Source organism: Flavobacterium plurextorum (assembly GCF_002217395.1).
GTDB classification, from domain to species: Bacteria; Bacteroidota; Bacteroidia; order Flavobacteriales; family Flavobacteriaceae; genus Flavobacterium; species Flavobacterium plurextorum.
The window spans coordinates 1-54429 of sequence record NZ_MUHD01000044.1 but is presented as its reverse complement, the minus strand read 5'-3'; the positions used below and the strand labels follow the sequence as shown (position 1 = coordinate 54429).

The following is a 54429-nucleotide window of genomic DNA, read 5'->3' as shown; positions in this document are numbered from 1 at the left end:
TATAAGAAAAAAATAAAAAGGTCGCTTGATTTCATTATATCTTTAGTGAGTATATGCATTTTGATGCCAATTTTTATAATTGTTTTTATTGGGTTGTATTTAGCTAATGATGGAAAACCTTTTTTCTTTCAGTTACGCCCAGGACTAAATGAAAAGGTTTTTAAAATAATTAAGTTTAAAACAATGAACGATAAAAAAGATGAAGCGGGAAATTTATTGTCTGATGAAGAAAGATTGACTATAATTGGAAGATTTGTACGTAAGACTTCTTTAGATGAGATGCCACAATTAATTAATGTACTAAAAGGCGATATGAGCATTATAGGTCCTCGTCCTTTGCTAATTCAATATTTGTCATTATATAATGAAAATCAAAAAACGAGACATGATATCCGTCCAGGTATAACGGGTTGGGCTCAAGTAAATGGACGAAATGCAATTAGCTGGGAGAAAAAATTTGAATATGATGTTTGGTATGTAGATAATCTGAGTTTTATTTTAGATTTGAAAATTTTGTGGAAGACAGTAGTTAAGGTGTTTAGGAAAGAAGGAATTAATCAAGAAGGACAAGCTACAGTTGAAGCATTTAACGGAGGAAATTAAAATGAAAAATATTGCAATAGTAGGTGCTGGCGGTTTTGGACAAGAAGTTTTTTGTCTATGGAGAGATATGTTAGATCAAAAAAATGAGAAATACAATTTTTTAGGTTTTTTTGACGATAATGAAGAATTAGAGCAAAATTCTTTCGGTTCTGTCATTGGAAGGGTTGATGATTTAAATGAAATTTGTGAAAATATAGAAGTTGTTTTAGCAATTGGAAACTCTAAAGTGTTGAAAGCTATAAAAAACAGAATTACTAATCCTAAAATTACCTTTCCAAATGTTATACATCCCACAGTACAATTTTTAGATGAACATACTAGCAGCATTGGTGAAGGAAATATTTTATCTTTGAATGTTATTGTTAGTTGTAACTGTAGAATCGGAAATTTTAATGTATTTAATACGCGTTCAACTTTAGGGCATGATGATTTAGTAGGTGATTATAATGTTTTTAGTCCAAATACACAAATCTCTGGAAATGTAACAATAGAGAATGAAAATTTTTTCGGATTTAATTGTGGTATTATACAAGGAAGAAAAGTTGGGAACTTTAATGTGGTTGGTGCTGGTGCTGTTTTATTGAGATCTATAAAGGATGGTGGAACGTACATAGGAGTTCCTGCTGTTAAGATAAAATTATAAATAATAAAAATAAGTAAAAATGGACGAAAGTAAGTTTATAGAAAATTTTGCAGAAATTTTTGATGATACAGATATATCTGATTTGAATATGGATACTGAATTTAAAAATTTAGACGAATGGAGTTCTCTTACAGCTCTAGGATTATTGGCGGTTATGGAAGAGGAGTATGAAGCAGATTTATCAAGTAAGGATATTGAAAAGGCTACTACCATTAGAGATATTTATAATATTGTAAAAGGATAGTTATGGCATTTATTCAAATTCCAAATGTTGCAATTAAAGGTGTTTCAGCATGTGTGCCAAAAACAATTATTAGAAATGATACTTTAATAGATATTTTTACTGAAGAGGAGCTAAAAAAAACAATTAATTCAGTAGGGATTGTTGAACGTCGAATTGTGGATAAAGATGTTTGCGCATCAGATTTGTGTTTTAAAGCTGCAGAAAAGTTATTTGATGATATGGACATAGATAGAAGTACAATTGATGTATTGATTTTTATGTCACAAACGTCAGATTTTAAAATACCAGCAACAGCACCTATCCTACAGCATAGATTAGGGTTAAGTAAAGAAAGTATTTGTTTTGATGTATCTTTAGCTTGTAGTGGTTATGTCTATGCATTAACAACTGCAATGTCTTATTTGAATTTACCAAATGTAAATAGGGTTTTATTGTTAGATGGTGAAACATTTTCAAAAATTGTAAATCCAAAAGACAAAACGAATGCATTACTGTATGGAGATGCAGGAACAGCTACATTGCTAGAAAAATCTCAAGGAGATATGTTTAATGCAGTATTGCATACAGATGGAGAAGGATGGGATGCAGTTTGTGTAAAAGGTGGAGGAAGTAGATATCCATTTACAGAATATAGTTTACAGGAAAAAGAACGTCAAGATGGAAGTATTGGAAATGAGCTGGAAGTTTATATGAACGGAATAGATGTATTTAATTTTACTTTAAAAGTTGTTCCAAAAAGTATCAAAGAACTTTTAGAGAAGACAAATACAACTATTTCAGATTATGGTTCGATCGTTTTTCATCAGGCAAATAAATTTATGATTGAATTTTTTGCAAAAAAACTGAAATACGATATGTCGAATGTACCAATTAGCTTAGATAAATTTGGAAATACAAGTTCGGCAACTATTCCTTTAACGATTGTCAGCGAATTAAAGAATTGGAAAGCAGATAATAAAAAAGTTGTTATTAGTGGCTTTGGCGCTGGTTTATCTTGGGCAGCAGCAACTTTAGATTTATCAGAGACACATATTTGTGAATTAATAGAATATTAATGAAAGTACATCATTACGGAATAGCTACCAAGTCTATAGAAAAAAGTATTAAATCGTTTTTAAGTTTAGGCTACAGCCCAAGTTCAGAAATTATTTTTGATCCGCTTCAAGGAGTTAATTTACTTTTTTTAAAAAATGAAAATGATCATTTAATAGAACTTGTAGAACCAGGCCAAGAAGATAATCCTGTTTCAAAAATTTTGTCTAAGTCTGGAACTTCGATATATCATATTTGTTATGAAATTGACGATATTAATTCAAAAATAGAGGAATTGAAGAAAAAGCGTTTTATTTCGATTATTCCACCAACCCCAGCGATAGCATTTAATGGACGAAAAATTTGTTTTTTATATAATCCAACTTTAGGGCTAATAGAACTTTTAGAAAAATAATGAATAATTTTGTATATAGAAATTACACAGTAGAATACTTGTTTGAAAATTCTACAGAATTTAGTGGTTATGGAGATGTTTCTTTGCCTCCCATTGATTACGACACTATTGTCATATTTTATCAAATAGATTTTAGTAAAACACCTGAAAATCAAATTGAAGAAATTGAAGGAATAAGATCAAAAATTTCATTAATTACGTCTTTAATTACTGATAAGCGTATTGTAATATTAACTCTTTTACAAAACTATCAAAATAATTGGCAGATTAAATATGCAGAATTATCTGGAGCAATAAATCAGTTTAATTCAGAATATTTAAAAGAGATTTCCGATTATAAAAATAACGTTAAAATAATTGAGATTAATCAGTTTTTTCAACAACAGAGTTTAGAAAAAATTGATTGGAGATTCTTTTTTACTTCTCAAATGATTATAAATCCTAAGTTAGGAAAGCCATTCAAAAAGTGGTTTGTAAAACAATTAGATTTCATTAGTTTAAAGAGAAAAAAATGTATAATACTAGATTGTGATAATACACTTTGGGGTGGAGTTGTTGGAGAAGATGGCGTTCACGGTATCAAGCTAGGACAGGATTATCCGGGCAATACTTTTAAAGCTTTTCAGGAATTGTTATTTGCGTTGTCACAAAAAGGAATTTTATTAGCCGTGTGCAGTAAAAATAATTTAGATGATGTTAGAGAGCTCTGGGAGAACAATCCCAACAATATAATAAACGACAAAGTATTGTCTGCTTATAGAATCAACTGGCAAAATAAAGCTGAAAACATAAAATCAATTGCTGAAGAATTAAATATTGGTACAGATAGCTTCGTTTTTATTGATGATAACCCGGTTGAAAGGGGATTGGTCAAAGAATTTTTACCAGAAGTTGAAGTGCCAGATTTTCCTGAAAAACCGTATGAGCTTGTAGACTTCTTTTGGAAAGTTTACAATGAACATTTTTCTACTTTTCAGCTTTCAAATGAAGATCTTAAGAAAACAGAACAATATAAGGAAAATTTTTTTCGAAATGAAAGTAAAAGAGTTTTCGAAAATATGGATGACTATTTGGCAAGCTTGGATATAGTAGTAGATATTCTTCCTTTAAACGATAGTAATATTTCTAGGTTAGCTCAAATGACACAGAAAACAAATCAGTTTAATCTCCGTTCTCAACGTTATACAGAGGAAGATCTAAAAGCTAAAATAAATACAGGAAGTCATATTTTTTGTGCTAATGTTAAAGATAAATTTGGAGATAACGGGATTACAATTGAATGTATTATCGATGAGAAAGATGATGAATTATTTTTAGATTCTTATCTGTTGAGTTGTAGAATTTTAGGAAGAGAAATTGAAAAAATCACTTTATTGAGTATAATAAAAAAAATAAATTTATACACAGATAAAACATTAAAAGCAGAATATATTCCGACCAAAAAAAATGCAATGTCTAAAGAATTTTTAGATAAGATAGGTTTTATTTTAGAAAGTGAAACAGAAGAAGGAGTAAAGAAATATTATTTTAATCCTAATCAAAATATAGAAATAAAAGAATACTATACTATAAATATTTAAATAGTTATGAAAGAAAAAATAATTGAAATAATGTCAGAAGTTTTTGAACTGCCAATAAATGATTTTCCTGTTGATATAAAACAAGAGAATGTTGATAATTGGGATTCTCTAAGGCATTTAAATCTTATCGTTGAATTAGAAGATGCTTTTGATAAATCATTTGAACCAGAAGATATTGGAGAAATGGTATCACTAGATAAAATTATTGAATTTATTGAAAAATAAAAACCATGGAATTATTAAATCAGAAGGTTTTAATTGTTGGAGCTTCTTCAGGAATAGGTAGATCAACAGCAATAAGTTTATCAAAGAAAGGAGCTAAGCTTGTTTTGATATCTCGTACAGAAGAGAAACTTAAGGAAGTAATTGCTTCTTGTGAAGGTCATGGGCATACTTGTTTTGCAATAGATGTAAAGGACGAAAAAGCGTTAGATGAGGCCATTTCAACCTCTGTTAAGGTGTCTGGAGAACCTTTTACCAGTTTTATATATTCGGCAGGACAAGAGGGAACAGTTCCATTAAAATTTACTAAATCTGAATTCTTAATAGATATTTTACAGGTAAATACAATTCCAGCTCTATTGATTACTAAAATACTTCAAAAAAAAGATAATTTTTCAAAAGATGGTGGATCAATCGTTTTTATTAGTTCAATTATGGGAAGTTTAGGACAGCCTGCTAAAGCAGCTTATTGTATGTCTAAAGGAGGATTGATTTCTTTATCTAAAGCTTTAGCTTTAGAACTTGCGCCAAAAAAAATAAGAGTTAATTGTGTCTCTCCAGGAATGGTAATTACGGATATGTCAATGAAAATTTTAGACTCAGTTAGTGAAGATAATGTTAACGAAATAAAAAAAATGCATCCTCTTGGAATAGGAAATGTTGAAGATGTAGCAAATGCTATAGAGTTTTTGATTGCAGATAAATCAAAATGGATAACTGGTATTGATTTATTAGTAGATGGAGGTTATAGTGCTAAATAATAAAAAAATGAATCAGAACAAAATATGGCTTTCTTCTCCACATATGGGAGGTACAGAACAAAAATATATTCAAGAAGCATTTGACGCAAACTGGATTGCACCCTTGGGGCCAAATGTGAATGGTTTTGAAAAAGATTTGGAGGGGTATTTAAATGAAAATGTGTGTGTGGGAGCTTTAAGTTCTGGTACTGCGGCAATACATTTAGGCTTGATTCTATTAGGAGTTAAATCTGGAGATGAAGTTATTTGTCAAAGTATGACTTTTTCAGCTTCTGCGAATCCTATATTATATTTAGGCGCAACTCCTATATTTGTTGATAGCGAAGAAGATACTTGGAATATTTGTCCTGTTGCACTAGAAGAAGCGATAAAAGATAGAATTTTAAAAGGAAAAAAGCCCAAGGCGATTATAGCAGTACATTTATATGGAATGCCATATAAAGTTGATGATATTACTGCCATTTCAAAAAAATATGACATTCCTGTTCTAGAGGATAGCGCTGAAGCATTAGGAAGTTCTTATAAAAATCAGAAATGCGGAACTTTTGGAGAAATCGGAGTTCTTTCGTTTAATGGAAATAAAATTATTACAACTTCTGGTGGTGGCGCTATAGTAGCAAAGAGTGAAGAAATTAAAAATAAAGCTGTTTTTCTTTCCACTCAAGCTAGAGATAATGCACCACATTATCAGCATAGCGAAATTGGCTATAACTATAGAATGAGTAATATATGTGCGGGAATTGGCCGTGGACAAATGGAAGTTTTAGATTCTCATATTCATCTACGAAGAGAAATGCATAGTTTTTATGTAGATTTTTTTAGTGAAATTGATGGTGTAACTGTTCTAAAAGAGATCAATGATAATTATTTTTCAAATCATTGGCTTTCAGTAATTACTATTGATAGAATAAAGATCGGGAAAACATTGGAGGATCTAAGAATAGTATTTGAACAAAAGAATATTGAAAGTCGTCCACTATGGAAACCAATGCATCTGCAACCAATTTTTCAGAGTTATCCTTATTATGGTAACAACATAGCTGAAAGTTTGTTCGATAGTGGTTTATGCTTGCCATCAGGTTCGAATTTAACAATGGACGATAAGAAAAGAATAAAGGAAGTGATTGCAACTTTTTTTAAATCATAAAATACGATTATGCTTATAATATGAAAATTGAAGAAACATTTATAAAAGATTTACTTATTGTAGAACCAGCTGTTTTTGGAGATGAAAGAGGTTATTTTTTTGAATCATATAGTAAAACTAAATTTGAAGATTTAGGAATTAATATTGATTTTGTTCAGGATAATCAATCATTTTCAAAAAAAGATACTTTAAGAGGATTGCATTATCAAAACCCCCCATTTGCACAAACAAAACTAGTTCGTGTTTTAGATGGCGAAATTATTGATGTTGCAGTAGATTTAAGAAAAGATTCACCTACTTATGGAAAAGCATTTAGTGTTTTATTATCAGCCGAGAATAAAAAACAATTATTAGTACCTCAAGGATTTGCTCATGGTTTTTCTGTTATCAGCGAAACGGCATCAGTAATGTATAAATGCGATCAGTTTTATAATAAAGCTTCAGAAGGCGGAATTAAATTTGATGATCCCTCTTTAAACATTGATTGGGGAATGAATTTAGATGAAGCAATAGTTTCAGAAAAAGATCAAATTTTGCCTTTTATAGAAAATTGTAATAGTTTGTTTTAATGAAAAAAATTCTTGTAACTGGAGCAACAGGGCAATTAGGATCTGAACTTTCAGTTTTAGCTCCTTCTTATCCACTGTATGAATGGATATTTGCCGATCGAACTCAAATTACTTTAGATAGCTTAGAATTACTTCAATCACAACTAAATAGAGTTAAACCAGATATTATTTTTAATTGCGGAGCTTTTACAGCTGTTGACAAAGCGGAATCAGAAAAAGATTTGGCTTTTATAATTAATCACCAGGCAGTAGAAGTAATAGCGAGATATGCATTCGAAAATAATGTCAAGTTAATTCATGTTTCGACTGATTATGTATTTGATGGAACTTCATCTATTGCGTTAGATGAAAAGGCAGAAACAAATCCGATAAATGTTTATGGAGAAAGCAAGTTAGCTGGTGAAATTACTTGTTTAAAGGAAAATCCCGAATCGATTATTATTAGAACTTCTTGGGTTTATAGTAAATTTGGAAACAATTTTGTAAAAACGATGCAACGATTGATGCAGGAAAGAGATGAAATTAATGTTGTAAATGACCAGATTGGTTCACCAACCTATGCAGCTGATTTAGCACGAGCAATGATTAATATTTTTGAATCTTCAAAATGGATTCCAGGAATTTATAATTATTCGAACGAAGGTGAGATTAGCTGGTACGAATTTGCACTAAGTATTAAAGAATTTGGTGGCTATAACTGTAAAGTAGGTGGAATTCCATCATCATCTTATCCTACTCCAGCAAAACGCCCTGAGTTTTCATTACTAGATAAGAAAAAAATTAAAGAAACTTATCATGTTGAAGTACCTGAATACAAAGAAAGTTTAAAAAAGATGTTTATGTAAAAAAAAAGATTTTGAGATTAGTACTGTAGAATTTCAAGTAGATAAGAAGAAATCTAAGATCTAAGATCTAAAATCTAAAATCACAAAAGATGAAAGGAATTATATTAGCTGGAGGTTCTGGCACAAGATTGCACCCATTAACATTAGCAGTAAGCAAACAGTTAATGCCGGTTTACGATAAACCAATGATTTATTATCCGTTATCTACTTTAATGATGGCTGGAATAAATGAAATTTTAATTATTTCGACTCCGCATGATTTGCCTGATTTTAAAAAACTTCTAGGTGATGGAAGTACAATTGGTTGTAAATTTAGTTATGCTGAACAACCAAATCCAAATGGATTAGCTCAAGCTTTTGTAATTGGCGAAGAGTTTATAGGTAATGATAAAGTAGCTTTGGTACTTGGAGACAATATTTTCTTTGGAACAAATATGCAACAATTATTAAAAGACAATGCTGATCCAGAAGGAGGTGTTGTTTTTGCATATCATGTTTCTGATCCTGAAAGATACGGTGTAGTAGAATTTGATGAAAATAAAAAAGCGATTTCTATTGAAGAAAAACCTGTAGAACCTAAGTCAAATTATGCCGTTCCAGGATTATACTTTTATGACAATTCAGTTGTAGAAATAGCTAAAAATATTAAGCCAAGTGCACGTGGTGAATATGAAATTACCGATGTTAATAAAGTTTATCTTGAAAAAGGAAAATTAAAAGTTGGAATTTTAAGCAGAGGTACGGCTTGGCTAGATACAGGGACTTTTAATAGTTTGATGCAAGCAGGACAATTTGTTCAAGTAATTGAGGAAAGACAAGGATTAAAAGTGGGGTGTATTGAGGAAATTGCTTGGCGACAAGGATTTATTGATGATGATCAACTTGAAAAATTAGCATTGCCTTTAGTAAAATCGGGATATGGATCTTATTTAATAGAATTTTTAAAACAAAAGAAAAAAGGAGTTAAGGTTTAATTTATTGGAGAAATAAATTTTTAAACCCTTTAATTTGTATTTTTGTAAGACATACAAAGTTTACGGAATTAAACAAAACCAAATTGGAGACAGATCAACCAACCAAAATAGCCTCTATATTATACAATTCTTTTTCACCAAGGAATCTAAGAGCAAATATTAATAACCTAAGTTATTTGCCTCGTTGGATTATTATTGCCATTGATATAATGGTACTGATTTTCTCCTTCACTTTTACCTATATGCTATTTGAGGGAACAGGATTAGGGTATATCATTACATCACATCAATCTTATTTTGTTGCTAGTTTACTGCTAGTTAATATATTTTTCTTTTGGTTGTTTCGAACGTATTCTGGTATTATTAGACATTCCTCTTTTATTGATGCGATAAAACTGTTGTTTTCTCAAATGTCAGTTTTAGTATTCTTTTTGTTTTTCAATTTAGTTTTTGAATTGTATACAGGGCATAAGGCCTTTTTGAATACGGCACTCTTTATAAATTTGGTTTTATCATTTTGCAGTTTGTTTTTGTACCGAGTAGTAGTAAAACAGACTTTTGAAATGTACTTCTCTGAAAAGACAAATTCAAAATTGATTCGAACTGTAATTTATGGAACAGATGCAAATGCAATCTCTGTAGCCAATGCATTGAAGTTTGAAACTCCTTCTAGATTTAAAATTGTTGGGTTCGTTGACAAGAATAATCAGAATGCATCTAAGCGAATGTTAGATCTTCCGATTTTAATTTTACGTAAAAAATTGCCTGCTTTAATGCGTTCTGTAGCTGCAGAAGGTGTAATTATAGCCGATAAAAGTTTATCTAAAGAAGAACAATTAATTATTGTTGATCAGTGCTTGGAGTTTAATTACCGAGTATATACTGTTCCATTGATTTCAGATTGGGAAAATCAAAAAGAGATTTCGCAAAAAGTAAAAAATATTCAGATTGAAGATCTATTAGAACGAAAACCAATTGTTTTAGATAGTAAATCAATTTCTAAGCAATTAAAAGACAAAACAATTCTTATTACAGGAGCAGCTGGTTCGATAGGGAGTGAAATTGTGAGACAAGTTCTTGGTTTTAATCCAAAGGCTGTGATTATTTTGGATCATGCTGAAACACCGCTTCATAATTTATGTTTGGAGACATTAGCAATGAATTCAGAAACCAGAATAATTGCTATAATTGCTGATGTAAAAAGTAAAAAAGCATTAGAGAAGGTGTTTAAAAGCCATAATCCGCATGTTGTTTTTCATGCAGCCGCTTACAAACATGTGCCATTAATGGAAGATAATCCTTCACAAGCTATTTTAACTAACATAAAAGGAACTAAGAATCTTGCTGATTTATCCTGTAAATATCATGTCAAAAAGTTTGTTATGGTATCAACAGATAAGGCAGTTAATCCTAGTAATGTTATGGGGGCGAGTAAACGTATTGCAGAGAAATACGTACAGTCTTTATTCTTGAAAAATCAAAGTGAAAATATTCCTGGAGTAACAAAATTTATAACTACTCGTTTTGGTAATGTTTTAGGATCTAACGGTTCTGTAGTGCCGTTATTTACGAAACAAATTGCTGAAGGCGGTCCGGTTACAATTACACATCAAGATATTATTAGATATTTCATGACTATTCCGGAAGCTTGCCAGTTAGTACTAGAAGCTGGAGCAATGGGGAATGGTGGTGAAATTTATATCTTTGATATGGGAAAACCAGTCAAAATAATTGATTTAGCTAGGAAAATGATAAAGCTGGCAGGTTTTATTCCTGATAAAGAAATAAAAATAAAAATAGTAGGCTTAAGACCTGGGGAAAAATTATACGAAGAATTATTAAATGATACTTCTAAAACATTGCCAACTTATCATAATAAGATTATGATTGCTCAAGAGATACAAGATGAATATGAAAATTTACATATTGATATTGATGAGTTAATTGGAATTGCTGATTTTTATGACAATGACGATATTGTGTCTAAGATGAAAAAGATTGTTCCTGAATTTAAGAGTATGAATTCAACTTTTGAAGTTTTGGATAAGTAGGTGTTTTCATCAAACGATTAAAAGAATTGTTCTAGTAAGAAAAAAGGTGTTTTTTTATAAAACGCCTTTTTTGCATTTTAAATAAATTTCAAAGAATAAAAATCCTGTTAATTTAAACGGTGTAAGACTTTTAATAATTTTTTCTTGAACCTTTTTTTAATAATAAAAAGTAATAATGAACAAGTCAAATTTGGCTGATGATTGGTTGTTCGAGATAAAACCAAAAAATAAATTTCTCTCTCTAAATCTTAAAGAGGTTTGGCAATATAAAGATCTATTGTTTCTTTTTGTAAAAAGAGACATAATAACAGTTTATAAGCAGACTATTTTAGGGCCGCTTTGGTATTTAATACAGCCTTTATTCACATCAGTTACTTTTACCATTATTTTTAATAATGTAGCGGGAATCAATACGGGTTCTGTACCTCCTTTTTTGTTTAATTTGGCAGGAATTACAATGTGGAATTATTTTACTGCCTGTTTGAATGGAACTTCAGACACTTTTAAAGCAAATGCAAGCATTTTTGGTAAAGTCTATTTTCCAAGAATAATTAGCCCATTATCAGTTGTCATTTCAAACTTGATTAAATTCGGGATCCAGTTTTTAATTTTTATCGCATTTTATATATTCTATTATTTTAAGGGGGCAAATTTAATTTTAAATAGCTTTGTATTGTTTTTCCCTTTGCTGGTTATCACTATGGGAATTTTGGGGTTAGGGTTAGGAATGCTGATTTCATCAATGGTCACTAAGTATCGAGACTTTAGTTATTTGGTAAGTTTCGGAATCCAATTATTAATGTATTTGTCGGCTGTAATGTATCCGATGGAATTAGTGAAAAATAAACTGCCAGATTACGGATGGATTGTTGAGTATAATCCACTTGCTTATATAATTGAAGCTTCAAGATGTATGCTTTTAAATGTTGGTGAAGTTTCAGTTTTAGGACTAGTTTATACAGTTTCGGTTACTATCGCTATTTTTTTCATAGGTCTTTTAACTTTTAATAAAACCGAGAAAAGTTTTATAGATACAGTTTAAAGAGAGTTTGATAATTTTTATATCTAGTTTATTCTAAAATTGAAAGACATTATTTTAAAGGTTGAAAATATTTCTAAACAGTATCGTTTAGGACAAGTTGGTACTGGAACCATAAGCCATGATCTAAATCGTTGGTGGTACAAGTTAAGAGGGAAGGAAGATCCTTATTTAAAAATAGGAGAAACTAATGATCGTTCTACTAAAGGAACTTCAGACTATGTTTGGGCTTTGCAGAATATAAACTTTGAAGTTAAACGCGGAGAAGTTTTAGCAATTATTGGTAAAAATGGAGCAGGGAAGTCTACACTTCTTAAAATCCTATCGAAAGTTACGGCGCCAACTACTGGCAGTATAAAATCTCGTGGACGTATTGCTTCATTGTTAGAAGTCGGTACTGGATTTAACGGAGAAATGACAGGAAGAGAAAACATTTTTTTAAATGGTGCTATTCTTGGAATGACTAAAAAAGAAATTACCTTAAAACTAAACGAAATTATCGAATTTTCAGGTTGCGAGCGCTATATAGACACTCCTGTAAAAAGATATAGTTCAGGGATGACTGTTCGTCTTGCCTTTGCTGTAGCAGCTTTTTTAGAGCCTGAAATTTTAGTTATTGATGAGGTTTTAGCAGTTGGAGATGCAGAGTTTCAGAAGAAAGCAATCGGTAAGATGCAGGACATTTCTAAAGGTGAAGGCAGAACGGTTTTATTTGTTAGCCACAATATGGCTGCTGTAAAGAGTTTGTGTACTAGAGGAATTGTTTTGGAACATGGCGAATTGGTATTTCAAGGAAAAATAGATGAAGCTATTGACAGATATTTATCTGTGAAAAGAAATAATTTAGACTTAATTGACAGGAAAGACAGGGTAGGATCAGGAAATGTAAAAATTGTTAAAGTAAAAATTATTGATGCTGACAAAATAATGACTGGCCTTAATATGAAAATTGAGATAGTTTATGAGACAATTGCAGATGAATTTCTTGTAAATGAGTTTGGAGTTAGTATATGGGATTTTAAAGAAAATAGAATCATTAGTTTATCATCTACATTTAAAAATCAATTAAATGATATTCCTAAGTCTGGAGTCGTTATATGTGAGATTCCAAATATACCCTTAGTTAAAGGAAGTTATATTTTAAATTGCTTTGTAAGCTCTATATTTGGATTGGAAGATTATATTGAAAGTGTAGATGAATTTAGTGTTGAAGAGAATGATGTATTTGGTACTGGTAAAACTATAAACCCAGAATGGGGAATGATAAGCGTAGAACATAACTGGATGAAAAAAGATGTTGCAAAAAATTAACGATCTGGATGAATGGAATGACACTGAGGATCCATGGGGATATAATAATAATTCTCAGGATCATTTAAGAAAGATAATCCTCTTAGATCAAATTCCTAAAAGAGAATATGAAAACGTCCTAGATATAGGATGTGGACAAGGATTTATCACAAATGATTTGCCAGGTAAAAATATCTATGGAGTTGATATTTCGGAAAAAGCGATAAAATACGCTAGAAAGAATAATAAAAAAGTTGATTATTCGACAGGGTCTATTTTTGAAATTGAAAAAATGTTCGAAATTAAATTTGATTTAGTAATTATAACAGGGGTTTTGTATCCTCAGTATATTGGAAAATCTTCTTCTTTAATTTATTTACTGATTGATAAAATTTTAAAGCAAGATGGAATTTTAATCTCGGTCCATATAAATGAATGGTATTCTTCACAGTTTCCATATTTTAAAATAAATCAACTCTATTATAATTATAGAGAATTTACCCATAATTTAGAAATATATTCGAAATGATTTTAATGTATCATAAAATTCATCCTGATACTCCTACAATGTGGTGGGTTTCCGTTAATGAATTTTATAGACAAATGGTTGAATTGTCAAGTAAAAAAATTGTTTATTTAAATGATTATGATTCAGAAAATAAGGATCATGTTGTAATAACATTTGATGGTATTTATAAAAATGTCTATGAATATGCATTACCAATTTTAAAACATTTTAATTATCCTTTTGAGCTTTTTTTGACATCTGATTATCTAGATAGTGATAATTCTTTTGATAAAGTTGAACCACTAGCAGACTTTACAAATTCGTTCGAACTTTTAAAACTCGTTGAAGGAGGAGGAAGATTACAATGGCATACAAGAAGTCATCCAAATTTAAAAGAAGTAGTTGATCTAGATTTCATAGTAAATGAATTAGAGATTCCAGATGAGATTAGAAAGTTAGATAAAGATGGATTTGATTGGTTTGCATATCCACATGGAGAGTTTAACGATTTAGTTTTAAAAGAAGTTAAATTAAGATTTAAAGGAGCTTTATCTTGTAATCAAGGTAATGGAGTGGATAAGTATCAATTAAACAGACTAACTGTTGAAGATGGTACTTCTTTAACAGATAATAAAATTACTTGTATTATTCCATGTTATAATTATGGAAGCTTTCTAATTGAGGCAGTAGAATCAGTATTAAAGCAGACAATTGTTCCAAATGAAATTTTAATTTCTGACGATTGTTCAACTGATGAAACACAAATTATTGCGGAAGAATATACTCGAAGATATCCCAAACTTATTAGATATAACAGGAATGAGATCAACCTAGGCATAGTTAACCACTTTAATAAAGCAATAAAAATGACTACAGGTGATTTTGTTTTTTTTCTTGGTGCTGATAACAAATTAATAAGTAATTATGTTGAAGAATTAATGAAAATTCTAGCACAAGACAAAAAAACTGGTATTGCTTATTCTGATTATGCATTTTTTGGCCCGCGAGCGAAGTTAACTTATGAAGGGCTATCAGAGACTAGTCAAGGAGGAATTGTCAGTAGCAGTCATTTTAAAGTTTTTTTCCCAGAAACAAAATCAAGAGATGAGTTGTTAGATGTTTTAAGAGAATCAAATATTATTCATGGTTCTTCAATGTTTAGACGTGAAGCATATGAGAGTGTACAGGGCTATATTCAAACAAAAATGCCTGAAGATTACAATCTTTTTAAAAGAATTGTAGAAAAAGGTTGGAATGCCAAAAAAGCTTCGAATACTAATTTTGAATATAGACAGCATAGTAACGCACAAGCAAATAACGTGCTTACATTGCAAAATAAAATGATATTTTATAGAAATTCATATTTGAATTTAAAAAAACAAAAACAGGATTATGAGAATAGTAGAGTATTTAAATTTTCGTTTATGTTTTATAAAGTAATAGTTTTTGTTAAGAAAAACTATAAGAAGCCAAGTTTGATTTTGGAAAAAGTTAAAACAAAAGTTTTGAAATGATTTTCGGCTTTTACTAAAAAGAGTGATTTTTAAAAGAAACTGTAGACAATTTTAGAGATAGAAAATACTAACTTAATTTGTATAGCGATAAAAAAAACAGATAATTTTTATTTTACATGCAACAGAACGACATTACTATTTTGTTTCTTTTAAGAGGTTTAGTTAATAAAATATCTCAAAATATAATTTTAAAATGGCAAAAGTAACTATTGTACTGCCAAGTTATAATCATCAGGATTTTATTAATGATAGATTAGAAAGTATTTCTAAGCAAACTTACACAGATTGGGAAGCAATAATTATTGATGACAAATCAACAGATAATAGTTGTGAAATTATTGTAGATTTTTTAAAAAAACACCCACATTTTAATGTAAAACATTTTATTACAAATAAAGAAAATTCGGGTAGTGGATATAAGTCTTGGCAAAAGGGAATTGAATTAGCAGAAACCGAATATGTTTGGATTGCAGAAACTGATGATTTTTGTGAACCGGAGTTTTTAGAGAATTTAGTTGCCATTTTAGAGCATAGTCAAGAAACTGTTTTGGCCTTTTGCGGAAGCAATTATATAGAAAATAGTAAGATCATATACAACTCGGAAAATAGAACTCAAGAATTAGCTGTAAAAAAAGACAAATATAGAATTATAGATAATAGTGTTTTTTTTAATAGAATGCCATTTAATACATTTATTACCAATGGAAGTTCTGTCGTTTTTAGAAAACCCAAGTGCATTATTCCGTCAGAAATTTTTAATAATAGATTGTGTTCAGATATTTTTCTTTGGTCATATTTGTTGCAAAACAATTCATTTGCATTTCTAAATAAAAACTTGAACTTTTTCCGAAGACATGAAGGTTCGACTTCATCATTTTTGCAGAAAAATAAATTGGAAACTGTTTATCATGAAAAAGCGAAATACTTGAATTATTTTAAACAAACAGGTAAGTATAAGTATTTTATAGATCATTATATCAGGTATTATATTTGGACTCATAAAAAAGATTTTTTAAATACTTCCAGTATCCAAAGCATTCAATCTGAGGAGAATCTAAGAAGATTATATTTTTATAAATTGATTCAGTATTTTATTTCGAAACTTTTGCATAAATGATTTTCCCTTTAGTAACAGTTATTATAACAACATATAACCGAAAGGAGTATCTGCAAACAGCTATTCAATCAGTGGTAAATCAATCTTACTCAAATATTGAAATATTAGTTATTGATGATGGTTCTGTGAACAATTATGCTCAAGATATTTGTGCAAAATTTTCTAATTGTAGTTATCATTTCAAATCAAATGGAGGATTATCATCAGCAAGAAATTATGGAATTAAGCTTGCAAAAGGAGAATATATTGCGTTTTTAGATGATGATGATTTTTGGGAGAATTTCAAAATTGAGAAACAGGTTAACATATTAAATAAAAATCGTTCTGTCGACTGTGTACATTCCGCTGTTGCAGTAGTAGATAAAAATGGAAAGTTAACGGGAGAATATTTAGGAGCTGCACAAAACAAAATAGATAAACGATCTGGATATGTTTTTTGGAATGCGTTATGTTTATGGGTTGTTAAATCTCCAACACCTTTAATTAGAAAAAAGGTTTTCCAGCCGGATCTATTATTTGATGAAAGTATTAAAGTGGGAGAAGATATTGATTTTTATCAACGTATGTTCTATAGACATAAAGTATATTATATAAATGAACCTTTGGCTTTTTATAGAGAATATAATGATCCGAATAGACTTTCGCTTCAATATCACAAATACCTTGGCATAGAAAAGAAAATGTATCATAATTTCAAACGAATGAAAATTAAGAATCCCTTTAAAATTCATTTGATAAAAGTGATATTGCTGAATAAGCATATAAGAAGATGGAATATGGTAAATGAAAATGAACAAATAAAGATCAGAAAAATTGAACTTTGGATCAGAGCAAATTATTTATTGAATAAATATTTTTAAGGCTTATAGTTAACAAGATGCGAAACAAATAGATAGTAACTTATTCTTATTTAGAAAGCGAAGCTTTAACTGTAGTATTAAACTATTTAAGAATACTAAAAAGTCATAAAAAATTAAATGCGAATAGGTTTTAACCCTGAAAAAGACAAAAAAATAGCTCAATCCAATTACTTTCATCAAGTGGTTTTACCAATTTATATTCCAAATGATGAAAAGTATTTTAAAGATAGTTTTGTGATCTTGAAATATTGTCTGGAATCGTTGCTGAAAACAATTCATTCAAAGACCTATATTACACTTGTAAATAATGGAAGTGAAAATAAGGTAACAGACTATTTGAATGAACTACATAAAACAGGGAAGATACATGAAGTAATTCATACTACAAATATCGGAAAGCTGAACGCAGTCTTAAAAGGATTTATTGGACAAGATTTTGAGTTTATTACCATTGCCGATTGTGATGTTCTTTTTTTAAAAGACTGGCAGGAAGAAACATACAAAGTCTTTGAAAAATTCCCAAAAACAGGAGCAGTTTGTCCTACACCTTCATCAAGATCTTTAAAAAATCACACGTTTAATATTTGGTTTGATTTGCTGTTTTCAAAATCATTATGTTTTACAAAAGTAAAAAATCCGAATGCTTTACGAGCATTTGCAAAAAGTGTTGGAAACCCTGATATGTACAAAAGTTGTCATCTAGAAAAATATCTTACTGTTGCTAATGGTAATTTTAGAGCTGTTGTTGGCGCGGGTCACTTTATTACAACTTATAGAAAAGAAGTTTTTGAAAAAGTTGATGTAAAATATTCCAATTTTATGCTTGGCGGCGACAGTGAAGAAAAACTATTAGATCTTCCAGTGGTGAAAAAAGGAATGTGGAGATTATCTACAGAAGATAATTTTGCTTATCACTTAGGAAACGTAGAAGAGCAATGGATGGCGGAAATTTTGGCTGCAATAAAACCAAATGATTTTTTTCCACAATCAGCCATTACAGCAAAAAAAAATAAATTTTCTAAAATAAAATTTTTGTTCCAATACACTTTGCTTGCGAAAGTTATTACTAGAAAAAAAATCTGGTTGTATTGTTTAAGATTGAAAGGTCTCTCTAAACAAGAAGCGATAGAATATACTGAGAGAACATGAGTAATCCTATAAAAGTTATTTTACTTTCGCAAGTGCCTCTTCCTTTTTCAAAAATTGGAAGTTGGACAACACTATATAAAAACTATTTAGAGAAAAATCATGAAATAGATTATATAGTTTGTCCCAAACCAGAAACCTTGTTTCAGAATGTAAAATATAGTTTCGTGAAGTCAACATTTTGGAATAGAATTCAAAATAAAATTTTTAAGAAAAAAAAGGTTGAATATTTACAAGCTTTAGATAAGATAATAGTTCCAAATGAAAATTATATAATTCAAATTATTGATAATTATGGGATGGTTAAACCTCTTAAAGATTACCTCTCTTTAAAAGGGATTTCGAAGAATTGTTATATTCAGTTTTTTTATCACGGTTTTTCGCCATACGCCCAACTAAATTCAGGATCAAATTTTTATGAATTGATAAATGAATTGGTCGTTTTGACACATGATAGTTACAAACAGTATAAAAAAATAATTAATATTCTGCCCAGTCATTTTTCTATTCTTTACAATGGTGTAGATACCAATAAATTTAAAAGAGTTTCGGTTTTACAAAAGCAGGAATTAAAACAAAAATTTGGGTTTGATGATAAAAAAGTCTTTGTTTGGTGTTCGCAAGACCGACCAAAAAAAGGATTGCATATTGTTTTGGAAGCTTGGAAAAAAATATACAAGTCAGAAAAGAATATAATATTGATTGTTATTGGATGCGAATTTAGAGAAGATATTGATGGAGTAAAATTTTTAGGCAAAATCCCAAATAATGATCTCCCAGAATATTATCAAGCGTCAGATTGCTATCTCTTTCCTACCTTGTGGCAAGAAGGTTTCGGGTTAAGTTTAATCGAAGCTTTGCACTGTGGTAATCATTGTATAGCATCTGCAATGGGAGGAGTTCCAGAAGTTTTGCAATATGGAAAACTTGGACGATTGATTGAAAACCCACATTTCGTTTCAGAATGGGTTGATGCAATAAATGATTTTTTAAATGAAAAGTTTGAGATTCCTGAATTTTCTTCAGAATTATATTCTTCAGAAAGATGGGTTAATAGTATGAATGAACTTATAACCAATGCTAAAAACAGAATGCATTAAAATGAAAACAATCGCCATAATTCCAGCACGAGGAGGTTCTAAAAGACTGCACCAAAAAAACATAAGATTAATTGGCGGTATTCCTTTACTGGTACATAGTATTCTGTATGCACAAGCTAATAGTGAAATAATCGATGAAATTTATGTTTCGACCAATGATGAAGAAACAAAAAAAATTGCATTGCAATTTGGAGCAAAAGTAATAGACAGACCAGAATCACTATCTGGAGATTTAGAACCAACCGTAACAGCATTGAAGCATGTTTTAGAGTCTATAAATGTCGAGGTTGAAAATGTCATTTTACTGCAGGCTACAAATCCTTTAAGACCAGAGAGTTTATTGAAAGATGCTTTTGAGATATATCAAAAAGAGCGATATGATAGTTTATTTACAGTTTCTGGAAATCATAAAAAATTTGGAAAAATAGTAGATAATAAATTTATTCCTTTTAATTATGAAATTGGACAAAGAAGCCAAGATTTGGAACCTCTTTTTTTTGAAAATGGGTTGCTGTATATTACAAAAGCGAAATTAATTTTTGAAGATATAATTATTTCAAAAGATGCATTGCCATTCGAAGTAAATCATACTTTTGCCAGTGTTGATATTGATACCCAAGAAGATTTTGATTACGCAGAATATTTATTTAAAAACATATAATTGATTTTTACCCCCATAATGAATCCATATATAGAAATTGCAGGCCGAAAAATAGGCCAAGATTATCCGCCTTTAGTAATTGCCGAAATAGGAATTAATCATGAAGGTTCTTTACAAACAGCGAAAGAAATGGTTGACGCCGCCAAGAGAGCTGGCGTTGAGGTTGTAAAACATCAAACGCATATTGTAGAAGACGAGATGTCTGGTGCGGCAAAAAAAGTAATTCCAGGAAATGCCGATGTTTCTATTTATGAAATTATGGAGCGCTGTTCTTTAAATGAAGCAGATGAGTTAGAATTAAAGAATTATGTCGAAAGTCAAGGAATGATTTTTATTTCGACACCATTTTCTCGTGCAGCCGCAAATAGATTACAAAAATTTGATATTCCAGCTTATAAAATTGGTTCAGGAGAATGTAATAATTATCCGCTGTTAGAACATATTGCTTCTTTTGGAAAACCTGTAATATTAAGTACAGGAATGAATACAATTGAAAGCATACAAAAAGCAGTTGCGATATTTGACAAACATAATATTCCAGTCGCTTTACTGCATACAACAAATTTATACCCAACTCCTATACATTTAGTTCGATATGGTGCAATGATCGAAGTTCATGAAGCTTTTCCAAATAAAGTTTTTGGGTTAAGCGATCATACATTGAACAATAATGCTTGTTTAGGAGCAGTTGCTTTAGGCGCTAGTATTCTAGAAAGACATTTTACAGATCATATGCAGCGAACAGGTCCAGATATTGTTTGCAGTATGGATGAAAAAGCATGTCAGGAATTAATTGTTTCAAGTGCCGAAATCGCTTTAATGCGAGGCGGAACTAAAAAACCAGCCCTTGAAGAGCAAGTAACAATCGATTTTGCTTTTGCAACAGTCTGCAGTATTTCTTCAATAAAAAAAGGAGAAGTTTTTAGTAAAGATAATCTTTGGGTAAAACGACCAGGAACAGGAAAAATTTTGGCAGAGCATTTTAATGATTTACTAGGTAAAGTTGCTGTACGAGATATTGAGAATGATGAACAATTAGATTTTTGCGATTTTCAATAGTTTATCAATGAAAAAAATCCTTTTTTTGACAGGTACTCGAGCTGATTTCGGAAAAATAAAATCTTTGATTTCTATTTTAGAAGAACAAAAAGAGTTTGAAGTTTTTGTGTTTGTAACAGGTATGCATTTACAAGAAAAATATGGGTACACGTTAATCGAAATTGAACGATGTAATTTTAAAAACATCCATACTTACGTAAATCATACACACGAAACTACAATGGATTTAACCCTTGCAAAAACAATTGAAGGGTTTTCTGATTATGCAAAAAATATCAATCCTGATATGATTATTGTGCATGGAGATCGAGTTGAAACACTTGCGGGAGCAATTGTAGGATCTCTTAACAATATTCTAGTTGCTCATATAGAAGGCGGTGAAATATCAGGAACAGTTGATGAATTAATAAGACACAGCGTAAGTAAATTAAGTCACATTCACTTTGTCTCAAATAAACAAGCTGAAAAGAGACTAATTCAGATGGGAGAAATAAAAGAATCTGTTTTCACAATTGGTTCTCCAGATGTTGATATTATGTTTTCCAATCAGCTGCCTGATCTAGATACGGTAAAAAAATATTATAATATTTCGTTCGATAAATTTTCGATTGTTATGTTTCATCCTGTTACTACTGAGTTTAATGCAATAAAACAATATGCAGAGAATTTTGTAACAGCTCTTTTAAAGGATAATCATAACTATGTTGTAATTTTTCCAAATAATGATTTAGGAAGTCAGTTTATTCTTGAAGCTTATCAAAAGTTAAAAGAAAACCAGAGATTCAGGATTTTTCCCTCTTTGCGTTTTGAGTATTTCTTAACCTTATTAAAAAACAGTCAATTTATTATAGGGAACAGCAGCGCCGGAATACGTGAAGCACCATATTATGGAATACCAATTATAAATATTGGCACTCGACAACAAAATAGAGCCGTTCACGCTGATATTATCAATGTTGATTATTCAGAAAAAGAGATTCAAAAAGCACTTTCTGTCATTGACTCACATCAAATACCAAAATCAAATAATGATTTTGGACAAGGAAATAGTGCCGAATTATTTCTTAGTTGTCTGCAGAAATCGGATATTTGGCAGCTCAATCATCAAAAACAATTTAGAGATATTTAGATATGTTTCTTTACTAATTTCCACTTTTAAACACTTATGTTTTTCAACTCCATAGCTTTTGCTGTTTTTCTGCCAATAGTTTTTTTATTGTATTGGTTTGTTTTTAATAAAAATAAAAGCACCCAAAATTTTGTCCTAATTATAGCTAGTTATTATTTCTATTCCTGTTGGGATTGGAGGTTTTTATTTTTATTAGTTTTTTCAACCTTCTTAGATTATTACACTGGAATTCAAATTGAAAAAGGGAAATCTGAAAAGAGCAGAAAATTTTGGTTTTGGTTAAGTATTATTGTCAATCTTGGATTCTTGGGAATCTTTAAATACTATAATTTTTTCGCATCCTCTTTCGCAGATTTATTAAGTACAGCAGGATTTAAAGCAAGTCCGATTTTACTAAATGTGATTCTTCCAGTCGGAATTTCATTTTACACTTTTCATGGACTGTCTTATGTAATAGACATTTATTATAAACGAATTAAAGCCGAATACAATTTTGTAGATTATTCCTTGTTTGTAAGTTATTTTCCTTTACTGGTTGCCGGTCCAATTGAGAGAGCAACACATTTACTGCCTCAAGTAAAAGTAAAGCGTGAATTTAATTTTCAAACTGCAAAAGATGGAGTTTGTCAAATTATTTGGGGATTAGTAAAAAAAGTTGTTATTGCTGATACTTGTGCAACTTATGCTAATGCCATTTTCGATAATTATCCAACAATGAACTCTTTCTCATTAATAATGGGAGCCGTTTATTTTGCATTCCAAATTTATGGAGATTTTTCAGGTTATTCAGATATAGCCCTGGGAGTTTCAAAATTGTTTGGTATAGATTTGTTACGAAACTTCAATTATCCATACTTCTCAAGAGATATTGCCGAGTTTTGGAGAAGATGGCATATATCACTTTCATCATGGTTCCGAGATTATTTATATATTCCATTAGGAGGAAGCAAAGGCGGACTTTGGATGAAGATCCGAAATACATTTATAATTTTTATCGTTAGCGGATTTTGGCACGGAGCAAATTGGACTTATATAGCTTGGGGATTTATAAATGCGGTTTATTTTTTACCGCTCCTTCTGGCAAAAAGCAACCGAAACAATATAGAAACGATAGTTTTAAAGAGAGATTTTGACTCTGTAAAAGTAATTCTAAGTATTTTATCGACGTTTATAATTACTTGTATCGCTTGGGTATTTTTTAGAGCACGAACCATATCAGATGCTTTGCTGTACCTGAAAAGATTAGTTGTAAATCAAGATTTTAGTTTTCAGTATTTAGACAACGAAAGATACAATTACGAATTAATACTTTTAATAGGATTATTTGTTACAGTGGAGTGGAATAGTCGTTCTAAGATCGAACCTCTTTCAGGAAAAAATAGCACACTGAAAATTGCATTGGCTATTACAGCAATACTTGCTTTTGGAACTTTCTCTGATTATAAAGAATTTATATATTTTCAATTTTAATGAATCGTTTTTTAACTTATACCGCTAAAATTATTCTAATAACAGCTCTAATTGCAGTTGTTTTGGATGGACTTTATACAGCAGTTTTTTTTCAATCAAAAAATCGCGGAAAAATTGAAACAGTTGTCAATTCTAAATCTCAAAATTACGATGTAGTTATTTTAGGTTCCTCTAGAGCGAATAATCATTTCGTTTCACAAATGTTTGAAGACAAAGGACTAAAAACTTTTAATTACGGAATGAGCGGAGGACATTTATTTGAAGCTTCATTGATGTTGAAATTAATGATCGAAAGAAAATACAAAATCAAAAATGTTATTCTTGAAGCCGATTTAAACTTGTCGAACGACAAAGAGTCTGACGGAGTTTCAGCAAAGTTTTTACCTTACATTCATAATTCAGAAGTAATAAAAAATCAATTTAAATCTCAGGAAAATTTCAATGAGTTGTATTATATTCCGTTTTATAGATTTATAAAGTATGATAGTAAAATTGGTTTTAGGGAAGTTTGCAAGATTATTAAAAATGAAAAAACAAATGCATTAGACAACCTAGGTTATTATCCATTGGAGAAACATAAAAATGGCAATATGAAAAATAATATTGTCAATTTAAATCCGCTTCCGAATAATAAATATTACGAAGAAATTAAAAATATCTGTAAAGCAAATAACATCAATTTTATTGCAGTAATGACACCAATGTGCGAAAACGTTGTGGGAATGAACTATTTTGAAAAAGTTAAAAAAGCTTATCCAGAAATTCATAATTACGAGAATATCGTTAGCGAAAATAAGTATTTCTCTTCTTGTGGACACATGACTGACGAAGGAGCTAAAATTTTTACGGATAAAATTTTAAAAGATTTTTTTAATAAGTAAGGTTTTATAATGAAGAAAAATAAAATTTTACTGCTTTTTCCAGATGGAGTTGGAATTAGAAATTACCTTTATTCGAACACCTTTACTAATGTAAATGAAGAATTGGTTCTGTTTCATAATTTTGATCCAGAGACGGTAACAGCAATTAAGAAAAATGCTGCAATAGAAGGCGAAATCGCAATTCCTGGTTATAATGAATCTGTAAAGGAAAAATTTCTGAGAGAATTAATTTGTTTATCTAGATTGTATTACAATCATGAGCAGATGAAAAATCCAACTTTGTTAACCAACTGGAATTGGAATCAAAAGACATTTTCTAAAAAGATTTTCTACAAAACAATTGAATGTATTGCTCCTTTTTTTAAAAAATATTCTAGAATTTTAAAATTAGAGAGAAAATATCAAAATGCTCTTCGTCAAAATCCTTTTTATGATGAGGTGAAAGCAATTCTAAAAAAAGAACGGCCAAGTATTGTTTTTTGTTCTCATCAAAGAGCTTTAAAAGCGGCAACGATATTTGCGGCAGCATCAGATTTAGGAATTTCGACAACAACGGTAATTTATTCTTGGGACAATCTGCCAAAAGCACGTTTAGCTTTGAGAGCTGATAATTACTTAGTTTGGTCAGATCATATGAAAAAGGAGCTGAATATATATTACCCTGAAATTTCTCCAGATAAAATTTCTGTTACGGGAACACCTCAATTTGAGTTTTATGAAAAATCAGAGAATATAATCGAGAAAGAGATTTTTTATAAAAGACATAATTTAGATCCCAATAGAAAAATAATTTGTTTTTCGGGAGATGATCTAAAAACTTCTCCAGATGATCCAAGTTATTTAAAAGATCTTGCTCAAGAAATTATTAAAGCAAATTTACAGCATCAATATCAAATATTACTTAGAAGATGCCCAGTTGACTTTTCAGGAAGGTTTGATGAAGTTGTAAATGAATTCAAAGATTTAATAAAAGAAGCTTCGCCATTATGGTATTTTAGTAAATCAAAAGAATGGAATGCTGTTTATCCATCTTTCGATGATGTAAAATTGCTTGTAAGTACAGCTTTTTATTCAGATATAGTCGTAAATGTAGGCTCAACTATGGCTTTTGATTTCTGGATGTTTAACAAACCTTGTGTATTCATTAATTATGATCAGCCGAATAAAAAAGAAGAAGACTGGTCAGTAAAAACGATCTATGAGTTTCAGCATTTTAAGAGTATGACAAATCAAAAAGCTGTTATTTGGTTGAATAGCAAAGAAGAGATTTCAAAAACAATAGTTTTAGAAATCAACCAAAATGCAGCAATGGAACAATGGAAAGAGAAAGTACTTGGAGATTATAAAAACGCATCAAATAAAATAAGACAAAAACTAATTGCTGTTTAATATGCATATCTGTTTCATAACAAACGAATTTCCTAAAATAGGATTTCCTCATGGCGGAATTGGCAGTTTTGTCAAAACACTAGCAGCAGCATTAGTCAAACAAGATGTGAAAGTATCAGTTGTTGGGATAAATTATATTGCAAAAGAAGAAACTGAAATTGTTGAGGGAGTAGAAATTCATAGATTAAAAAAGAATAAAGTAAAAGGGCTTACATGGTATTTAAACTCCCAATCGATCAATAATAAAATTAAAGAAATCCATCAAAGAAATCCAATACAAATTATTGAAACATCGGAGCTTGGTCTTGCTTTTATAAATAAACTGCCAGACATAAAATATGTCATACGTTTGCACGGAGGACACCATTTTTTTGCTGAAAGCGAAAAGCGAAAAATTGATAAATGGAAAGGCTTTCAGGAAAAAAGATCTTTTAAAAAAAGCGATGCATTTATAGCGGTCTCGCATTATGTAAAAAATCATACTGAAAAGTATTTAAGTTACCACAATAAACCATTAGTATATATAAGTTATCCAATCAATACGGATGTTTTTAAACCTATAGATGCAGATAAATCTGAAGACAAAATTGTTTTTGCTGGTACCGTTTGCGAGAAAAAAGGAATCCGACAGTTGATTCAAGCTTTTCCGTTAGTAAATAAAGAGTTTCCTAACGCTTCATTAGAAATTTATGGAAGAGATTGGTTTTTTCCAGATGGAAGTTCTTATATACAGATGCTGAAAGAAAAGGAATTGCCCCAACTAGGACAAGCAGCAAATGATATCCATTTTCACGGAGCGATTGCTTACGCAGATATTCCAAAAGCATATGCAAACGCTGCAGTTTGTGTTTTTCCGTCTCATATGGAAACTCAAGGTCTTGTTGCTCCTGAAGCAATGGCTATGGAAAAAGCAGTAGTTTTTACAAAATACGGACCTGGTCCTGAAACCATCGAAGATTATAAAACAGGTTTATTATGTGATCCATATAATCCAGAAAATATTGCCGAGAATATTATTTGGTTTCTTTCTAATAAAGAAGAAAAGAAAGCAATAGAAAAAGCCGCTAGAGAGTTTGTAGTTAAGAAGTATGGCTTAAATGATATAATTAATGAAAACATTATTTTTTATCGATCATTAATTTGTAAAGTTTAGAAAATCACAGTGATGAATTTATTTCAACTTATAAAATCAGATTATAAAAAGTATAAAAAGTACGGAGGTAATTTTCTTGGAATTGTATTTTTTACTCAAGGTTTCTGGGCTGTTTTTCACTACAGAATTGCCCATTTTATATATTCAAAAATAAAATGGCAGCCATTTAGATTCTTGGGTTTATTCATTTCGCGGATTAATCAAAAAATTATTGAAATTACTACTGGAATATCAATCCCTGCATCTGCAAAAATTGGACATTCATTTTATATTGGACATTTTGGCGGCATTATTATTAATGCAAAAGCCGTTATAGGTGATAACTGTAACATTTCGCATGGAGTGACAATAGGCGTGTCTGGACGTGGTGAAAAACGTGGAGTTCCAGTTATTGGCAATGAAGTATATATTGGTGTCAATACAGTAGTGTCTGGGAAAATTGTGATCGGAAATGGAGTTTTAATTGGAGCTTGTTCTATGGTCAACACCTCAGTTGAAGACAATGCAGTAGTTTCAGGAGTTCCATCTGTAGTGATATCAAATAACGGTTCAAAAGGTTATATTTAATGAAATTACTAGTTGTTTCATCAGCGCCATTTATTACTAAAGGAAAAAAAACGTATGCTTATGGACCATATGTAAAAGAGTTATTGATTTGGCAGAAATATGCAACAGAGATTTCTTTTTGTTGTTCAACTTGGGAAAAAACAAATGGATTATTGATAGATGAAGTTCCATTTGAATTTAAAAAGCATTACCGCTTAATTGATTTTAATTTAAATAGTTTTGGTAATATTATTAAAAGTATTTTTTGCTCTATTCTAAACGCATTAATTATTTTTAAAGCAATGTATCATGCCGATCATATTCATCTACGATGCCCAGGAAATATTGGATTATTGGGATGTTTTGTTCAGATACTTTTTCCAAATAAAATAAAATCGGCAAAATATGCTGGAAACTGGGATCCTAAAAGTAAACAGCCGTGGACATATCGTTTGCAAAAGTATATTTTAGCTAATACTTTTTTAACCCGAAATATAGAGGTTTTGGTGTACGGTGATTGGGACAATCAATCTAAAAATATAAAAACATTTTTTACTGCAACGTATTTAGAGGCTGAAAAAGAATTGATAGTAAAAAAAGGAATTGATCAAACAATTGAGTTTGTATTTGTAGGCAGTTTATTTGAAGGCAAAAATCCTATGTATGCTGTTAAGTTGATTGAGCAACTTGTGAAAAAAGGAAATAAAGCTGTCTTAAATTTATATGGAGAAGGAATTGAAAGAGATTCTTTAGAAAATTATATTGAAGAACATCAACTTCAAAATATTATTATTTTACATGGTAATCAAGATAAAGAAACATTAAAAAAAGCCTATCAAGAAAACCATTTTGTTATTTTACCGTCAAGGAGTGAAGGATGGCCAAAAGCTGTTGCAGAAGGAATGTTTTGGGGCTGCATTCCAGTTGCCACAAAGGTTTCATGTGTTCCTTTCATGTTGGATTATGGTGAAAGAGGTATTTTGCTTACTATGAATTTAGAGAATGATCTAATGCAAATTCAAAACGTTTTTAGAGATAAAAATGAGTTTCTTGAAAAAAGCACATTAGCATTACAATGGTCACGTAATTATACTACGGATGTTTTTGAATCTGAAATAAAAAAAATATTGATTAAATGAGAATTGTACAAATTATAGATTCTCTTGAGCCTGGCGGAGCAGAACGCATGGCGGTAAACTATGCTAATGTTCTAAGTGAAAAAATCGAATTTTCAGGTTTGATTTCAACCCGAAAAGAAGGATTGCTTTTAAATCAAATAAATAAAAAGGTCTCTTATTTTTTTTTGAATAAAAATAAAAAAGTTGATTTTATAGCTGTTCTAAGATTAAGAAGATATCTTAAAAAGAATCGAGTAAGTTTGATTCAAGCTCACAGTTCTTCATTTTTTACAGCTGTTTTGGTTAAAATTATTTATCCAAAAATTAGAATTATCTGGCATGACCATTATGGGATTTCTCAAGATTTAAATTTACGTAAAAATTTAGTTTTAAAATTTAGCTCATTTTTTTTTAGCGGTGTAATCTCGGTAAATTCGCCATTAAAAAAATGGAGCGAATCATATTTATGGTGTTCAAACGTTAAATATTTTCCGAATTTTGTGAGCGATTTGCCTAGCGTGGATGAAAAGTTTTCATTGAAAGGAGTTAAAGGAAAAAGAATTGTTTGCGTTGCCAATTTGCGTCCTCAAAAAAATCATAATTTGTTGATCGAAACCGCAAATGTTATTAGGAACCAATTTCCAGAATGGACTTTCCATTTATTCGGAAAGGATTTTTTAGACTCGTATTCAGAACAATTAAAGCAAAAAGTTAAAGATTTAAAACTTCAGGAAAATGTTTTTTTTTATGGAACAGTTAATAATATTGGCGATGTTTTAAAAAGATTTGATATTGGAGTTCTACCATCACTTTCAGAAGGTCTCCCTTTGGCAGTTTTAGAATATGGATTACATAGCCTGCCTGTAGTCGCGACGAATGTTGGAGAGATTTCAAAAGTAATTATATCTGATAAATATGGATTAGTCGTGGAGTCAGATAATTTAAATCAGTTAGTACATTCAATTCAAACATTAATTGAAAATAAAAATACTAGAATAGAAATGGGAATGCAATTAAGTAAATTTACAGAACTGCACTACAGCCAAGAATCAATTATTAAAGAATATCTTTTCTGGTTAGATTCGTTGTCTATTTTTGTCGTGCGTGATAATTTTTTTGCATAAATGAAAAGTAAGTTGTCTTATAGTTTTCTATTATTAATTCATGCTGCAATCGCTCTGGCAGTTTTTGTTTTGCCTTTCTTGTCAATGCTTTATGCAATTTTAATCCCAGTTATAGGGTTCTTTGTTGTTTTTAGAAGTAAGAATAAGAATAATGAGGTTCTTTATGTTTGTGCTTACTTGATAGGTGTTGAGGTTTTTTTGCGTATGACAGGTGGTAACTTCAATAATGAATATGTTAAAACACTAGTTGTCTTTTTCATGTTAACGGGGATGTTTTATAGTACTGTTTCAACCAAATCATTTGTTTACTTCTTTTATTTATTGCTGTTAATACCCGGAATTTTCGTTTCAATAAACACGGCTGATTTTAATATAGATATTAAAAAAGCGCTGGTATTTAATTTATCAGGACCAGTTTGTTTAGCAATTTCTTCAATCTACATGTATAAAAGAAAAGTCCTGTTTACAGATTTACAAAATGTTATTCTTGTTATTGGACTTCCTATTGTTACAACATTAGTATTTATTTTTTTATATAATCCAAGTGTTAAAGATGTTGTGACAGGTACACAATCTAATTTTGAAACTTCCGGAGGATTTGGTCCCAATCAAGTTTCGACTATTTTGGGGCTTGGAATGTTTGTCTTTTTTTCGCAATTGGTTTTGTTTTCAAAATCAAAGAAAACGATCGTTTTAAATGCAATTCTTTTGATTTTGGTTAGTTACAGGGCAATTGTTACCTTTTCAAGAGGAGGTGTCATGACTGGAATTGTTATGATTGTCTGTCTTATGGTTGTAATTTATTACTTTTCGAATTCGCATGGAAAAGCAAAGACAGGTTTAATTATAATTCTAGTTGGTCTTTTAGGAATTGGTATTTGGGGATATACTTCTTCACAAACAAGCGGATTAATCGAAAAAAGATATGCTAATCAAGATGCTAAAGGAAGGGAAAAAATAGACAGATTGGGAGGAAGAGAAGCTGTTATGGAAGCTGATCTTAAAATGTTTCAAGACAATCCTATTACTGGAGTAGGAGCGGGAATGGGAAAAGAATTGCGAAAGGATTCTTTGGGACAGGAAGTTGCTTCTCATAATGAAATAACAAGAATGTTAAGCGAACATGGTTTACTAGGTATATTTGGATTATTGATACTCCTTATTACTCCATTTGTATTATACATTAATAATCGACAGCATTTGTATTTTTTATCTTTTTTTGTTTTTTGGCTTCTTACCATAAATCATGCGGCTATGCGAACAGCAGCGCCTGCATTTGTGTATGCTTTGACACTATTATTTGTTCAAATAAAAACTCCAGAAAAAGCAGAAAATTCGGTCGAGAAAGTTTAGGTTTTTTATAATACATTTGCCTCAGAATAAAGCCCTTAAACCTACTAAAAGTAAATGCCCTCAAATAAAAAAATGCACTTCGAAATATCAGAACGAAAAGTATTACTTTTTGCTTTTGATGTTTTTTTTGTTTTATCTGCTTTGTATTTATTAAACAGAATTTTTGATTATAATTATTTTGCTTTTGAAAAAGAGACTTTTTATCGTCCCTTAATTCTTATCACTTATCTATCTGTTTTCGGAGCCATCTTCGAGGTGTATAATCTGCAGGTTGCAAGTAATCAGTTTCAGATACTTAAGAATGTAATACTCGCAGTTTCAATTACAGTTTTAACTTATCTTCTTACACCTATATTATCGCCTGAACTTCCAAAACAGCGATTGGTTATTTTGATCTTTTATCTCACAATACTAATTACCGTATTACTGTGGCGCTTTTTTTATGCGATCTTTTTAGCATCTCATCGCTTTTCACAAAACGTTGTATTAATATGTGATCAAAATCAAGTCGAAGAATTGGTTCTAGGACTTGAAAATGTTGATCCGCATTATAAAATAATAGGTTTCGTTAATTCTGATTCTATTTCAGAGGAGAATACAGATTTTCATTACGTAAAAGAAATTAAGAAAAATGAACTTGAAGATTTCGTAGCGAATCACAGTATTTCTGAGATCGTTATAGCATCCCAAAAAACAGATGGAATCACCGCCGATTTATATCAGCAGTTACTTCATTTACTAGAATCTGGAAATAGTATTAGAGAATATACACAGGTTTATGAGAGTAAGACACAGCGAATTCCAGTGCATTATATTGCAAGAGACTTCTATCGTTTTTTTCCGTTTAGCCGCAGCAACAGCAATAAATTGTATTTGTCCTTAATTCGTTTGTTGGAATTTGTTTTTTCATTTGCGGGGTTAATAATCTGTATTGTTTTTATACCGCTTATTTCTTTAGCCAATTTTTTTGCAAATAGAGGAAGTCTATTTTATACTCAGGAACGAGTAGGTAAAAATGGAGAAGTTTTTAAAATTTACAAATTTAGAACCATGGTTGAAGCTTCGGAAACGCAAGGTGCAGTTTTTGCAGTTTCAAATGATAAGCGAATAACTCCATTTGGCAAATTTATGCGTAAATCTAGGATTGATGAATTACCCCAGTTTATCAATGTTATAAAAGGAGATATGGCAGTAATTGGTCCAAGACCAGAAAGACCTTTTTTTGTTAAAGAAATCGCTCAGATAATGCCTTTTTATGAAACCCGACATGTTATAAAACCTGGACTTACTGGGTGGGCACAAGTAAATTATTCTTATGGAGAATCAATAGATGAGAGTTTGATAAAACTACAGTATGATTTATACTATATCAAACACCGAAGTGTTTTTCTCGATTTAAGCATCACTTTTAAAACTATAACGACAGTCTTGTTTTATCGCGGACAGTAATTAGATTATTATTGGAATACGTTTTTTATTTCTTATCGCAACTCGAACCAGTACAAAACCACTCGTGATTATCATTGGTAAAACGATTAAAAAATGTGCTTTATTGATCAGGAAAAGAGAATAAACAATTAAAAAGATTAAATGTAAAACTGCAAATCTGTAAGTCCATCTTTTGTTTTTTGCAACTGAAAAAAGAATTAAAATCAGTAAAAGCGGACTAAACAGCAATACATTGTAATTCATTGCCAGTTCTTGGTGAAATGAATAAAATCCCATTACAACAAAAAACACTCCGATTAAAGCCAAAATGAATAAGTAGATTTTATCGACAATTTTATTATGTGCTAAAACAACGAAACCTAAAAAAAATAGATAAGTATAAATGTTGTTCCACCATGAGGATGGCGTTTCTTTTTCAAAACTCAAAAGCGTTTGACTCTCTTTTGCTAAAGGATGATTTTGAAAAGTAGTTTTTGCTAAACTGTTTTTTAATTCAAAAGGCAGAAAAATTTTCGTTCCCAATTGATCAACTTTAGTCCCAAAAATAATACTAGTTCCTAATTGATCATAAAAATGCCCATTAAAATAAGGGAATAAAATAGAACGATATGTTTTATCTGTGTCTTCTTTCTTAACAATAACATCTCCATTTAAAGTTGAATTGATAATATCAACTACCATCGAGGTACAATTTTTATCAATGAATTTATAGGTATAATATCTTTCGTCAGATAATAGAATTGAATTTAGTTTGTCAAAAAGTTTTTGTTTTAAATCTTGAGAAATAAGAAGCTCTTGCTCAAAAACACTTCGTTTGTCCTCATTATATTCATTAAGAAATTCAGTAAAAGAATGTGTAATTACAAAATATTGTAAATCACCTTTTGCAAATTTTGCTACAAAATTTGGAGTTCTAAAATCAAAAGCACCAAAATTATAAACAACATCAATATTGTTGGCAGGATCAGATACTCGTATAGCAGTATGTCCAAAATAAGAATAGGTTTCATTTCCTAAACCGCAAGTAATCACACTTGCTTTAGCCTCTTTTGATAAAGGTATATTTTGGCTGTAACCAATAAAACTTAGTAATAATAGTAAACTAAAAAGTGTTTTTTGGAAAAGGACATTTTTCATGATTTAAAATTTTAAAAAGTTGAACGGTTTGAGAAAATTATCTAAAGATACCTAAATCTACTTTTAGTGAAAAAATATTTGAGTATAAAGCTGCACTTTGATTTCCTAAATCAGTTAAGGCATAGTCTATCTGAATACCTTTGTATTTGAAACCCAATCCAATATTAGGCTGAAAGTTCAGTTTTTCAGTATTATCTAATTGCATTACATTTTGAAAGTTTCCAGCGCCGGCTCTTAGAAAAACTAAATCAGTATAGCCAAATTCAAAACCAACAGCGGGATCAATGCTAACAATTTTTGATGAAATGATATCATTTGTCTGTTCAAAACGCATATTTAAATTTGCGGCTGCCATAAGACTGTAATCATTATGAAATTCAAATTTTTTAGAAATTCCTAATTGTGCTTTTGGCAAAGTAATTTCCGTGCTTTCCGGCAGTTCATTATTTTCTCCAGGAATAGCATTTGCAATTTTGGCATATTCATCTTCGTCAATATTCCATACATTATAAGTGGTTGTAATATCTCGAAGCATTAAGCCAAATTTCCAATTACTGCGTTCGAATTGTAATCCAACATCAAAACCAAAACCCCAGGAATTTGCAAATTTCCCAATAATTCGTCTAATTATTTTTGCATTAACACCATATTGAAATCCGTCTACAGGCAGTTTTCTAGCATAAGAAAAAGTAAAACCATAATCAGCCGTAGAAAATAAACGAATTCGATTATAATCAATATTTCCCTGATTGTCGATTAACTGTGTTGTATCAAGAATATCATCAACACCAAAACGAATCATCGAAATTCCCCAAGCACTTTGATCATCAATTGGACTTGCATATCCTATGAAATCATATTGAGCGATATTGGCAAAATAACTGGCATGCATCAATGAAATCTGATGATCTTCCAGATGTGTTAAGCCAGCAGGATTCCAATAAACCGCATTAACATCATTTGTAGATGCAGTAACAGCACTCGACATTCCTAACGCCGCCGCATCAACACCAATATTCATAAACTCATTCGAGTATTTTCGAACAGTTTGTGCATGCTGAGAAGTAAAACTCCAAAATAATAAAAACGCTAAAAGTTTCTTCAACTGATATTTTTTTGCAGACAAGAGTCTGTTTTAAATTTTTTCCAAAAATATAATAATTTATGCATCTAATTTCTTCGTTTCAAGAAATATTGAAAAAGCTTTAATTTGTATTAAAAAACAATTGTAAAAACACGTTTTTCATGCACATATTATGCTAAATTTGTTGACCAAGATTATCAAAATTTATAAAACATGAATATTAAAAAGCACATTCCAAATTTAATTACATTAATTAATCTTTTTTGTGGTTGTATAGCTGTTGTCTTTATTTCTAAAGCTAATTATGAAATGGCTTTTTATATGGTTTGTTTAGGAATCTTTTTTGACTTTTTTGATGGTTTTTTTGCCAGATTATTTAAAGTTTCAAGTCCGCTTGGACTTCAATTAGATTCACTTGCAGATATGGTAACCAGTGGTGTAGCTCCGGGGTACGTAATGTATACTTTGTTTGTAAAAAGTGCACATCCACATGATATAATTGCATCTGAGTTTATTCCGTTTTTAGGATTTATTGTAACATTAGGCTCTTGCTATCGTTTGGCAAATTTTAATATTGATACACGACAAACCGATTCATTTATTGGATTGCCAACGCCTGCGAATGCTCTTTTTATTTTGAGTCTGCCTTTGGTTCTGAAGTTTTCTGATTCTTTAATATTGTTGGAAATTCTGAGTAATCAATGGATTTTACTTGCAATTACTTTATGCAGTGCCTATATTTTGAATGCCGAAATTCCATTGTTTTCATTAAAATTTAAGAAGTTCAATCTTAAAGATAATGCGCTGCAAATTGGCTTTTTGGTCATTTCTTTAGTACTGCTTTTATTGTTTCAGTTTGGAGCAGTTCCTTTAGTTATTATTTTTTATGTATTATTATCGATCATAAATAATATGTTTTTGAAAAAGTAGTTTTATTCGAATGGCAAGAAAAACGACAAGGCGAACTTCTTACACACGAAAAACAAAACCAAGCAAATCTGTTTTTAGTAAATTACTTCGTTTCATTGTATTTAGTTTTTTAGGACTAATTTTCATCGGAACAATTTATCATTATCGTTCTGGATTGGCTTATTATTTGGGTTTTAAGTCAGATAAAGTTTTAGAAGAAGATGCAGTAGATAAACATCTTTCAGATGTTAGAAATATTCAAGTTCTTGAAAATCATAAAGGAAAGGTAATTGGAATTGACGTTTCTGAATTTCAAGGAACTGTTGATTGGGATGAGGTTGAGATTCTGGAAGAAAAATATCCTGTACAATTTGTTTTTATTCGTGCAACCGCCGGAAATGATAGAGTTGACAGGCAGTTTAAATACAATTGGGAAGAAGCTAGAAAAAACAAGATTATACGAGGTGCATATCACTATTATCGCCCGAACGAAAATTCTATCGAGCAGGCAGATCTTTTTATAAAAACGGTGAAATTGAAAAAAGGCGATTTACCGCCTGTTCTTGATATAGAAAAACTTCCCAAAAATCAATCTTTAGATAGTTTAAAAAAAGGATTAAAGCGCTGGCTTAACAAAGTTGAAGCGCATTATCAAGTTCGCCCTATAATTTATTCAGGAGAACGTTATTACTCTGATTTTTTAAAAGAAGAATTTGGAGAATATTTATTTTGGATAGCCAATTACAACTTCTATAGAGAAAAAATTGATGATGATTGGTTGTTTTGGCAGTTTACAGAAAAAGCTTCTCTACCTGGAATAAAACATCGTGTAGATGTGAATATTTATAATGGTGATTTAGAACAGCTGCAGTTTATTACTGTAGAATAGTGCTCAGTTAAGTATTCATTATTTTTTGGATCAAAAAAAAATCAGTTTTTTAGTGATCAGCTTGAAACTGAATACTAAAAAACTGATCAATGATTACTTTTTTAAGAACTGATCACTAAAGACCTGAACACTGAACACTATAAATTAGAATTCAAGTTTCTTCTTACGTAGCTCGAAGTTCTGTCCAAGATATACACGACGAACCATTTCGTCTTCAACAAGCTCTTCTGGGATTCCTGCCTTAAGAATTCCTCCTTCAAACATTAGATATGTTTTATCGGTAATTGCCAAAGTTTCCTGAACGTTGTGGTCAGTAATTAAGATTCCGATGTTTTTGTTCTTTAATTGTGCTACAATTCTCTGAATATCTTCAACCGCAACAGGGTCAACTCCAGCGAAAGGTTCATCAAGCAAAATAAATTTTGGATCTGTTGCTAATGCGCGAGCAATTTCAGTACGACGACGCTCACCTCCAGAAAGTAAATCACCTCTATTTGTACGAATATGCTCTAAACTGAATTCTTCAATTAAGCTTTCCATCTTAGCGTATTGTTCTTCCTTCGAAAGTTTAGTCAGCTGTAAAACACTCAAGATATTGTCTTCAATACTTAATTTTCTAAAAACGGATGCTTCCTGTGCCAAATAGCCAATTCCTTGTTGCGCACGTTTGTACATCGGATAATCAGTAATATTCAAATCGTCAAGATAAATATTTCCTGAGTTTGGTTTTACCAATCCTACGATCATATAAAAAGAAGTTGTTTTTCCTGCACCATTTGGACCTAAAAGTCCAACGATTTCTCCTTGATTTACTTCTACAGAAATTCCTTTTACAACACTTCGGCCTTTATAGGTTTTGATTAAATTATCGGCTCTTAATTTCATTTTTTTAGTTTAATCGTTTAAACGTTCAAATCGTTTATTCGTCACAAATTAACGAATAAACGATTCAACAAATAAACCTATTAACAATTATTTAGTTTCAGCTTCTTCAAGAGCTTCCCAAAATTCGTAAGCTCTTCTTAAATGCGGGATTACAATTGTTCCTCCAACAAGAGTTGCAATTCCCATTGCTTCCATCATTTCTTCTTTAGTAACGCCTTCTTTATGACTTGTTTCAAGATGATATTTTACACAATCATCACATCGTAAAACTGCAGACGCTACTAATCCTAAAAGTTCTTTAGTTTTTACATCAAGAGCTCCCGGAGCATAAGCATTAGTGTCAAGATTAAAAATTCGCTTTACAATTTTATTGTTATCTGCAAGCAATTTTTCGTTCATTTTAGAACGGTAGTCGTTGAATTCTTGAATAATATCAGACATTTTCTTTCAATTTATTTTTATAAACAATTCTAGATATTAGAATACTTACTTCGTAGATGATTAACATTGGTATTGCTACAATAGTTTGGCTCACTACATCTGGAGGAGTTACAATTGCGGCAACGATTAAGATGATAACAACTGCATATTTCCAATATTTTCTTAAAAAATCAGGAGTTACTAAACCTAACTTAGTTAAGAAATAGATGATAATTGGCAGTTCAAAAAATAATCCACTCGCCAGAATACTCGTTTTTACCATTCCCATGTAAGATTCTATTGTAAATTGATTTACTACCATTTTACTTATAGAGAAAGTAGCGACGAAATTCACCGACATTGGTATTACAACATAATAACCAAATATTACTCCTAAAAAGAAAAGTAACGAAGAGGTAAATATAAAAACCTTCGCATTTTTTCTTTCTTTTTCATACAAAGCAGGACTGATGAATTTCCAAACTTCCCATAAAATATAAGGGAAACTTAAAATAAAACCAGCCAAAAGACACATCCATACAAAAATATTAACCTGCCCTTCCATTTCTGTATTCTGAATAATAAAATTCAATTCAGTAATACAAATGCTGTCAGCAAATCCTAATTGATGAGATAAGTCGCAGAACCATTGATAAGTGAAAAAAGTAGGTCTTGTTGGACCTAGAATAATTTCATCAAATAAATAATCACTAATAAAATAAGTAACAAATGCCATAATGCATATAGCAAAAGTACTTCTAACTAATAACCATCTTAATTCTTCAAGATGATCTAAAAATGACATTTCGCCAAGGTTTTTCTTTGCCATTATACGATTCCTTCTTTTAAAATGTCATGTAAATGCAGTACTCCTTTGTATTCGCCGTTGTCTGCAACGATAAGCTGTGTTATAGAAAAATCTTCTAGAATGTTCAAGGCGTCAACAGCCATAGTTTCTGAAGATACTAATTTTGGGTTTTTAGACATAATGTCTTTAGCAGTTAAATCTGCAATAGAATCTCTGTCGTTCAGCATTCTTCTAATATCTCCATCAGTAATAATGCCCACGATTTTATCATTTTCAATAACTGCTGTAACGCCTAGTCTTTTTTCGGAGATTTCGAAAATTACCTTTTTAACAGATGTGTCAGGAGTTACCATTGGTTTTAACGAATGCTCAATCATATCTTTCACGCGAAGCAGTAATTTTTTGCCCAAAGCACCTCCGGGATGATAAACCGCAAAATCTTCTGGTTTAAAATCGCGCATTTCCATAAGACAGACAGCAAGTGCATCTCCCATTACAAGTTGTGCAGTAGTACTGTTTGTTGGAGCCAGATTAATAGGACAGGCCTCAGTATCTACAGTGGTATTTAAAACATAATCAGAACCTTTAGCCAAAGCCGAAGTTATATTTCCAGTAATGGCGATTAAAGTGTTTCCGAAACGTTTTAATAACGGTACTAGTACTTTAATTTCAGGACTGTTGCCGCTTTTTGAAATGCAAATAATGATGTCTTCATTTTGTATCATTCCTAAGTCGCCATGAATTGCCTCTGATGCATGCAGGAACATAGAAGGTGTTCCAGTAGAGTTAAAAGTAGCAACCATTTTTTGAGCAATAATTGCGCTTTTTCCGATGCCGGTAACGATCAAACGACCTTTAGTTTCATAAATGCGCTGGGTTGCTTCGAAGAAATTTTCATCAAGAAAATCGATTAACTTTGTAATTGCTTCACTTTCAGAGAGTATGGTTTTTTTGGCAATCGCCAATATATTTTCTTTTGTGATCAAAACAGAATATTTAAAATTTGTATGTATAAAAGAAAGTTGTATCTTTATGTGTTGCAAATTTATACAAAAATATCCATTTAAATAAAGAATGAATTCAAACGAAATTGAAATACATAAGGAATTAAAGAAGTATTTCGGCTTTAGCCAATTTAAAGGCTTGCAAGAGCAAGTCATTACGAGTATTTTAGATAAAAAGAATACTTTTGTAATTATGCCTACTGGCGGAGGAAAGTCTCTTTGTTATCAATTACCCGCTTTAATTCAGGACGGAACAGCGATTGTTGTATCTCCTTTAATTGCTTTGATGAAAAATCAGGTAGATGCGATTCGAAGCCTTTCTTCAGAAAACGGAATTGCACATGTACTGAATTCCTCACTTACTAAAACAGAAATTGCACAAGTTAAAAAAGACATTTCGTCTGGATTGACTAAACTCTTGTATGTGGCTCCAGAATCTTTAACGAAAGAAGAATATGTTACTTTCTTGCAAAGTGTACCCATTTCATTTGTTGCTATCGATGAAGCACATTGTATTTCAGAATGGGGTCATGATTTTAGACCAGAATACCGGAATCTTAGAAACATAATTAAACAATTAGGTAAAGTTCCAATTATTGGACTTACCGCTACTGCCACACCAAAGGTACAGGAAGATATCCTGAAGAACTTGGATATGGTAGATGCAAATACTTTTAAAGCTTCGTTTAACAGACCTAATTTATATTACGAAGTACGTACAAAAACTAAAAATATTGAGTCGGATATTATTCGATTTATCAAACAACATAAAGGCAAATCAGGAATTATTTACTGTTTGAGCCGTAAAAAAGTAGAATCGATTGCTGAGGTTTTACAAGTAAATGGAATTAGCGCTGTTCCTTACCACGCTGGTTTAGATGCAAAAACGAGAGCAAAACATCAGGATATGTTTTTGATGGAAGACGTTGATGTAGTAGTTGCAACAATTGCTTTCGGAATGGGAATCGACAAACCCGATGTTCGTTTTGTAATTCACCATGATATTCCAAAATCACTAGAAAGCTATTATCAAGAAACAGGACGCGCTGGCCGTGATGGCGGGGAAGGACATTGCTTGGCATATTACTCGTATAAAGATGTAGAGAAACTAGAAAAATTTATGTCTGGTAAACCAGTTGCCGAACAAGAAATTGGTTTTGCTCTTCTGCAAGAAGTTGTCGCTTATGCAGAAACCTCTATGTCACGCCGTAAATTTTTACTCCATTACTTTGGTGAAGAATTTGACAGCGAAACTGGCGAAGGCGCAGATATGGATGACAATGTTCGTAATCCTAAAAATAAAGTTGAAGCCAAAGATCAAGTCGTTAAGTTGCTTGAAATTGTTCGTGATACCAAACATATATATAAGTCAAAAGAAATTGTCTTTACCTTAATAGGTCGCGTTAATGCCGTTATAAAAGCGCATAAAACAGATACGCAGTCTTTCTTTGGTTCAGGTTCAGATCATGACGAGAAATATTGGATGGCTTTGCTTAGACAAGTTTTAGTAAGCGGCTATTTATCAAAAGATATTGAAACTTATGGCGTAATAAAAATTACCAAACAAGGTTTAGATTTTATTAAAAAACCAGTTTCATTCCTGATGTCAGAAGATCACGAATACAGTGAAGCTGATGATGAAGCTATTGTTGCATCATCAAAATCATCAGGTACCGCAGATGAAGTTTTAATGGGAATGCTGCGTGAACTACGTAAAAAGGTGGCTAAAAAATTAGGTGTTCCTCCATTTGTTGTTTTTCAAGATCCTTCACTTGAAGACATGGCTTTAAAATATCCAATTTCATTAACTGAATTGTACAATATTCACGGAGTTGGTGAAGGAAAAGCTAAAAAATATGGAAGCGAATTTGTTACCTTAATAAGTAGATATGTTGAAGATAATGATATTATTCGTCCAGATGATTTAGTGGTGAAATCTACCGGAGTAAATTCTGCCAATAAATTGTATATCATTCAGAATATTGATCGAAAATTACCTTTAAGTGATATTGCTTCTGCAAAAGGGCTTTCGATGGATGCATTGATTAAAGAAATGGAGCAAATAGTATATTCAGGAACAAAACTGAATATTAAATATTGGGTTGATGATATGCTCGATGATGATCAGCAAGAAGAAATTCACGATTATTTCATGGAATCCGAATCAGACAAAATCGAAGACGCTCTAAAAGAATTCGACGGCGATTACGATATTGATGAATTACGTTTAATGCGTATTAAGTTTATTAGTGAAGTAGCTAATTAGTTAAATGAAAAATGTGAGATGTTAAATGTATTTTGAATCATCTCACATTTTTTATTTTACATCTTACTCAGAATAAACTTCCCCACGATGCGGTTTCAAAGCATCTCTTACCTGAATCATATTTTCATCGGTTACCACCATAAAAGCTATGGCGTACATATCGTCTATGATTTTAAATCCCGTAATGTTTAAAGATAGTTTTTCGATTGTGATGTATTCTTTTAAATGAATTTCATGGTGTTCAGCTGTTTTTGCAGAAGCTGGACCGCGAAAATCCCAGATTAATTTTATTTTTCTAGACATTATTTTTATAGGTGCAAAGGTTCAAAGTAACAAAGGTACAAAGTCTATTTGAAAAAAAAGTTCTGAGTTTTTATTTGTAGAGACGCACTGCAGTGCGTCTAAGACTATCAAAAGATTTTTTTTGATTTAAATAATCTGCGTGCAAATTTTTTAGGAAACATAAAATCTCATTTTAAAATGTTATTTTTGCAACTTCTTTTCATAGAAAGAAAAGCTAATAAATAAGATACAATGCCAAGAGAACTTTTACTTCAGGTAACTCCAGAAACTGCAGCAAACGAATTGTTGCTTAAAGATTATTTATCAAAACAAATAAAGGTTTCTCCCAACGAAATTCAGCATATTACAATTTTAAAACGTTCGATTGATGCGCGCCAAAAAGCGATAAAAATCAATTTGAAAGTTATAATATATTTAAAAGGGGAACCTTTTCAGGAAACTAAAATTGAACTTCCTATATATAAAGACGTTTCTTCTGCACAGGAAGTCATTGTTGTTGGTGCTGGTCCGGCCGGACTTTTTGCCGCTTTGCAATTAATTGAATTAGGTTTAAAACCAATTGTACTCGAACGTGGAAAAGATGTTCGCGGACGCCGACGTGATTTAAAAGCAATAAATGTTGAACACATCGTAAATGAAGATTCAAACTATTGTTTTGGTGAAGGAGGAGCAGGAACTTATTCTGATGGTAAATTGTATACGCGTTCTAAAAAGCGTGGTGACGTAACCCGAATTTTAGAACTTTTGGTTGCTTTTGGAGCTTCAGAAGATATTTTGGTTGAAGCACATCCACATATTGGGACTAATAAACTGCCGAAAATTATTGAAGATATTCGAAATAAAATCATTGAGTTTGGCGGTCAAGTTTTGTTTGATACTAGAGTAACTGATATTTTAGTAAAAAACAATGAAGTAGAAGGAATCGTAACTCAAAATGGAGATAAGATTCTCGCTAATAAATTAATATTAGCAACTGGACATTCAGCGCGAGATATTTTTGAATTATTAGATAAAAAGAAAATTTTAATCGAAGCAAAACCTTTTGCTTTAGGAGTTCGTGCAGAACATTCGCAGGAATTAATTGATAGTATTCAATACAGCTGTGATTATCGCGGTGAACATTTGCCGCCGGCTCCATATTCGATTGTAAAACAAGTAAACGGTCGTGGAATGTATTCGTTCTGTATGTGTCCGGGTGGAGTAATTGCACCTTGTGCTACAAGTCCAGGCGAAGTAGTTACAAATGGCTGGTCACCATCGAAACGAGATCAAGCAACAGCAAATTCAGGAATTGTAATTGAGTTGAAGCTAGAAGATTTTAAACCTTTTGCAAAATTTGGTGCTCTTGCTGGAATGGAATTTCAAAAAAGCATTGAACAAAAAGCATGGCATTTAGCTGGACAAACTCAAAAAGTTCCGGCTCAGAGAATGGTTGATTTTACACAAAACAAAGTTTCTGCTGATATTCCAAAAACTTCTTACGTTCCAGGAACTACTTCTGTCGAAATGGGACAGGTTTTTCCGGGATTTTTATCACAGATTTTACGTGAAGGTTTTAAGGAGTTTGGTAAATCAATGCGAGGTTATTTAACTAATGAGGCAATTTTACACGCACCAGAAAGTAGAACTTCATCGCCGGTTAGGATTCCGAGAGACGCTCAAACTTTAGAGCATTTGCAAATAAAAGGATTGTATCCTTGTGGTGAAGGAGCGGGTTATGCAGGTGGTATTATTTCTGCCGCAATCGACGGAGAGAAATGTGCTTTGATGATTGCAGAAACATTGAAATAATAGTTTTTTTGCTGCAACGTATTTTAGTCTATTTATAAATCGTTAAACAATATATAGTAGGTATAAAAAATATATTGGTTTGTTCTTTTTGTAGTAAATAAACCATAGTTTTGAATACTTAATTTTACTATTATTTCGATTTTTTAAACCTTGATTTCAATGAGCAGTTTTTTTTCTAATTTGTTTAATAGAAATAATGACCCAAAGTCGATTGTTTCTTTTGATGTTTTATACGAAGTTTATTCTCATTTATACCACGAATCCAGCAGATTGAATTTCAAAATGAAAGGAATTCATGACACTGTTTCTGTAGCCTTATATTCAATTCCAGATTCATTTGATCATGATGAGGGAAAAGCAGAAATTAAAAAAGCGGGTTTTAATAATGCATATGAAATTTTAAATGAGGTATATAAAAAGGTAAATATAGGGCCGCTTTCAGATGAAGAGATAAAGGAAGGATTGAATTATTACTACATTCACATCGAATTTTTCTCAAAGCCTGCTCCAGAAATGAAAAAACATTTGAAGCATGTTTTGAATAATTTCATAGTTTTCTTTTGTTGTACTAACAGTGCGGAAACAAACGATTTTAAATTACTGTATAATAACAGCTATTTTTATGATTATACACGTGGGCTTTTAGAACTTAAAGCAGTCGATATAAAAGAACCAACTAATGAAATTGAGAAAATAGGTTTTAAGGACTTTGAAATTGTTTTGCAGGGTATTTGCGAATATTTAGGAGCCGAAATACCTGCAACAGTTGTAAAACCTTCAAAAGAAAGTCTAATAGCTGAAAGTACTTCAGTTGAACATTTTCAAGAATTTTTGAAATTGATTTCAAGAGGAGAGATGGAAGAAGAGTTGTTAGAAAGTCAGGCGCAGATTCTTTTTGAAGCTTTTGAGGAAGGTGTCGAGGATTACGATTATGATGACGAGTTTGATTTTTTTGAAGGTGTAAATTGTTGGAACAGCGATTGGAAATTTGATGCAGAAGAGGCTGAAGCAATAGTATCTGATTTGATTGATCAGGATTTTAAATTTGATTATCCTGAAGAAACCTACAGTCACGATTTGTTTCCTTACATACAAAAGGAGTTAGCAAAACAAGAATTAGAGTTAATGAGTTACGACACAAAAGGAGATAGCTATTTATTTTTTGTTGCTAACAAAAATGAAGTTGATAGAATTTTAGAATTGTCAGAGTTAACTAAAATCGAAATTGATCAATTGTAAACTATATTAATCACTACGAATTCACGAGTTTTATTTTAAGTGATTTGTGAATTACTTTGTCTATTCCCTTTGGTCGGGTCGCGGCGAAAAAAAAATTAAGGAATCAAAATTATTTTTCCAGTGCTTTTTCTGCTTTCTAAAAAATCGTGTGCTGTTTTTCCTTCGGATAATTTAAATGAAGTTGGCTTTGAAAGTTTAATTTTTCCATCTAAAATCCAATGAAATAGTTGATTGGCTCTTTTTGTTCTTTCTTCCTTAGAATTTAAATAACTCCATAAATCACCTCCAGTTAAAGTTTTAGAACTGTCCATTAACATTCTCGGATTTACAAATTCAGGATCTCCGCCCGCCATTCCGAAGAAAACAACTTGACCGCATTCTTTTGTAACTTCAAAGCTTTCCATTAAAGTACTTCCAATACTGTCGTAAACCACATCGACACCTTTCGGGATTATCTTAAAAAGACCTGATTTCCAATCCTCATTATATAGTAAAACATGATCAACTCCTTGTTCAATTGCTGTTTTTGCTTTTTCAGGAGATGAGGTTAAACCGATAACATTTGCGCCCAACAATTTACTGATTTGTGTTAAAAGCTGACCAACCCCGCCGGCAGCTGCATGAATTAAAACACTTTCGCCTTTTATGGTTTTGTGGCTGTCAGTTGCTAAATAATGTGCAGTCAAACCCTGAAGTAAAACAGAAGCAGCAGTTTCAAAAGAAATATCGTCTGGTAAAGGAATAACATGATTTGTATTAACAGCAACTAATTCAGCATTAGCAAAAGGAACATCGGCAAAAGCCACACGATCTCCTATTTTATAATCTGAATTATTAGACTCAACAACTATTCCTGCGCCTTCATATCCAGCAATAAAAGGAGGGTTTCCTTTTAAATGATAATTTCCCTTTCGTCTATAAACATCCGCAAAATTTAATCCGATGGCTTTCATTTCGACAAGAATTTCATCGTTCTTTAATTGCGGATTTGGGATTTCAATATATTCTAAAACATCTGAATTTCCAAAAGTAGAGAAGGTAAGTGCTTTCATTTTAAAATAATTATTAGAATGCAAAGTAAATGAAAATTAGTTTTTAGTTTAGAATGTTTTCTTGCCGTCGATCAAAAGAGTGCTAAAAGCTAATTTTTTTTTAAATTATTTTAATCTTCGTCAAAAAAACTAGATTTTAGGAAACTTCATTTCGTTGAAAGTACTCTTTTGTTTTGCTAAAGCTTCGACATCTTGCCATTTTCTTGGAGAATCAATTGATAGATTCTCGTAAGAGTCTTTTTTTATGGCAATATCATCTTCAATTCTAACACCAATATTCCACCATTTTTTATCACATTTACTGTTTGCAGGAATGTAAATTCCAGGTTCAACGGTCAAGACCATATTCTCTTTTAAAGTTCCAAGATAATTTCCTTTGTCATGAACATCTAAACCTAGAAAATGTGAACAACCATGCGGATAATAAATTTTAACATCTTTGGGATCAGAAATAATTCCTAGTTTTATTAATCCCGCTGCGACAACTTCTGTTGCTTTTTTATTTAAATCCTGAAAAGGTGTGCCTTCTTTACAAATTTTAAAAACTTCTTCCTGTGCATCGTAAACAATTTGATAAATAGCTTTTTGTTCTTCGGTAAATTTTCCATTAGCAGGAACAGTTCTTGTGACATCTGCAGAATAGCCGTGATATTCAGAACCAACATCCATCAATAATAATTGATTTTCCATTTTTGCAGCATTGTTTTCTCCGTAATGTAAAATGCATCCGTTTGCTCCAGCACCAACAATTGGAGGATAACCTTCGCCTTCGGCACCATATTTTCTATGAATATAAGCATGAATTCCATCTGCTTCATTTTCGCTCATATCAGGTCCAACTGCTTTCATTACTTCATTGTGCGCAATACAGGAAAGTTTTACCGTTTTTCGCATTAACTCCATTTCTTCCGAAGTCTTTATTTCTCGAAGTGAATTGGTAATACTAGTAAATAAATCTACAGAAGCAGCATCTTCTTTTGTTATTCCAGCTTTGGTTTTGAAAGCTTGTATAATCAAATACAGACTTTCCGGGGAATTACTTGTAGTTACATTAGTCAAAAACTGATCATAAATGATTTTATCAAATTTTTTATAGTCAATTGCAAAACTGTGAAAATCTACACCATTATAAACCTTAGTAAAACCTAATTTAGATTTTGCGCCTTCAATTCCTAAGCGCCTTCCCGTCCAGGTTTCTTTAAGAGCATTTCTTTCTCTTACAAAAAGGACTTCAGTGTATTTTTCATCTCCTTGAGGTTCTTTAAAAAGTAATAATACAGCATCAGGTTCTTTGTATCCAGTTAAATAATACATATCTGGATTTTGATGAAAATTGTAATTAATATCTTTAGAAAATACTCTCTCAGGATATGAAAAAACAACAGCGACAGAATTAACGGGCATTAAATTTCTAAATGCTTCGCGACGGCTCTTGTGAAATTCTTTTGAAAGATAATCCGTTGGAAGATTTTCTTGTGAGTGAATCTGATTAATCGTTGTTAAAACGAATAAGAATAAAAAGAACTGCTTCATTATCTTTGGTTTTTATGGATGATTTTGGTTTTTTGATTATTGCAAATTACAAAAAAATGCAATCGAATATTTTTTGTTTTAAATATTTGATTTGTAATATTTTAAATAAAAATATGTAACTTAGATATCAGAAAAGTGTGATTTATATTGAAATGTAATTTGTTGCTGAAGTACATTTTTTGTGCTAAAATTAAATTTTAAAGATTTATAATTTTTAGCAATTTGTGCAAACAGGCATGGATATTGAGAAAGTGCTGTTTGTAGAAGGATTTTAATTTTCGAAAACAAAAAAATATTAATCTAAAAAAAAACATCTTTATGAAAAAACTTACACTTGCATTCGTTTCAGTTTTAACCTTATTACTTACTTCATGTATGGCATCAAAAGAGAGTAAAAGCGCAGCGAATATTTATGATACAACTTGGGAATTAGAATATATTTCGGGGCCTAGAATTGCTTTTGAAGGTTTGTATCCAAATAAAAAACCACAAATTACTTTTGATCAGAAAGAAACAAAGGTTTTTGGTAATAATGGATGTAACGGTTACAGTGCACCGTATACTTTAAACGGAAAATCGCTGACTTTTGGAGAACCAGGACCAACTACAATGATGTTTTGTGAAGGCGGCGGCGAACAGCAATTTTTAAAGCAAATGAGAAAAATTACAAGTTACTCTATTGATAAAGATGGAAAATTAAATCTAATTCAAGGCGATGTGCCAATGATGCGATTTAAAAAAATAGCTAAACAATAATTTTAGAAGCAATAAAAAAGGGGAAATGATTTTTCATTTCCCCTTTTTTATACACTTTGGTTTTTTATTTCTTCTTTAGTTTGTCTTTAAAAACTTTTTCAAATTTTTCCAGTTTAGGCTGAATTACCATTTTACAATAAGGTTGATTCTTGTTGTTTGAATAATAATCTTGATGATAATCCTCAGCTTTATAAAACGCTTTGAAAGGTTCAACTTTAGTTACTATAGGACTATTGTAAACTTTTGCTTTGTTTAATTCGGCAATAATAGATTCGGCAGCTTTTTTCTGTTCAGCATTTTTATAAAAAATCACAGACCTATATTGTGTTCCAACATCAGCGCCTTGTCTGTTTAGTGTAGTTGGATCATGGACAGTAAAAAAAACTTTAAAGATTTCGTTTATGTCTGTTACATTTTTGTCAAATGTAATTTGAACTACTTCTGCATGACCAGTTGTGCCTGTGCAGACTTCTTCATAAGTTGGATTTGCATTTTTTCCGCCAGAAAACCCAGAAACAACAGATTTTACCCCATTCAGATTCTCGTAAACAGCTTCAACGCACCAGTAACATCCTCCACCAAGTGTAATAGTATCTAGATTTGAAGCTTTTTTAGTTTGCGAAAATCCGTTTAAGGCCAGGGCAAAAAGGGAGATTAAAATTGTATTTTTCATTTTTCAGTTTATTTGTTGTCAGGAATAAAATCAAGAGCTATCGAATTCATGCAATAACGTTTTCCTGTAGGAGCGGGGCCGTCATCAAATAAATGTCCTAAGTGTCCTCCACAGCGGCCGCAAAGCGCTTCTATTCTTTCCATCCCAAGAGAATTATCATTTTTGTAAACCACACTTTTTTTATTGTCTTGCTCAAAAAAGCTTGGCCAGCCGCAGCTGCTAGAGAATTTGGCTCCAGATCTAAAAAGTTTGTTTCCGCACGAAGCGCAGTAATAAGTTCCTTTTTCATCAGTATTCCAGTATTTTCCAGTAAAAGGTCTTTCAGTGTCAGCTTCGCGCATAACTGCATAAACATCAGTAGGAAGTACTTTTTTCCATTCGGCATTACTCACATTTAATTTAGTTGTGTCAGTATTTGAATAGTACGGATTTCCAGGTTTGTTGATTTTGTTTTCCATTATAGTAACAGTATTTGCAGTTTGTTTTTTAGTATTTTGCCCGCATGCCTGTAAAATAAAAAGTGGAATTAAAAAGCAAAGACTAAGAATTTTGTTTTTTGTTTTCATTTTTTTTAAGCTTTAATTCTGTTTCTTTTTCAAAGATACGACTACATTTTTCCTTCAAATGTCGTGTATTTTACAATTCAGATATATTTAAGTATGTTTTAACTTTTTATTATCTACGTAAAACTTACCATTGCAGTTTTTAAATCTTATTTTTAAAGGATTTTTCAAGAAAAGGCAAAGTGCAGTGTGTTGTAATTCAGTATTTTGTACAGATTCTCGGCGAGTTAAACTTTTCACAATGTTTGCTGAGATTTTTAAGCCATTTCTTTTTTCGTATTTTTGTTTGATTAATGCGCCATATGACAGAAGAAAACGTAATATTAGTTAACCAAAATGATGAGCAGATTGGTTTGATGCCAAAATTAGAAGCTCATGAAAAAGCTGTTTTACATCGTGCTTTTTCAGTTTTTATTTTAAATAATAAAAATGAAATGATGCTGCAGCAGCGTGCACATCATAAATACCATTCTCCATTACTCTGGACTAATACATGCTGCAGTCACCAGCGTGAAGGTGAAACCAATATAGAGGCTGGAAGTCGAAGGCTGTTTGAAGAAATGGGTTTTAAAGCGGAGCTGAAAGAATTGTTTCACTTTATATATAAAGCACCTTTTGATAACGGTTTGACTGAGCATGAACTTGATCATGTAATGATTGGGTATTATAATGAAGAGCCGTCAATAAATCCAGATGAAGTAGAAGACTGGAAATGGATGAAAATAGAAGATGTTAAAGCTGATATTGAAAAACAACCTGAAATTTATACGGTGTGGTTTAAGATAATTTTTGATGAATTTGATCATTATCTCGAAGATCACAAATTATAACCAAAGCTAACCAAACCTAAATGAGAGTAACCATATCAAGAAAAGCGCATTTTAATGCTGCACATCGATTACATAGAAAAGATTGGACATTAGAAAAGAACAATACTGTTTTTGGAAAATGTAATAATCCCAATTTTCATGGTCATAATTATGGTTTAACAGTAAGTGTTACAGGTAAAATTGATCCAGAAACTGGTTTTGTTTTAGATGTGAAAGTATTAGCGGACATTATACTTGAAGAAGTTGAAGTTCCGTTTGATCACAAAAATCTGAATCTGGACGTTCCAGAATTTCAAGATTTGAATCCAACCGCAGAAAATATAGCTGTTGTGATATGGAATAAAATTAGAAAACGAATTCAGCCTGATTTTGATCTAGAAATCGTGCTTTATGAAACAGATCGCAATTTTGTAACTTATAAAGGAGAATAATAAATGTCATTAAAAATAGGAGATATAGTTCCGAATTTTACTGCAAAAGATAATCACGGGGATATTTTTGAAAGCCAGAGTGTTTTGGGGCGTAAGCCATTAGTGATTTATTTTTATCCAAAAGATAATACGCCTGGCTGTACAACTGAAGCTTGCAGTTTTAGAGATCAATATGAAGATTTTGCAACTTTAGGTGCAGAAGTCATTGGTATTAGTAGTGATAGTGTAAAGTCGCATCATAAATTTGCAGATAAACACCAGCTGCCTTTCATCTTACTTTCAGATCAAGATAAAAAAATACGTCATCTTTTTGGTGTTCGTAACAATTTGTTTGGTCTTTTGCCTGGACGTGTTACTTATATTATTGATCGAAATGGTGTTGTTATTTATATTTTTGATAGTGTAAATGCATCAAAGCATATTCCAAAAGCATTAGAAATAATTAAAGAGTTAGTATTATAAATGAAATAATGCTCTTAGCTCATTATTTATTTAATAGCTATTAGCTTCAAAATTAAATTATGAAATCAAGTTTATATCCTTTGCAATTTGAGCCAATTCTAAAAGAAAGAATCTGGGGAGGAGAAAAATTAAAAACAGTATTAAATAAGCCAATTATATCTAAAATTACTGGCGAAAGTTGGGAATTGTCTACAGTAGAAGGTGATGTTAGTATTGTGTCTAACGGAGAATTAAAAGGAAAATCATTAATGGAGCTTATTGCTGAAGCTCCAAATGAGCTTTTAGGAACAAGAGTTCATGAGCGTTTCGGGAAACAATTTCCGTTACTGTTTAAATATTTAGATGCAAGAGAAGATCTTTCGATTCAAGTTCATCCAAATGATAAATTAGCAAAAGAGCGTCATAATTCATTTGGTAAAACAGAAATGTGGTATGTAATGCAAGCCGATGCTGACTCTAGAATTATTGTTGGTTTTAAAGAGGATTCTAGTAAAGAGGAATATTTAAAACATTTACAGGATAATACTTTAGTTACCATTCTAGATGATGTAAAAGCAAAAGCAGGAGATGTTTTCTTTTTAGAAACAGGAACTGTTCATGCAATTGGTGCTGGTTTGGTAGTTGCAGAGATTCAGCAGACATCAGACATTACCTATCGTTTATATGATTTTGATCGTGTAGATGCGCAGGGAAACAAACGAGAACTTCATGTAGATTTAGCGCTTGATGCAATTAACTACAATAAAGTTAATACTCAGAAAAAATACGATTCAAAAACAAACACTTCAAATGTTGTAGTTGATTGTCCTTATTTTACCACGAATTTTATTCCATTAGAAAGTAATACTGAAATTTCTAAATCTGGTGAAACATTTACTGTTTATATGTGTATTGAAGGAAGTTTTGAAATTGAATATGATAACTTCAAGCATACTTATATAAAAGGAGATACAGTATTAATTCCTGCAGCTATAAGAACGTTTGTTTTGAATGGAAAAGCTTCAATTTTAGAAATTTACATTTCATAGCGTGTAATATAAAGATTATGTGTATTTTTGCAGACGCAAATTAAAATTATAATAAAAATGGCAAACGTTAAAAATTTAAAGAAAGACATCAATTTTGTATTAGGAGATATTATTGAAGCGGTTTACTTGTTTGAAATGTCTACAACGGGAAATCCTACTCCAGAAACGAATGCTTTAGTTGATGAAGCGATCACTGCTTTTGATACTTTGATCACAAAAGTGAATGCAAAGAACGTTGAAAATAAAAAAGCACACTTCAAACAAATAAATGTTGAATTGGAAGAAACTGCTAATCAATTGATTGCTAAAATCAACGAATTGTAAGCGAAAAAAAAGTATAAAAAAGGGCAAATTTATTTTGGTAAAACGAAAAACCGCTTTATATTTGCACCCGTAATGAGGCCGATGTAGCTCAGCTGGCTAGAGCAGCTGATTTGTAATCAGCAGGTCGTGGGTTCGAGTCCCTCTATCGGCTCAATATAAAACCATCACAGAAATGTGGTGGTTTTTTTAATAATAGAGAGTGGTGTGAAAATTTTTTTGGAATATTAAAAAACAATTTTATCTTTGCACCCGGAAAATAGGCCGATGTAGCTCAGCTGGCTAGAGCAGCTGATTTGTAATCAGCAGGTCGTGGGTTCGAGTCCCTCTATCGGCTCCAAAAGAAAACCATCACATTTTGTGATGGTTTTTTTATTTGTGCTCTATGGTAATTTATTTTTTGGTATGTAGATGTTGAGGTTTGTTTTTTGGTTGAGGAGTTTGAATTGTTATTTCAGATTCTTCAGAATAGAGTTTATAAAGTTTACCCATATGCAAAATTAGCTTCAGATAGGCTGACTGCATTGAATAAAGGTATGGCGCGATTGAATAGTAATCGCGAAAAGAAAAAGTATTTCAAGATCGTTGAGGATTATCTTAATAATGAGTTTGAAGACAGGTTAAAGAAGTTGTCTAGGAAACAAGGTCAGATTCTTGTAAAATTGATTCATCGCCAAACAGGAATAACAACATATGAGTTGATAAAAACTTTAAAAAGCGGTTTCAAAGCGTTTGTATCGAATACAACAGCGAATTTATTCGATATAAGCCTGAAAACCGAGTATAAGCCATATGAAGTAAATGAAGACTATCTAATTGAAACAATTCTGGTTCGTGCTTTTGAATCTGGACGTTTACTGAATCAAACTCCTGCTAATCCTGTAGATTATGATAATTTGATGGAGCATTGGGAAGCGAAAGCAAAAGCAATCAATAAAAAGTAATACTATAATATATAGTTGTAATAACCCGATAGGTTCTCAGAACCTGTCGGGTTTGTTTTTTATACATACATATATATATGTATAAGAGTAAAATGCTGCTGTACTATAA

At 31.2% G+C, this 54429-nt stretch carries 55 protein-coding genes, 2 tRNA genes and 1 pseudogene; 47 read left to right on the top strand and 11 right to left on the bottom strand.

Annotated features, from left to right (window positions below; translation table 11 throughout):
* The 33 genes from B0A81_RS20175 to B0A81_RS20015 all read left to right on the top strand — a co-directional run.
* Positions 1 to 603: sugar transferase (locus B0A81_RS20175; protein ID WP_244281444.1), on the top strand; the 603-nt coding region annotated here is incomplete at its 5' end.
* 1 nt (position 604) lies between these two features.
* Entirely contained in the window at positions 605 to 1246 is a 642-nt protein-coding gene (locus B0A81_RS20170; RefSeq protein WP_089059675.1) for an acetyltransferase, read from the top strand.
* 19 nt (positions 1247 to 1265) lie between these two features.
* Positions 1266 to 1490: a phosphopantetheine-binding protein gene (locus B0A81_RS20165; protein ID WP_089059674.1), complete on the top strand. Its 225-nt coding sequence runs from the start codon at positions 1266 to 1268 to the stop codon at positions 1488 to 1490.
* Positions 1491 to 1492: 2 nt separating this feature from the next.
* Positions 1493 to 2545: a 3-oxoacyl-ACP synthase III family protein gene (locus tag B0A81_RS20160; RefSeq protein ID WP_089059673.1), complete on the top strand. Its 1053-nt coding sequence runs from the start codon at positions 1493 to 1495 to the stop codon at positions 2543 to 2545.
* Positions 2545 to 2937 (top strand): VOC family protein, encoded by a 393-nt coding sequence (locus tag B0A81_RS20155; RefSeq protein ID WP_089059672.1) that lies wholly within the window; start codon positions 2545 to 2547, stop codon positions 2935 to 2937. The genes B0A81_RS20160 and B0A81_RS20155 overlap by 1 nt, the downstream gene beginning before the upstream one ends.
* A complete protein-coding gene (locus B0A81_RS20150) occupies positions 2937 to 4517 on the top strand; it encodes an HAD-IIIC family phosphatase (RefSeq protein WP_089059671.1) in 1581 nt (526 codons plus the stop codon). The genes B0A81_RS20155 and B0A81_RS20150 overlap by 1 nt, the downstream gene beginning before the upstream one ends.
* 6 nt (positions 4518 to 4523) lie before the next feature.
* Positions 4524 to 4742 carry an acyl carrier protein gene (locus tag B0A81_RS20145; protein ID WP_089059670.1) on the top strand — a complete coding sequence of 73 codons (219 nt, stop codon included), beginning with the start codon at positions 4524 to 4526 and terminating at the stop codon, positions 4740 to 4742.
* Positions 4743 to 4747: 5 nt separating this feature from the next.
* Complete coding sequence (locus B0A81_RS20140) at positions 4748 to 5500, top strand: SDR family NAD(P)-dependent oxidoreductase (protein ID WP_089059669.1); 753 nt, start codon at positions 4748 to 4750, stop codon at positions 5498 to 5500.
* Positions 5501 to 5507: 7 nt separating this feature from the next.
* On the top strand, positions 5508 to 6647 hold the full coding sequence (locus B0A81_RS20135; protein WP_089059679.1) for a DegT/DnrJ/EryC1/StrS family aminotransferase: 1140 nt from the start codon (positions 5508 to 5510) through the stop codon (positions 6645 to 6647).
* A 20-nt stretch (positions 6648 to 6667) separates the two neighbouring features.
* Positions 6668 to 7216, top strand: a complete 549-nt coding sequence (gene rfbC / locus B0A81_RS20130) for a dTDP-4-dehydrorhamnose 3,5-epimerase (protein ID WP_089059668.1) — start codon at positions 6668 to 6670, stop codon at positions 7214 to 7216.
* Entirely contained in the window at positions 7216 to 8061 is an 846-nt protein-coding gene (rfbD, locus tag B0A81_RS20125) for a dTDP-4-dehydrorhamnose reductase (protein WP_089059667.1), read from the top strand. Before rfbC ends, rfbD begins: the two co-directional genes overlap by 1 nt.
* Positions 8062 to 8150: 89 nt before the next feature.
* A complete protein-coding gene (rfbA, locus tag B0A81_RS20120; RefSeq protein WP_089059666.1) occupies positions 8151 to 9035 on the top strand; it encodes a glucose-1-phosphate thymidylyltransferase RfbA in 885 nt (294 codons plus the stop codon).
* An 83-nt stretch (positions 9036 to 9118) separates the two neighbouring features.
* On the top strand, positions 9119 to 11086 hold the full coding sequence (locus B0A81_RS20115) for a polysaccharide biosynthesis protein (protein WP_089059665.1): 1968 nt from the start codon (positions 9119 to 9121) through the stop codon (positions 11084 to 11086).
* Between the two features lie 175 nt (positions 11087 to 11261).
* Positions 11262 to 12128 (top strand): ABC transporter permease, encoded by an 867-nt coding sequence (locus tag B0A81_RS20110; protein ID WP_089059664.1) that lies wholly within the window; start codon positions 11262 to 11264, stop codon positions 12126 to 12128.
* 39 nt (positions 12129 to 12167) lie between these two features.
* On the top strand, positions 12168 to 13436 hold the full coding sequence (locus B0A81_RS20105; RefSeq protein WP_089059663.1) for an ABC transporter ATP-binding protein: 1269 nt from the start codon (positions 12168 to 12170) through the stop codon (positions 13434 to 13436).
* Positions 13420 to 13944, top strand: coding sequence for a methyltransferase domain-containing protein (locus B0A81_RS20100; RefSeq protein WP_089059662.1), 525 nt, complete (start codon positions 13420 to 13422; stop codon positions 13942 to 13944). Before B0A81_RS20105 ends, B0A81_RS20100 begins: the two co-directional genes overlap by 17 nt.
* Positions 13941 to 15437 (top strand): glycosyltransferase, encoded by a 1497-nt coding sequence (locus B0A81_RS20095; RefSeq protein ID WP_089059661.1) that lies wholly within the window; start codon positions 13941 to 13943, stop codon positions 15435 to 15437. Before B0A81_RS20100 ends, B0A81_RS20095 begins: the two co-directional genes overlap by 4 nt.
* A 193-nt stretch (positions 15438 to 15630) precedes the next feature.
* A complete protein-coding gene (locus B0A81_RS20090) occupies positions 15631 to 16554 on the top strand; it encodes a glycosyltransferase family 2 protein (RefSeq protein ID WP_089059660.1) in 924 nt (307 codons plus the stop codon).
* Positions 16551 to 17414, top strand: coding sequence for a glycosyltransferase family 2 protein (locus tag B0A81_RS20085; protein ID WP_089059659.1), 864 nt, complete (start codon positions 16551 to 16553; stop codon positions 17412 to 17414). The genes B0A81_RS20090 and B0A81_RS20085 overlap by 4 nt, the downstream gene beginning before the upstream one ends.
* 117 nt (positions 17415 to 17531) lie before the next feature.
* The gene (locus tag B0A81_RS20080) at positions 17532 to 18563 is read left to right on the top strand and encodes a glycosyltransferase family A protein (protein ID WP_089059658.1); all 1032 of its coding nucleotides are present in this window, start codon (positions 17532 to 17534) and stop codon (positions 18561 to 18563) included.
* Complete coding sequence (locus tag B0A81_RS20075) at positions 18560 to 19660, top strand: glycosyltransferase family 4 protein (protein ID WP_089059657.1); 1101 nt, start codon at positions 18560 to 18562, stop codon at positions 19658 to 19660. Before B0A81_RS20080 ends, B0A81_RS20075 begins: the two co-directional genes overlap by 4 nt.
* Before the next feature lies 1 nt (position 19661).
* Positions 19662 to 20321, top strand: a complete 660-nt coding sequence (locus tag B0A81_RS20070; protein WP_089059678.1) for an acylneuraminate cytidylyltransferase family protein — start codon at positions 19662 to 19664, stop codon at positions 20319 to 20321.
* A gap of 18 nt (positions 20322 to 20339) precedes the next feature.
* Complete coding sequence (locus B0A81_RS20065; protein ID WP_089059656.1) at positions 20340 to 21380, top strand: N-acetylneuraminate synthase family protein; 1041 nt, start codon at positions 20340 to 20342, stop codon at positions 21378 to 21380.
* A gap of 7 nt (positions 21381 to 21387) precedes the next feature.
* A complete protein-coding gene (neuC, locus tag B0A81_RS20060) occupies positions 21388 to 22509 on the top strand; it encodes a UDP-N-acetylglucosamine 2-epimerase (RefSeq protein ID WP_089059655.1) in 1122 nt (373 codons plus the stop codon).
* Positions 22510 to 22545: 36 nt separating this feature from the next.
* A complete protein-coding gene (locus tag B0A81_RS20055; RefSeq protein ID WP_089059654.1) occupies positions 22546 to 23979 on the top strand; it encodes an MBOAT family O-acyltransferase in 1434 nt (477 codons plus the stop codon).
* Positions 23979 to 24860, top strand: a complete 882-nt coding sequence (locus B0A81_RS20050) for a hypothetical protein (RefSeq protein ID WP_089059653.1) — start codon at positions 23979 to 23981, stop codon at positions 24858 to 24860. Before B0A81_RS20055 ends, B0A81_RS20050 begins: the two co-directional genes overlap by 1 nt.
* Before the next feature lie 9 nt (positions 24861 to 24869).
* Positions 24870 to 26249, top strand: a complete 1380-nt coding sequence (locus B0A81_RS20045; protein WP_089059652.1) for a glycosyltransferase family protein — start codon at positions 24870 to 24872, stop codon at positions 26247 to 26249.
* A gap of 1 nt (position 26250) precedes the next feature.
* Positions 26251 to 27402 carry a glycosyltransferase family 4 protein gene (locus B0A81_RS20040; protein ID WP_089059651.1) on the top strand — a complete coding sequence of 384 codons (1152 nt, stop codon included), beginning with the start codon at positions 26251 to 26253 and terminating at the stop codon, positions 27400 to 27402.
* Between the two features lie 12 nt (positions 27403 to 27414).
* On the top strand, positions 27415 to 27969 hold the full coding sequence (locus B0A81_RS20035; RefSeq protein WP_089059650.1) for a serine O-acetyltransferase: 555 nt from the start codon (positions 27415 to 27417) through the stop codon (positions 27967 to 27969).
* Complete coding sequence (locus B0A81_RS20030) at positions 27969 to 29087, top strand: glycosyltransferase family 4 protein (RefSeq protein ID WP_089059649.1); 1119 nt, start codon at positions 27969 to 27971, stop codon at positions 29085 to 29087. The genes B0A81_RS20035 and B0A81_RS20030 overlap by 1 nt, the downstream gene beginning before the upstream one ends.
* A complete protein-coding gene (locus tag B0A81_RS20025; protein ID WP_089059648.1) occupies positions 29084 to 30190 on the top strand; it encodes a glycosyltransferase in 1107 nt (368 codons plus the stop codon). Before B0A81_RS20030 ends, B0A81_RS20025 begins: the two co-directional genes overlap by 4 nt.
* Complete coding sequence (locus B0A81_RS20020; RefSeq protein WP_089059647.1) at positions 30191 to 31543, top strand: O-antigen ligase family protein; 1353 nt, start codon at positions 30191 to 30193, stop codon at positions 31541 to 31543.
* A gap of 54 nt (positions 31544 to 31597) precedes the next feature.
* Positions 31598 to 32992: a sugar transferase gene (locus B0A81_RS20015; RefSeq protein WP_089059646.1), complete on the top strand. Its 1395-nt coding sequence runs from the start codon at positions 31598 to 31600 to the stop codon at positions 32990 to 32992.
* Here B0A81_RS20015 and B0A81_RS20010 read toward each other — a convergent pair whose 3' ends face one another.
* Positions 32993 to 34129 carry a lipoprotein N-acyltransferase Lnb domain-containing protein gene (locus B0A81_RS20010; RefSeq protein WP_089059645.1) on the bottom strand — a complete coding sequence of 379 codons (1137 nt, stop codon included), beginning with the start codon at positions 34127 to 34129 and terminating at the stop codon, positions 32993 to 32995. It abuts the gene before it with no gap.
* 37 nt (positions 34130 to 34166) lie between these two features.
* A complete protein-coding gene (locus B0A81_RS20005) occupies positions 34167 to 35234 on the bottom strand; it encodes a putative type IX sorting system protein PorV2 (RefSeq protein WP_449528494.1) in 1068 nt (355 codons plus the stop codon).
* Between the two features lie 192 nt (positions 35235 to 35426).
* Here B0A81_RS20005 and B0A81_RS20000 point away from each other — a divergent pair, with 192 nt between their 5' ends.
* Positions 35427 to 36143 (top strand): CDP-alcohol phosphatidyltransferase family protein, encoded by a 717-nt coding sequence (locus tag B0A81_RS20000; protein WP_089059644.1) that lies wholly within the window; start codon positions 35427 to 35429, stop codon positions 36141 to 36143.
* Positions 36144 to 36153: 10 nt separating this feature from the next.
* The gene (locus B0A81_RS19995) at positions 36154 to 37011 is read left to right on the top strand and encodes a glycoside hydrolase family 25 protein (RefSeq protein ID WP_089059643.1); all 858 of its coding nucleotides are present in this window, start codon (positions 36154 to 36156) and stop codon (positions 37009 to 37011) included.
* A 144-nt stretch (positions 37012 to 37155) separates the two neighbouring features.
* Here the strand turns inward: B0A81_RS19995 and lptB are convergent, their stop codons facing one another.
* The 4 genes from lptB to B0A81_RS19975 form a co-directional block, all read right to left on the bottom strand.
* Positions 37156 to 37896 (bottom strand): LPS export ABC transporter ATP-binding protein, encoded by a 741-nt coding sequence (lptB, locus tag B0A81_RS19990; protein WP_089055265.1) that lies wholly within the window; start codon positions 37894 to 37896, stop codon positions 37156 to 37158.
* An 87-nt stretch (positions 37897 to 37983) separates the two neighbouring features.
* Positions 37984 to 38337 carry a carboxymuconolactone decarboxylase family protein gene (locus B0A81_RS19985; protein WP_089055264.1) on the bottom strand — a complete coding sequence of 118 codons (354 nt, stop codon included), beginning with the start codon at positions 38335 to 38337 and terminating at the stop codon, positions 37984 to 37986.
* The gene (tatC, locus tag B0A81_RS19980) at positions 38330 to 39145 is read right to left on the bottom strand and encodes a twin-arginine translocase subunit TatC (protein WP_089055263.1); all 816 of its coding nucleotides are present in this window, start codon (positions 39143 to 39145) and stop codon (positions 38330 to 38332) included. The genes B0A81_RS19985 and tatC overlap by 8 nt, the downstream gene beginning before the upstream one ends.
* Positions 39145 to 40110: a KpsF/GutQ family sugar-phosphate isomerase gene (locus B0A81_RS19975; protein WP_165768105.1), complete on the bottom strand. Its 966-nt coding sequence runs from the start codon at positions 40108 to 40110 to the stop codon at positions 39145 to 39147. The genes tatC and B0A81_RS19975 overlap by 1 nt, the downstream gene beginning before the upstream one ends.
* Positions 40111 to 40198: 88 nt before the next feature.
* On the opposite strand from B0A81_RS19975, the gene recQ reads away from it, so the two are divergent.
* Positions 40199 to 42394 carry a DNA helicase RecQ gene (gene recQ / locus B0A81_RS19970; protein ID WP_089059642.1) on the top strand — a complete coding sequence of 732 codons (2196 nt, stop codon included), beginning with the start codon at positions 40199 to 40201 and terminating at the stop codon, positions 42392 to 42394.
* A gap of 63 nt (positions 42395 to 42457) precedes the next feature.
* Here the strand turns inward: recQ and B0A81_RS19965 are convergent, their stop codons facing one another.
* Entirely contained in the window at positions 42458 to 42697 is a 240-nt protein-coding gene (locus B0A81_RS19965) for a hypothetical protein (RefSeq protein ID WP_089059641.1), read from the bottom strand.
* Between the two features lie 231 nt (positions 42698 to 42928).
* On the opposite strand from B0A81_RS19965, the gene B0A81_RS19960 reads away from it, so the two are divergent.
* Positions 42929 to 44488, top strand: a complete 1560-nt coding sequence (locus B0A81_RS19960; RefSeq protein WP_089059640.1) for an NAD(P)/FAD-dependent oxidoreductase — start codon at positions 42929 to 42931, stop codon at positions 44486 to 44488.
* 159 nt (positions 44489 to 44647) lie between these two features.
* The gene (locus B0A81_RS19955; RefSeq protein ID WP_089059639.1) at positions 44648 to 45727 is read left to right on the top strand and encodes a DUF6630 family protein; all 1080 of its coding nucleotides are present in this window, start codon (positions 44648 to 44650) and stop codon (positions 45725 to 45727) included.
* 95 nt (positions 45728 to 45822) lie between these two features.
* On the opposite strand, the gene B0A81_RS19950 is transcribed toward B0A81_RS19955, so the two are convergent.
* Positions 45823 to 46779, bottom strand: a complete 957-nt coding sequence (locus B0A81_RS19950) for a quinone oxidoreductase family protein (protein WP_089059638.1) — start codon at positions 46777 to 46779, stop codon at positions 45823 to 45825.
* Positions 46780 to 46908: 129 nt separating this feature from the next.
* Positions 46909 to 48312, bottom strand: coding sequence for an aminopeptidase P N-terminal domain-containing protein (locus B0A81_RS19945; protein ID WP_089059637.1), 1404 nt, complete (start codon positions 48310 to 48312; stop codon positions 46909 to 46911).
* 318 nt (positions 48313 to 48630) lie between these two features.
* On the opposite strand from B0A81_RS19945, the gene B0A81_RS19940 reads away from it, so the two are divergent.
* Positions 48631 to 49068: an META domain-containing protein gene (locus tag B0A81_RS19940; RefSeq protein ID WP_089059636.1), complete on the top strand. Its 438-nt coding sequence runs from the start codon at positions 48631 to 48633 to the stop codon at positions 49066 to 49068.
* 64 nt (positions 49069 to 49132) lie between these two features.
* Here the strand turns inward: B0A81_RS19940 and msrA are convergent, their stop codons facing one another.
* Positions 49133 to 49741 (bottom strand): peptide-methionine (S)-S-oxide reductase MsrA, encoded by a 609-nt coding sequence (gene msrA / locus B0A81_RS19935; protein ID WP_089059635.1) that lies wholly within the window; start codon positions 49739 to 49741, stop codon positions 49133 to 49135.
* Positions 49742 to 49749: 8 nt separating this feature from the next.
* Positions 49750 to 50307, bottom strand: coding sequence for a peptide-methionine (R)-S-oxide reductase MsrB (msrB, locus tag B0A81_RS19930; protein ID WP_089059634.1), 558 nt, complete (start codon positions 50305 to 50307; stop codon positions 49750 to 49752).
* A 299-nt stretch (positions 50308 to 50606) separates the two neighbouring features.
* Between msrB and idi the strand changes: the two genes are divergently transcribed.
* The 8 genes and pseudogenes from idi to B0A81_RS19890 form a co-directional block, all read left to right on the top strand.
* Positions 50607 to 51134, top strand: coding sequence for an isopentenyl-diphosphate Delta-isomerase (idi, locus tag B0A81_RS19925; protein ID WP_089059633.1), 528 nt, complete (start codon positions 50607 to 50609; stop codon positions 51132 to 51134).
* Between the two features lie 20 nt (positions 51135 to 51154).
* A complete protein-coding gene (locus tag B0A81_RS19920; protein ID WP_089059632.1) occupies positions 51155 to 51565 on the top strand; it encodes a 6-carboxytetrahydropterin synthase in 411 nt (136 codons plus the stop codon).
* A gap of 3 nt (positions 51566 to 51568) precedes the next feature.
* Positions 51569 to 52027, top strand: coding sequence for a peroxiredoxin (locus tag B0A81_RS19915; RefSeq protein WP_089059631.1), 459 nt, complete (start codon positions 51569 to 51571; stop codon positions 52025 to 52027).
* Between the two features lie 59 nt (positions 52028 to 52086).
* Positions 52087 to 53055 (top strand): type I phosphomannose isomerase catalytic subunit, encoded by a 969-nt coding sequence (locus B0A81_RS19910; protein WP_089059630.1) that lies wholly within the window; start codon positions 52087 to 52089, stop codon positions 53053 to 53055.
* Between the two features lie 57 nt (positions 53056 to 53112).
* Positions 53113 to 53379: a hypothetical protein gene (locus tag B0A81_RS19905; RefSeq protein ID WP_068843886.1), complete on the top strand. Its 267-nt coding sequence runs from the start codon at positions 53113 to 53115 to the stop codon at positions 53377 to 53379.
* A gap of 77 nt (positions 53380 to 53456) precedes the next feature.
* Positions 53457 to 53530 (top strand) — tRNA-Thr (locus B0A81_RS19900).
* Positions 53531 to 53639: 109 nt separating this feature from the next.
* Positions 53640 to 53716 (top strand) — tRNA-Thr (locus B0A81_RS19895).
* Between the two features lie 112 nt (positions 53717 to 53828).
* Positions 53829 to 54320 (top strand): annotated as a pseudogene (locus tag B0A81_RS19890) (DUF4294 domain-containing protein); the annotation flags it as partial.
* Positions 54321 to 54429: the final 109 nt, after the last annotated feature.

What these genes read in the sequence shown, in the direction of transcription:
- B0A81_RS20070 (WP_089059678.1), top strand. Translation starts at nt 19,662, where the DNA reads ATGAAAACAATCGCCATAATTCCAGCACGAGGAGGTTCTAAAAGACTG.
- B0A81_RS20095 (WP_089059661.1), top strand. Translation starts at nt 13,941, where the DNA reads ATGATTTTAATGTATCATAAAATTCATCCTGATACTCCTACAATGTGG.
- idi (WP_089059633.1), top strand. Translation starts at nt 50,607, where the DNA reads ATGACAGAAGAAAACGTAATATTAGTTAACCAAAATGATGAGCAGATT.
- B0A81_RS20045 (WP_089059652.1), top strand. Translation starts at nt 24,870, where the DNA reads ATGAAGAAAAATAAAATTTTACTGCTTTTTCCAGATGGAGTTGGAATT.
- B0A81_RS19905 (WP_068843886.1), top strand. Translation starts at nt 53,113, where the DNA reads ATGGCAAACGTTAAAAATTTAAAGAAAGACATCAATTTTGTATTAGGA.
- B0A81_RS19960 (WP_089059640.1), top strand. Translation starts at nt 42,929, where the DNA reads ATGCCAAGAGAACTTTTACTTCAGGTAACTCCAGAAACTGCAGCAAAC.
- B0A81_RS19985 (WP_089055264.1), bottom strand. Translation starts at nt 38,337, where the DNA reads ATGTCTGATATTATTCAAGAATTCAACGACTACCGTTCTAAAATGAAC.
- B0A81_RS20150 (WP_089059671.1), top strand. Translation starts at nt 2,937, where the DNA reads ATGAATAATTTTGTATATAGAAATTACACAGTAGAATACTTGTTTGAA.
- B0A81_RS19940 (WP_089059636.1), top strand. Translation starts at nt 48,631, where the DNA reads ATGAAAAAACTTACACTTGCATTCGTTTCAGTTTTAACCTTATTACTT.
- rfbA (WP_089059666.1), top strand. Translation starts at nt 8,151, where the DNA reads ATGAAAGGAATTATATTAGCTGGAGGTTCTGGCACAAGATTGCACCCA.
- B0A81_RS20165 (WP_089059674.1), top strand. Translation starts at nt 1,266, where the DNA reads ATGGACGAAAGTAAGTTTATAGAAAATTTTGCAGAAATTTTTGATGAT.
- lptB (WP_089055265.1), bottom strand. Translation starts at nt 37,896, where the DNA reads ATGAAATTAAGAGCCGATAATTTAATCAAAACCTATAAAGGCCGAAGT.
- B0A81_RS20145 (WP_089059670.1), top strand. Translation starts at nt 4,524, where the DNA reads ATGAAAGAAAAAATAATTGAAATAATGTCAGAAGTTTTTGAACTGCCA.
- B0A81_RS20155 (WP_089059672.1), top strand. Translation starts at nt 2,545, where the DNA reads ATGAAAGTACATCATTACGGAATAGCTACCAAGTCTATAGAAAAAAGT.
- msrB (WP_089059634.1), bottom strand. Translation starts at nt 50,307, where the DNA reads ATGAAAACAAAAAACAAAATTCTTAGTCTTTGCTTTTTAATTCCACTT.
- neuC (WP_089059655.1), top strand. Translation starts at nt 21,388, where the DNA reads ATGAAAAAAATCCTTTTTTTGACAGGTACTCGAGCTGATTTCGGAAAA.
- msrA (WP_089059635.1), bottom strand. Translation starts at nt 49,741, where the DNA reads ATGAAAAATACAATTTTAATCTCCCTTTTTGCCCTGGCCTTAAACGGA.
- B0A81_RS20040 (WP_089059651.1), top strand. Translation starts at nt 26,251, where the DNA reads ATGCATATCTGTTTCATAACAAACGAATTTCCTAAAATAGGATTTCCT.
- B0A81_RS20080 (WP_089059658.1), top strand. Translation starts at nt 17,532, where the DNA reads ATGCGAATAGGTTTTAACCCTGAAAAAGACAAAAAAATAGCTCAATCC.
- B0A81_RS20050 (WP_089059653.1), top strand. Translation starts at nt 23,979, where the DNA reads ATGAATCGTTTTTTAACTTATACCGCTAAAATTATTCTAATAACAGCT.
- B0A81_RS20065 (WP_089059656.1), top strand. Translation starts at nt 20,340, where the DNA reads ATGAATCCATATATAGAAATTGCAGGCCGAAAAATAGGCCAAGATTAT.
- B0A81_RS19950 (WP_089059638.1), bottom strand. Translation starts at nt 46,779, where the DNA reads ATGAAAGCACTTACCTTCTCTACTTTTGGAAATTCAGATGTTTTAGAA.
- B0A81_RS20010 (WP_089059645.1), bottom strand. Translation starts at nt 34,129, where the DNA reads ATGAAAAATGTCCTTTTCCAAAAAACACTTTTTAGTTTACTATTATTA.
- B0A81_RS20025 (WP_089059648.1), top strand. Translation starts at nt 29,084, where the DNA reads ATGAGAATTGTACAAATTATAGATTCTCTTGAGCCTGGCGGAGCAGAA.
- B0A81_RS20160 (WP_089059673.1), top strand. Translation starts at nt 1,493, where the DNA reads ATGGCATTTATTCAAATTCCAAATGTTGCAATTAAAGGTGTTTCAGCA.
- B0A81_RS20055 (WP_089059654.1), top strand. Translation starts at nt 22,546, where the DNA reads ATGTTTTTCAACTCCATAGCTTTTGCTGTTTTTCTGCCAATAGTTTTT.
- B0A81_RS19995 (WP_089059643.1), top strand. Translation starts at nt 36,154, where the DNA reads ATGGCAAGAAAAACGACAAGGCGAACTTCTTACACACGAAAAACAAAA.
- B0A81_RS20085 (WP_089059659.1), top strand. Translation starts at nt 16,551, where the DNA reads ATGATTTTCCCTTTAGTAACAGTTATTATAACAACATATAACCGAAAG.
- B0A81_RS20100 (WP_089059662.1), top strand. Translation starts at nt 13,420, where the DNA reads ATGTTGCAAAAAATTAACGATCTGGATGAATGGAATGACACTGAGGAT.
- B0A81_RS20030 (WP_089059649.1), top strand. Translation starts at nt 27,969, where the DNA reads ATGAAATTACTAGTTGTTTCATCAGCGCCATTTATTACTAAAGGAAAA.
- B0A81_RS19920 (WP_089059632.1), top strand. Translation starts at nt 51,155, where the DNA reads ATGAGAGTAACCATATCAAGAAAAGCGCATTTTAATGCTGCACATCGA.
- B0A81_RS20035 (WP_089059650.1), top strand. Translation starts at nt 27,415, where the DNA reads ATGAATTTATTTCAACTTATAAAATCAGATTATAAAAAGTATAAAAAG.
- B0A81_RS19910 (WP_089059630.1), top strand. Translation starts at nt 52,087, where the DNA reads ATGAAATCAAGTTTATATCCTTTGCAATTTGAGCCAATTCTAAAAGAA.
- tatC (WP_089055263.1), bottom strand. Translation starts at nt 39,145, where the DNA reads ATGGCAAAGAAAAACCTTGGCGAAATGTCATTTTTAGATCATCTTGAA.
- B0A81_RS20140 (WP_089059669.1), top strand. Translation starts at nt 4,748, where the DNA reads ATGGAATTATTAAATCAGAAGGTTTTAATTGTTGGAGCTTCTTCAGGA.
- B0A81_RS20135 (WP_089059679.1), top strand. Translation starts at nt 5,508, where the DNA reads ATGAATCAGAACAAAATATGGCTTTCTTCTCCACATATGGGAGGTACA.
- B0A81_RS20075 (WP_089059657.1), top strand. Translation starts at nt 18,560, where the DNA reads ATGAGTAATCCTATAAAAGTTATTTTACTTTCGCAAGTGCCTCTTCCT.
- B0A81_RS19965 (WP_089059641.1), bottom strand. Translation starts at nt 42,697, where the DNA reads ATGTCTAGAAAAATAAAATTAATCTGGGATTTTCGCGGTCCAGCTTCT.
- B0A81_RS19915 (WP_089059631.1), top strand. Translation starts at nt 51,569, where the DNA reads ATGTCATTAAAAATAGGAGATATAGTTCCGAATTTTACTGCAAAAGAT.
- B0A81_RS20000 (WP_089059644.1), top strand. Translation starts at nt 35,427, where the DNA reads ATGAATATTAAAAAGCACATTCCAAATTTAATTACATTAATTAATCTT.
- B0A81_RS20090 (WP_089059660.1), top strand. Translation starts at nt 15,631, where the DNA reads ATGGCAAAAGTAACTATTGTACTGCCAAGTTATAATCATCAGGATTTT.
- B0A81_RS20020 (WP_089059647.1), top strand. Translation starts at nt 30,191, where the DNA reads ATGAAAAGTAAGTTGTCTTATAGTTTTCTATTATTAATTCATGCTGCA.
- rfbC (WP_089059668.1), top strand. Translation starts at nt 6,668, where the DNA reads ATGAAAATTGAAGAAACATTTATAAAAGATTTACTTATTGTAGAACCA.
- recQ (WP_089059642.1), top strand. Translation starts at nt 40,199, where the DNA reads ATGAATTCAAACGAAATTGAAATACATAAGGAATTAAAGAAGTATTTC.
- B0A81_RS20015 (WP_089059646.1), top strand. Translation starts at nt 31,598, where the DNA reads ATGCCCTCAAATAAAAAAATGCACTTCGAAATATCAGAACGAAAAGTA.
- rfbD (WP_089059667.1), top strand. Translation starts at nt 7,216, where the DNA reads ATGAAAAAAATTCTTGTAACTGGAGCAACAGGGCAATTAGGATCTGAA.
- B0A81_RS20110 (WP_089059664.1), top strand. Translation starts at nt 11,262, where the DNA reads ATGAACAAGTCAAATTTGGCTGATGATTGGTTGTTCGAGATAAAACCA.
- B0A81_RS19945 (WP_089059637.1), bottom strand. Translation starts at nt 48,312, where the DNA reads ATGAAGCAGTTCTTTTTATTCTTATTCGTTTTAACAACGATTAATCAG.
- B0A81_RS19955 (WP_089059639.1), top strand. Translation starts at nt 44,648, where the DNA reads ATGAGCAGTTTTTTTTCTAATTTGTTTAATAGAAATAATGACCCAAAG.
- B0A81_RS20170 (WP_089059675.1), top strand. Translation starts at nt 605, where the DNA reads ATGAAAAATATTGCAATAGTAGGTGCTGGCGGTTTTGGACAAGAAGTT.